General features: G+C 50.9%; 56 protein-coding genes (1 of these 56 running past the window's edge). 15 read left to right on the forward strand and 41 right to left on the reverse strand.

The genetic code is table 11. The annotated features are described in order from the left end of the window. Window positions 1–104: 104 nt before the first annotated feature. Together pssA and ilvC are read right to left on the reverse strand one after the other, a co-directional pair. Complete coding sequence (gene pssA, locus Q4563_RS13500; RefSeq protein WP_303604835.1) at window positions 105–983, reverse strand: CDP-diacylglycerol--serine O-phosphatidyltransferase; 879 nt, start codon at window positions 981–983, stop codon at window positions 105–107. 112 nt (window positions 984–1,095) lie between these two features. Continuing rightward, window positions 1,096–2,112 carry a ketol-acid reductoisomerase gene (gene ilvC / locus Q4563_RS13505; protein ID WP_215975608.1) on the reverse strand — a complete coding sequence of 339 codons (1,017 nt, stop codon included), beginning with the start codon at window positions 2,110–2,112 and terminating at the stop codon, window positions 1,096–1,098. A gap of 117 nt (window positions 2,113–2,229) precedes the next feature. Here ilvC and ilvY point away from each other — a divergent pair, with 117 nt between their 5' ends. Both ilvY and Q4563_RS13515 read left to right on the forward strand, forming a co-directional pair. Continuing rightward, window positions 2,230–3,096, forward strand: coding sequence for an HTH-type transcriptional activator IlvY (gene ilvY, locus Q4563_RS13510; RefSeq protein ID WP_303604836.1), 867 nt, complete (start codon window positions 2,230–2,232; stop codon window positions 3,094–3,096). Window positions 3,097–3,495: 399 nt separating this feature from the next. Next, the gene (locus tag Q4563_RS13515; RefSeq protein WP_215975610.1) at window positions 3,496–4,311 is read left to right on the forward strand and encodes a helix-turn-helix transcriptional regulator; all 816 of its coding nucleotides are present in this window, start codon (window positions 3,496–3,498) and stop codon (window positions 4,309–4,311) included. Between the two features lie 59 nt (window positions 4,312–4,370). Here the strand turns inward: Q4563_RS13515 and ilvN are convergent, their stop codons facing one another. Genes ilvN through Q4563_RS13530 form a run of 3 tightly spaced genes read right to left on the reverse strand, consistent with a single transcriptional unit; the run spans window position 4,371 to window position 6,853 of the window. Next, window positions 4,371–4,862 carry an acetolactate synthase small subunit gene (gene ilvN / locus Q4563_RS13520; RefSeq protein WP_215975611.1) on the reverse strand — a complete coding sequence of 164 codons (492 nt, stop codon included), beginning with the start codon at window positions 4,860–4,862 and terminating at the stop codon, window positions 4,371–4,373. 1 nt (window position 4,863) lies between these two features. Further along, the gene (locus Q4563_RS13525) at window positions 4,864–6,600 is read right to left on the reverse strand and encodes an acetolactate synthase 3 large subunit (RefSeq protein ID WP_215975612.1); all 1,737 of its coding nucleotides are present in this window, start codon (window positions 6,598–6,600) and stop codon (window positions 4,864–4,866) included. 1 nt (window position 6,601) lies between these two features. After that, complete coding sequence (locus tag Q4563_RS13530) at window positions 6,602–6,853, reverse strand: hypothetical protein (protein WP_303604837.1); 252 nt, start codon at window positions 6,851–6,853, stop codon at window positions 6,602–6,604. Window positions 6,854–7,036: 183 nt separating this feature from the next. Here Q4563_RS13530 and Q4563_RS13535 point away from each other — a divergent pair, with 183 nt between their 5' ends. Further along, window positions 7,037–7,468: a DUF4124 domain-containing protein gene (locus Q4563_RS13535; protein ID WP_303604838.1), complete on the forward strand. Its 432-nt coding sequence runs from the start codon at window positions 7,037–7,039 to the stop codon at window positions 7,466–7,468. A gap of 39 nt (window positions 7,469–7,507) precedes the next feature. Here Q4563_RS13535 and clpB read toward each other — a convergent pair whose 3' ends face one another. The 3 genes from clpB to rluD form a co-directional block, all read right to left on the reverse strand. Next, complete coding sequence (gene clpB, locus Q4563_RS13540) at window positions 7,508–10,156, reverse strand: ATP-dependent chaperone ClpB (protein WP_303604839.1); 2,649 nt, start codon at window positions 10,154–10,156, stop codon at window positions 7,508–7,510. A 149-nt stretch (window positions 10,157–10,305) separates the two neighbouring features. Further along, window positions 10,306–11,073 carry a peptidoglycan editing factor PgeF gene (pgeF, locus tag Q4563_RS13545; RefSeq protein ID WP_303604840.1) on the reverse strand — a complete coding sequence of 256 codons (768 nt, stop codon included), beginning with the start codon at window positions 11,071–11,073 and terminating at the stop codon, window positions 10,306–10,308. Continuing rightward, on the reverse strand, window positions 11,063–12,019 hold the full coding sequence (rluD, locus tag Q4563_RS13550) for a 23S rRNA pseudouridine(1911/1915/1917) synthase RluD (RefSeq protein WP_215975617.1): 957 nt from the start codon (window positions 12,017–12,019) through the stop codon (window positions 11,063–11,065). The genes pgeF and rluD overlap by 11 nt, the downstream gene beginning before the upstream one ends. A 146-nt stretch (window positions 12,020–12,165) precedes the next feature. Between rluD and Q4563_RS13555 the strand changes: the two genes are divergently transcribed. Beyond that, window positions 12,166–13,065 carry an outer membrane protein assembly factor BamD gene (locus tag Q4563_RS13555; protein ID WP_215975618.1) on the forward strand — a complete coding sequence of 300 codons (900 nt, stop codon included), beginning with the start codon at window positions 12,166–12,168 and terminating at the stop codon, window positions 13,063–13,065. A 74-nt stretch (window positions 13,066–13,139) separates the two neighbouring features. Here the strand turns inward: Q4563_RS13555 and Q4563_RS13560 are convergent, their stop codons facing one another. After that, on the reverse strand, window positions 13,140–14,771 hold the full coding sequence (locus Q4563_RS13560; RefSeq protein ID WP_303604841.1) for an NAD+ synthase: 1,632 nt from the start codon (window positions 14,769–14,771) through the stop codon (window positions 13,140–13,142). A 129-nt stretch (window positions 14,772–14,900) separates the two neighbouring features. Between Q4563_RS13560 and Q4563_RS13565 the strand changes: the two genes are divergently transcribed. Next, the gene (locus Q4563_RS13565; protein ID WP_303604842.1) at window positions 14,901–16,508 is read left to right on the forward strand and encodes an ATP-binding protein; all 1,608 of its coding nucleotides are present in this window, start codon (window positions 14,901–14,903) and stop codon (window positions 16,506–16,508) included. Next, on the forward strand, window positions 16,505–17,896 hold the full coding sequence (locus Q4563_RS13570) for a sigma-54-dependent transcriptional regulator (RefSeq protein WP_215975621.1): 1,392 nt from the start codon (window positions 16,505–16,507) through the stop codon (window positions 17,894–17,896). The genes Q4563_RS13565 and Q4563_RS13570 overlap by 4 nt, the downstream gene beginning before the upstream one ends. A gap of 35 nt (window positions 17,897–17,931) precedes the next feature. Here Q4563_RS13570 and Q4563_RS13575 read toward each other — a convergent pair whose 3' ends face one another. The 6 genes from Q4563_RS13575 to Q4563_RS13600 are packed head-to-tail and all read right to left on the reverse strand — an operon-like array spanning window position 17,932 to window position 25,141. After that, the gene (locus Q4563_RS13575; protein ID WP_303604843.1) at window positions 17,932–18,330 is read right to left on the reverse strand and encodes a type IV pilin protein; all 399 of its coding nucleotides are present in this window, start codon (window positions 18,328–18,330) and stop codon (window positions 17,932–17,934) included. A 12-nt stretch (window positions 18,331–18,342) separates the two neighbouring features. After that, a complete protein-coding gene (locus Q4563_RS13580; RefSeq protein ID WP_303604844.1) occupies window positions 18,343–22,521 on the reverse strand; it encodes a pilus assembly protein in 4,179 nt (1,392 codons plus the stop codon). A 35-nt stretch (window positions 22,522–22,556) separates the two neighbouring features. After that, a complete protein-coding gene (locus tag Q4563_RS13585; protein WP_303604845.1) occupies window positions 22,557–23,087 on the reverse strand; it encodes a pilus assembly PilX family protein in 531 nt (176 codons plus the stop codon). 20 nt (window positions 23,088–23,107) lie between these two features. After that, window positions 23,108–24,139: a PilW family protein gene (locus Q4563_RS13590; protein ID WP_303604846.1), complete on the reverse strand. Its 1,032-nt coding sequence runs from the start codon at window positions 24,137–24,139 to the stop codon at window positions 23,108–23,110. 10 nt (window positions 24,140–24,149) lie between these two features. Next, window positions 24,150–24,542: a type IV pilus modification protein PilV gene (pilV, locus tag Q4563_RS13595; RefSeq protein WP_303604847.1), complete on the reverse strand. Its 393-nt coding sequence runs from the start codon at window positions 24,540–24,542 to the stop codon at window positions 24,150–24,152. Further along, window positions 24,539–25,141, reverse strand: a complete 603-nt coding sequence (locus Q4563_RS13600) for a GspH/FimT family pseudopilin (RefSeq protein ID WP_303604848.1) — start codon at window positions 25,139–25,141, stop codon at window positions 24,539–24,541. Before Q4563_RS13600 ends, pilV begins: the two co-directional genes overlap by 4 nt. Before the next feature lie 171 nt (window positions 25,142–25,312). Here Q4563_RS13600 and Q4563_RS13605 point away from each other — a divergent pair, with 171 nt between their 5' ends. Continuing rightward, window positions 25,313–25,834 carry a GspH/FimT family pseudopilin gene (locus Q4563_RS13605; RefSeq protein WP_303604849.1) on the forward strand — a complete coding sequence of 174 codons (522 nt, stop codon included), beginning with the start codon at window positions 25,313–25,315 and terminating at the stop codon, window positions 25,832–25,834. A gap of 17 nt (window positions 25,835–25,851) precedes the next feature. Here Q4563_RS13605 and ispH read toward each other — a convergent pair whose 3' ends face one another. The 6 genes from ispH to murJ form a co-directional block, all read right to left on the reverse strand. Then, window positions 25,852–26,796: a 4-hydroxy-3-methylbut-2-enyl diphosphate reductase gene (ispH, locus tag Q4563_RS13610; RefSeq protein ID WP_303604850.1), complete on the reverse strand. Its 945-nt coding sequence runs from the start codon at window positions 26,794–26,796 to the stop codon at window positions 25,852–25,854. Between the two features lie 37 nt (window positions 26,797–26,833). Beyond that, window positions 26,834–27,283 (reverse strand): FKBP-type peptidyl-prolyl cis-trans isomerase, encoded by a 450-nt coding sequence (locus Q4563_RS13615; RefSeq protein ID WP_215975630.1) that lies wholly within the window; start codon window positions 27,281–27,283, stop codon window positions 26,834–26,836. Continuing rightward, on the reverse strand, window positions 27,276–27,788 hold the full coding sequence (gene lspA, locus Q4563_RS13620; protein WP_215975631.1) for a signal peptidase II: 513 nt from the start codon (window positions 27,786–27,788) through the stop codon (window positions 27,276–27,278). Before lspA ends, Q4563_RS13615 begins: the two co-directional genes overlap by 8 nt. 9 nt (window positions 27,789–27,797) lie before the next feature. After that, window positions 27,798–30,599, reverse strand: coding sequence for an isoleucine--tRNA ligase (gene ileS / locus Q4563_RS13625; RefSeq protein WP_303604851.1), 2,802 nt, complete (start codon window positions 30,597–30,599; stop codon window positions 27,798–27,800). Further along, window positions 30,592–31,560 (reverse strand): bifunctional riboflavin kinase/FAD synthetase, encoded by a 969-nt coding sequence (gene ribF, locus Q4563_RS13630; protein WP_303604852.1) that lies wholly within the window; start codon window positions 31,558–31,560, stop codon window positions 30,592–30,594. The genes ileS and ribF overlap by 8 nt, the downstream gene beginning before the upstream one ends. A gap of 105 nt (window positions 31,561–31,665) precedes the next feature. After that, complete coding sequence (murJ, locus tag Q4563_RS13635) at window positions 31,666–33,249, reverse strand: murein biosynthesis integral membrane protein MurJ (RefSeq protein ID WP_303604853.1); 1,584 nt, start codon at window positions 33,247–33,249, stop codon at window positions 31,666–31,668. Between the two features lie 154 nt (window positions 33,250–33,403). On the opposite strand from murJ, the gene Q4563_RS13640 reads away from it, so the two are divergent. Next, entirely contained in the window at window positions 33,404–33,682 is a 279-nt protein-coding gene (locus tag Q4563_RS13640; protein ID WP_215975634.1) for a YebG family protein, read from the forward strand. Window positions 33,683–34,005: 323 nt separating this feature from the next. After that, complete coding sequence (locus Q4563_RS13645) at window positions 34,006–34,716, forward strand: DUF599 domain-containing protein (RefSeq protein ID WP_303604854.1); 711 nt, start codon at window positions 34,006–34,008, stop codon at window positions 34,714–34,716. An 18-nt stretch (window positions 34,717–34,734) separates the two neighbouring features. Here the strand turns inward: Q4563_RS13645 and Q4563_RS13650 are convergent, their stop codons facing one another. After that, complete coding sequence (locus Q4563_RS13650) at window positions 34,735–35,247, reverse strand: DUF6942 family protein (protein WP_215975635.1); 513 nt, start codon at window positions 35,245–35,247, stop codon at window positions 34,735–34,737. After that, window positions 35,241–35,900: an SDR family oxidoreductase gene (locus Q4563_RS13655; protein WP_303604855.1), complete on the reverse strand. Its 660-nt coding sequence runs from the start codon at window positions 35,898–35,900 to the stop codon at window positions 35,241–35,243. The genes Q4563_RS13650 and Q4563_RS13655 overlap by 7 nt, the downstream gene beginning before the upstream one ends. Before the next feature lie 83 nt (window positions 35,901–35,983). Between Q4563_RS13655 and Q4563_RS13660 the strand changes: the two genes are divergently transcribed. After that, on the forward strand, window positions 35,984–36,625 hold the full coding sequence (locus Q4563_RS13660; RefSeq protein ID WP_215975637.1) for an SDR family oxidoreductase: 642 nt from the start codon (window positions 35,984–35,986) through the stop codon (window positions 36,623–36,625). Here Q4563_RS13660 and cls read toward each other — a convergent pair. Together cls and Q4563_RS13670 are read right to left on the reverse strand one after the other, a co-directional pair. After that, window positions 36,622–38,064: a cardiolipin synthase gene (cls, locus tag Q4563_RS13665; protein ID WP_303604856.1), complete on the reverse strand. Its 1,443-nt coding sequence runs from the start codon at window positions 38,062–38,064 to the stop codon at window positions 36,622–36,624. The two genes, Q4563_RS13660 and cls, sit on opposite strands and share 4 nt — an antisense overlap. Window positions 38,065–38,132: 68 nt before the next feature. Next, a complete protein-coding gene (locus Q4563_RS13670) occupies window positions 38,133–38,489 on the reverse strand; it encodes a YibL family ribosome-associated protein (protein WP_215975639.1) in 357 nt (118 codons plus the stop codon). A gap of 148 nt (window positions 38,490–38,637) precedes the next feature. On the opposite strand from Q4563_RS13670, the gene Q4563_RS13675 reads away from it, so the two are divergent. Beyond that, on the forward strand, window positions 38,638–39,522 hold the full coding sequence (locus Q4563_RS13675) for an alpha/beta hydrolase (protein ID WP_303604857.1): 885 nt from the start codon (window positions 38,638–38,640) through the stop codon (window positions 39,520–39,522). A gap of 68 nt (window positions 39,523–39,590) precedes the next feature. Here the strand turns inward: Q4563_RS13675 and Q4563_RS13680 are convergent, their stop codons facing one another. The 3 genes from Q4563_RS13680 to Q4563_RS13690 form a co-directional block, all read right to left on the reverse strand. Continuing rightward, window positions 39,591–40,328, reverse strand: a complete 738-nt coding sequence (locus tag Q4563_RS13680) for a class I SAM-dependent methyltransferase (RefSeq protein ID WP_303604858.1) — start codon at window positions 40,326–40,328, stop codon at window positions 39,591–39,593. A 156-nt stretch (window positions 40,329–40,484) separates the two neighbouring features. Continuing rightward, the gene (locus tag Q4563_RS13685) at window positions 40,485–40,832 is read right to left on the reverse strand and encodes a hypothetical protein (RefSeq protein ID WP_303604859.1); all 348 of its coding nucleotides are present in this window, start codon (window positions 40,830–40,832) and stop codon (window positions 40,485–40,487) included. Window positions 40,833–41,160: 328 nt separating this feature from the next. After that, window positions 41,161–41,958: a hypothetical protein gene (locus Q4563_RS13690; RefSeq protein WP_303604860.1), complete on the reverse strand. Its 798-nt coding sequence runs from the start codon at window positions 41,956–41,958 to the stop codon at window positions 41,161–41,163. A 206-nt stretch (window positions 41,959–42,164) separates the two neighbouring features. On the opposite strand from Q4563_RS13690, the gene Q4563_RS13695 reads away from it, so the two are divergent. Continuing rightward, on the forward strand, window positions 42,165–42,344 hold the full coding sequence (locus Q4563_RS13695) for a hypothetical protein (protein WP_442903758.1): 180 nt from the start codon (window positions 42,165–42,167) through the stop codon (window positions 42,342–42,344). Between the two features lie 228 nt (window positions 42,345–42,572). Here Q4563_RS13695 and Q4563_RS13700 read toward each other — a convergent pair whose 3' ends face one another. From Q4563_RS13700 to Q4563_RS13710, 3 genes are all read right to left on the reverse strand, one after another. Further along, on the reverse strand, window positions 42,573–43,247 hold the full coding sequence (locus tag Q4563_RS13700; RefSeq protein WP_303604861.1) for a hypothetical protein: 675 nt from the start codon (window positions 43,245–43,247) through the stop codon (window positions 42,573–42,575). A 120-nt stretch (window positions 43,248–43,367) separates the two neighbouring features. Continuing rightward, complete coding sequence (gene ssb / locus Q4563_RS13705) at window positions 43,368–43,958, reverse strand: single-stranded DNA-binding protein (protein WP_303604862.1); 591 nt, start codon at window positions 43,956–43,958, stop codon at window positions 43,368–43,370. A gap of 100 nt (window positions 43,959–44,058) precedes the next feature. Further along, on the reverse strand, window positions 44,059–45,417 hold the full coding sequence (locus Q4563_RS13710; protein WP_215975650.1) for an MFS transporter: 1,359 nt from the start codon (window positions 45,415–45,417) through the stop codon (window positions 44,059–44,061). A gap of 171 nt (window positions 45,418–45,588) precedes the next feature. On the opposite strand from Q4563_RS13710, the gene uvrA reads away from it, so the two are divergent. The 3 genes from uvrA to Q4563_RS13725 all read left to right on the forward strand — a co-directional run bounded on the left by uvrA (window position 45,589) and on the right by Q4563_RS13725 (window position 52,073). Continuing rightward, window positions 45,589–48,444, forward strand: coding sequence for an excinuclease ABC subunit UvrA (gene uvrA, locus Q4563_RS13715; RefSeq protein ID WP_303604863.1), 2,856 nt, complete (start codon window positions 45,589–45,591; stop codon window positions 48,442–48,444). A gap of 255 nt (window positions 48,445–48,699) precedes the next feature. Next, entirely contained in the window at window positions 48,700–50,928 is a 2,229-nt protein-coding gene (locus tag Q4563_RS13720) for an NADP-dependent isocitrate dehydrogenase (protein WP_303604864.1), read from the forward strand. Between the two features lie 173 nt (window positions 50,929–51,101). Further along, on the forward strand, window positions 51,102–52,073 hold the full coding sequence (locus tag Q4563_RS13725; protein WP_303604865.1) for a glutathione S-transferase family protein: 972 nt from the start codon (window positions 51,102–51,104) through the stop codon (window positions 52,071–52,073). A 99-nt stretch (window positions 52,074–52,172) separates the two neighbouring features. Here Q4563_RS13725 and rplQ read toward each other — a convergent pair whose 3' ends face one another. The 10 genes from rplQ to rpsE all read right to left on the reverse strand — a co-directional run. Then, window positions 52,173–52,559, reverse strand: a complete 387-nt coding sequence (gene rplQ / locus Q4563_RS13730; RefSeq protein ID WP_215975654.1) for a 50S ribosomal protein L17 — start codon at window positions 52,557–52,559, stop codon at window positions 52,173–52,175. Between the two features lie 72 nt (window positions 52,560–52,631). Next, entirely contained in the window at window positions 52,632–53,621 is a 990-nt protein-coding gene (locus tag Q4563_RS13735) for a DNA-directed RNA polymerase subunit alpha (RefSeq protein ID WP_215975655.1), read from the reverse strand. A 26-nt stretch (window positions 53,622–53,647) separates the two neighbouring features. Further along, on the reverse strand, window positions 53,648–54,268 hold the full coding sequence (gene rpsD / locus Q4563_RS13740) for a 30S ribosomal protein S4 (RefSeq protein WP_215975656.1): 621 nt from the start codon (window positions 54,266–54,268) through the stop codon (window positions 53,648–53,650). 12 nt (window positions 54,269–54,280) lie between these two features. Continuing rightward, window positions 54,281–54,673: a 30S ribosomal protein S11 gene (gene rpsK, locus Q4563_RS13745; RefSeq protein WP_215975657.1), complete on the reverse strand. Its 393-nt coding sequence runs from the start codon at window positions 54,671–54,673 to the stop codon at window positions 54,281–54,283. 55 nt (window positions 54,674–54,728) lie between these two features. Then, window positions 54,729–55,085: a 30S ribosomal protein S13 gene (rpsM, locus tag Q4563_RS13750; RefSeq protein ID WP_215975658.1), complete on the reverse strand. Its 357-nt coding sequence runs from the start codon at window positions 55,083–55,085 to the stop codon at window positions 54,729–54,731. A 261-nt stretch (window positions 55,086–55,346) separates the two neighbouring features. Continuing rightward, window positions 55,347–55,463, reverse strand: coding sequence for a 50S ribosomal protein L36 (gene rpmJ, locus Q4563_RS13755; protein WP_215975659.1), 117 nt, complete (start codon window positions 55,461–55,463; stop codon window positions 55,347–55,349). Between the two features lie 22 nt (window positions 55,464–55,485). Further along, window positions 55,486–56,823: a preprotein translocase subunit SecY gene (secY, locus tag Q4563_RS13760; RefSeq protein WP_215975660.1), complete on the reverse strand. Its 1,338-nt coding sequence runs from the start codon at window positions 56,821–56,823 to the stop codon at window positions 55,486–55,488. A gap of 9 nt (window positions 56,824–56,832) precedes the next feature. Beyond that, window positions 56,833–57,267, reverse strand: a complete 435-nt coding sequence (gene rplO / locus Q4563_RS13765; RefSeq protein ID WP_215975661.1) for a 50S ribosomal protein L15 — start codon at window positions 57,265–57,267, stop codon at window positions 56,833–56,835. 1 nt (window position 57,268) lies between these two features. After that, window positions 57,269–57,454, reverse strand: a complete 186-nt coding sequence (gene rpmD, locus Q4563_RS13770; protein WP_215975662.1) for a 50S ribosomal protein L30 — start codon at window positions 57,452–57,454, stop codon at window positions 57,269–57,271. Between the two features lie 38 nt (window positions 57,455–57,492). Further along, a protein-coding gene (gene rpsE, locus Q4563_RS13775) for a 30S ribosomal protein S5 (RefSeq protein WP_215975663.1) crosses the window boundary here: on the reverse strand, window positions 57,493–57,671 show its end. Its footprint extends 331 nt past the window's final position; only the last 179 of its 510 coding nucleotides appear in the window; its start codon lies beyond the right edge, outside the window — the gene reads right to left on this strand; the stop codon is at window positions 57,493–57,495.

Raw genomic sequence — 57,671 nt, forward strand, 5'->3', positions numbered from 1 at the left:
ACTACTTTTATGAAATTAATTTTACAGCGCGCAAATTTGCTACAACTTGCCTATAAAAAAGGCGGCCTGCGGCCGCCTTTTTACCCTAGCAAGCCCTATTACACTCAGGCAGGGCCTTGGGGATGCCGTTCCTCATCCGCCACAACCCCCGCTTTCTCAGAGTCTGCAGTGCTTTTAGCCGGAACAAGTATGGATTTTCTCTGCCAAATCCACATTGCCGGCCCAGATGCCGCATATATAAGTGCCATCCCCAACAATACCCGGGGCGGATCAATACTAACGACAACAAAAATCAACACTACAACCAGCATTTTTACAAATGGGACGCGCCCACGAAAATCAATATTCTTAAAGCTGGTATAGCGGACATTGGACACCATCAAGAGCGCAGCCACCCCCGTCATAAAGGCGGCCAGTATCGCTAGGGGCACATTCATTGCGACATCGTGCCCCGTCCAGACGGTCGCGGCGATAAGCGCGGCCGCCGAGGGGCTTGCCAGCCCGACAAATTCGCCTTTATCGACCTTGCCAATCTGAGTATTAAACCGCGCCAAGCGTAAAGCAGCACAAGCGGCAAAGCCAAAGGCCGCCGCCCAACCAAACTTACCCAAATCCGCCAAGGCCCAGTTAAACATCACCAAAGCAGGGGCCAGCCCGAAAGACACCATATCCGACAAGCTATCGTATTGCTCACCAAAGGCGCTGGAAGTGTTGGTCAGACGTGCCACACGGCCATCCATGCCATCTAGCAGCATCGCAACGAAAATGGCGATAGCCGCCACATCGAATTTACCTTGTGTCGCTGTAATAATGGCGTAGAAGCCACTAAACAAGGCCGCTGTAGTAAATAAATTAGGCAGTAAGTACACGCCGCGATGCCGAACTTTTTTATCGCCCTCTTGCACCTCTTCGACATGCTCGTCGAAAGGAAGCAGGCTATCGTCCTCTTGCTCGCCAACTGACTTTTCCGATTCCTGACTCATAAAGCCTCATATTACCCATTTAAAACATTAGCCTAACACAAAAACAACAAACCCCTGCGCAAGCAAGGGTTTGTGGCCAGAAGCGGCGCTTCCGAAAATAACAGGACGCGACTTAGTTTTTGTCTTTGTCGACGATCTTGTTAGCCTGAATCCAAGGCATCATGGCGCGCAGCTTCTCACCCACTTGCTCGATTGGGTGCGCCGCGTTGTTGCGACGGTTAGCCGTCATGGATGGGTAGTTGTGTGCACCTTCGGCGACAAACATCTTGGCGTACTCACCGTTTTGAATGCGCTTAAGTGCATTGCGCATGGCTTCGCGTGACTCAGCGTTGATCACTTCTGGGCCGGTAACGTACTCGCCGTACTCGGCATTGTTCGAGATCGAGTAGTTCATGTTGGCGATGCCGCCTTCGTACATCAAGTCAACGATCAGCTTCAGCTCGTGCAGACACTCAAAGTAAGCCATCTCGGGCGCGTAACCCGCTTCGGTCAGGGTTTCGAAGCCCATTTTAACCAGTTCAACTGCACCACCACACAGAACCGCTTGCTCACCAAACAGGTCAGTTTCGGTTTCGTCTTTAAAGGTAGTCTCGATAATACCGGTACGACCACCACCTACACCTGAGGCGTAAGACAAGGCTACATCTTTAGCTTTGCCAGAGGCATCTTGTTGAATCGCGATCAAATCAGGGATACCGCCACCGCGAACAAACTCGGTACGCACGGTGTGGCCAGGCGCCTTAGGGGCAACCATAATCACGTCCAGATCTTTGCGCGGCACGATTTGGTTGTAGTGGATGGCAAAGCCGTGGGCGAAAGCCAAGGTAGCGCCTTCTTTCAGGTTTGGCTCAATCTCTTCTTTATATAGCTGAGCTTGGAATTCATCGGGAGTCAGCAGCATAACCACTTCGGCACCGGCAACGGCTTCAGCTACTTCGCTTACTTTTAAGCCGTGAGCTTGCGCTTTAGCAACCGAAGAAGAGCCTTTACGCAGACCGACAGTGACGTTAACGCCAGAGTCGTTCAGGTTACAAGCGTGGGCGTGCCCCTGTGAACCGTAACCGATGATGGCAACTTTTTTGCCTTGGATAATGGAAAGATCGCAATCTTTATCGTAGTAAACCTGCATAACAGACTCCTAGTAATCAGTGAATGGAAAGAATTGCGCGCAGTTTAGTCAATATTTCTTGTTACGTAAAATGATATATTTAAAACCTTATATTTCATAATATGCAACAATAGACCTATGGACATACACAAACTCAAGCTCTTTCTCTCGCTGGCCTCCACCGGCCACTTTGGCCGCGCAGCCGCGCAGTGCCACGTCAGCCCCTCTACCATGAGCCGCAACCTTCAGCAGCTAGAACAGGAGCTTGGAGCCGCCTTGGTGGACAGAAACAACCGTTCCGTTGCCCTGACTGAAGCCGGCCATCGTTTTTTGCAGTTTGCCCGGGAAACATTACAACAGTGGGAAACCTTTCAAGACTCCATTCTGGCTGACGCCCATACCCTGCGCGGTCAACTCAGTATTTATTGTTCCGTAACGGCCAGCTACAGCTTTTTGTATGAAATTCTCGCCGAGTTCCGAACCCGCCACCCCGGCATTAATATTAAATTGCACACCGGTGATCCCGCACAAGCGATCGAACGAGTTACCGGCGGTTATGAAGATATCGCCATCGCGGCGCGCCCCAGCACCCTGCCTGCAGAGATTAACTTCAAAGCGATTGCCAGCTCGCCACTGCGCTTTATTGGCCCTAAAGATTCATCCTTGCTCCCTGCAGCTGACGGCGAACACTGGCAAACACTGCCAATGATCATCTCCGAAGAAGGGCTCGCCCGCGAACGCTTTAACCAGTGGTGCCAGCTTGAAGGAATTGCACCCAACATCTACGCGGAAGTAAAAGGCAACGAAGCCATTGTCAGCATGGTGAGTTTAGGTTTTGGGGTGGGCTTGGTGCCGCATATCGTACTGGAAAACAGCCCCCTAAAAGACCGTGTCGCTTTATTGGCGGACCAGCCAGACTTGGGACCTTTTGACACGGGAATTTGTGTACTGGAAAAACGCCTTAAAAGCCCAATCGTCTCCGCCCTGTGGGCTGAGGTTCAATAGAGGAACGGGGCTATACCGCATCATGCCCAGCGTTGGTAAGATGTCCACACCATAGTGGTATTTGGGCCCTGCTGACTTATACCCATCATGTTGCCGTAGCGATAGATACTGGCAATGCCATCGACGACAGGTGCACCCCGCAACTGATAGTGGCTTTGGACGGCACTTGTGAGTTGTATTTACGCACTTCCCAAGCAGTGTGGTGGCACTGAGTCACTGTACTATCCCCTACAAAGTATTAGACCTGTTATCAAACGCGCAATTGTCGCAATTACCGAGGTTGTTCGGTAACCTCTAAACAGAGGGTCTATAACAGGCACTACGCTTTTTAAGGCTTTGTATATCGCTCACTTAACAGCCTATTTGGCTTATTCACCCAACCTCAAATAGACACTTAACATGAAATCCGATCCGCCTACCGCCCCTAACTCACTGCAGATCACACCGCAAATATGCCAAATATGGGATCAATTGGCACAATTTGATGCGGCCAGGAGCGACGAAGCGCTGGATTATTTACTGGAGTCGCTGTGCCAACTGGTAGAGGGCACTTCAGCATCCTGGATAGGCGCGTTGCGTTTAAACGCGCACGAGCCAAACGACCCTTTACTGGGCTGGCGCCCGCGCATTACTCATCTAATGGATAGCAAGCCCAGTACCAACGCCTTTATAAAAAACAAAATGCAAGAAATTGATAAGACGGGACCAGACCCATCGCTGCAAACCCAGGTGCGTATGGCGGGCAAGTTTAGAGTCTATTTACAAGATGATATTGTGGATAAAACTTGGTACCAAGGTGACTATTATTTAACGCAAAAGGAACACAATGGGTTGGTGGATCGGCTGTATGTGGTAACGCCTCTCAATGAGGATATGGAGTGCTACATAACGGTTGACCGGGTGGGTACACAACCGCCTTTTTGCCGCAGCGACTGCCAGCAAGCCGCGGCGCTACTGCGCGGATTAAGTTGGTTTCAGCGTCAGGTGGCACTGTCTTATGGCTTGCATATTGGCGCCGTGGCCATCACCCCCACCGAGCGTCGAGTACTGCAGCAATTACTCACCGACAGCAGCGAGCGCGAGATCGCCGACGAGTTAGGCTTGGCCTACACAACTGTGCATTCCTATGTGACCTCTATTTACCGCAAGTTTGATGTGAATGGACGGGCCGGCTTGACGGCTTTGTGGTTGGGGAAAGGCTTAACAGTTTGTTGATAGGAGACGACTGGCAGGGCGGGAAAAGCTTAGCGCTCTTCCCGCTCCGACCAAGCCAATTACAAGCTTAAGACTTTCTCGCCGCGGGCAATGCCCGAGACGCCGGAACGTACCACCTCCAAAATGGAAGCGTCACCGACCGCCTGCAAGAAGGCGTCGAGTTTATCGGAAGTGCCGGTAATCTGAATAATATAAAGGCTGGCAGTGACATCGACTATTTGACCGCGAAAGATGTCCACGCAACGCTTAATTTCCGCGCGCTGAGCTCCGGCCGCCTTAACTTTAATCAGCATAACCTCACGTTCGATGTGCGCGCCTTCGGTTAAGTCGACCAATTTCACCACATCAATTAACTTGTTAAGGTGCTTGGTGATTTGCTCGATTTTGTGATCGTCACCGATGGTGGTCAACGTTAAACGCGACAGGGTTTCATCTTCTGTGGGCGCAACAGTCAGCGACTCAATGTTATAGCCGCGCTGAGAAAATAACCCAACAACGCGCGACAATGAGCCCGGCTCGTTTTCCATTAATACTGAAATAATTCGTCTCATATTAAGTGCGCTCCGTTTTGCTCAGCCACATGTCACGCATAGACGCGCCTGCGATTTGCATGGGATAGACGTGCTCGGAGTTATCCACCGCAATATCCATAAACACCACGCGATCTTTCATTGCAAAGCACTCTTCCATTTTCGCCTTGAGCTCTTCTTTTTTGGTGACACGAATACCCACATGACCGTACGCCTCAGCCAGCTTAACAAAGTCTGGCAGCGAGTCTTCGTACAAGCTTTCAGAGTAGCGGCTACCGTACTGCATATCCTGCCACTGCTTCACCATACCCAACGCTTGGTTATTCAGGCAGATAATTTTGATTGGCAAATGGTACTGTGTGCAGGTTGCCAACTCCTGAATACACATTTGAATGCTGCCTTCGCCGGTTACACAGGCCACAACGGCATCGCGGTCGGCCATTTGCGCCCCCATAGCGGCGGGCAAACCAAAGCCCATGGTGCCCAAACCGCCGGAGTTGATCCAACGACGTGGTTTATCAAATAAATAATACTGCGCGGCAAACATTTGATGCTGCCCCACATCAGAGGTGACATAGGCATCGCCCTTGGTCACTTCATGCAAGGTTTTAATCACATCCTGCGGCATGATCTTGCCAGATTCGGCCTGCTGGTACCGAGGTGCCACATAGATGCCGTGGTTATCTCGCCACTCTTCAATCTGCTGCCACCAATTTTTAATCGCCCCAGCATCCGGAACTTCGTCACTTTCGTTCACCAACGCCAGCATATCGGTCAATACACTATCCACAGCCCCAACAATGGGGATGTCGGCGGTAACGGTTTTCGATATAGAGGCCGGATCAACATCAATATGAATGATCTTAGCGTTAGGGCAGAATTTGTTGACCGCATTAGTTACCCGGTCATCAAAACGCGCGCCCACGGCCAAAATGGCGTCGGCGTGATGCATAACCATATTCGCCTCGTAGGTGCCGTGCATACCCAGCATACCCACAAACTGACGATCGGTGCCCGGATAAGCCCCAAGGCCCATTAAAGTATTGGTCACCGGGTAGTTCAATTTGCGCGCCAGCTCGGTCAGCAACTCCGAACCATTGCCTTGCACTACACCACCACCGGCGTAAATCACCGGGCGCTTTGCCTCAATAAGCAACTGCACAGCTTTTTTAATTTGCCCGGCGTGGCCACGAGTCGCTGGCGTGTAAGAGCGGATTTTCACCTTTTCCGGATACTCATAAGGGAAGGTATCAAACGGATTGGTGATATCTTTAGGTACATCAATCACCACCGGGCCCGGCCGGCCGGTTGCGGCAATGTAATACGCCTTTTTCACAATCTCAGGAATATCGCGCTGATCGCGCACCATAAAGCTGTGTTTCACGATAGGGCGCGATACGCCAACCATGTCGGTTTCCTGAAAGGCATCTTCACCGATACGCTCTGAAACCACCTGGCCTGAGATCACCACCATCGGAATAGAATCCATATAGGCAGTGGCAATGCCGGTAATGGCATTGGTAGCCCCTGGACCTGAGGTTACCAAAACGGTGCCCACTTGGCCGGTCGCACGCGAGTATGCATCGGCGGCATGAGTAGCCGCTTGCTCGTGGCGAACCAATATATGTTTAACTTCTTGTTGCCTGAAAATAGCGTCATATATATGCAGCGCTGCACCGCCTGGATAACCGAAAACGTATTCAACGCCTTCGTCATGCAGTGCGCGAATCAACATATCGCCGCCTGATAGCATTTCCACGTCATTTCCCCTTTAAACTGCTTGTCTCAATCATGGACTCAAGCACCAATGAGCAACCCCGAACCTTGAGATAGTCAAGGCCGGACCACTGGTGCTGTTGAATATTCTGGATTCCCCAAGTTACGCGCTTGTAGCTCATGCGGTTTCTTGGGTAGGCACCATCGGTGGATGCGCCTACGCGGTGCGGATGGTTCAACAAGCGGGTGACTTGCTGGGCGTAGCGATAGGCGCCGAGGTTATCGGCTGGTTCCACGCGCCATCTAGCGAGACTGTGTATTGTCTCAACATATGCTATAAAGTCAAGATTTTGCAGCGTTTATCCACGCTTTTAACTCCGCCTGCGACACACTTTTCACAGAATCGGAATCAAACTTTCGCGTCCACTGACAATTAGCGTTATAGTGAGGACGTTGATACAGCATAATAGGATGATCTCATGCTAAAACGTAACTGGCGCTTAGGATTAGCGTGTACGCTTCTAATTTTAGGGGCAAACACCACACACGCCGCCGACACTTTTTATAAATGGGTCGATGAAGACGGGACGACACACTACGGCACTCGCCCCCCCAATAACTCCCAGAGCACGGCCATTACGCCCAAAACGGGCCACAGTGAACCGGTTAATTACCAGCACTCCAGCCCCGAAAACAGCACCAATTCGGGAACCCCTGAGAGTGCAAGCGCAGAAGCGGAATCAAAGAAAGACCCTGAGCGCTGCGCAAAAGCTCGAAAAAATGCCGAGATCTTAGGCCGCGGCGGACGCGTTCGAGAAAGCACCGAAGACGGCAGCTTTCGGTTTTTAGGTGAAGATGAGAAGAAAACTCGCCTGGAAGCAGCTCAAAAAGCGATAAACGAAGCCTGCTAAGCTGGCATACGGGCCGCTTGAGCGGCCCGCGTAAGCACATCAGTGTTTAAGCTTGACCTGAAACTGTATCCGACCGTCTTCCAGAACCGCCTCAATCACATCGCCAGCGGCAAACTTACCGGCCAAAATGTCTTGCGCTAACGGGTTTTCGATTTGCTGTTGAATCGCCCTTTTTAATGGCCGAGCACCATAGACTGGGTCATATCCCGCATCGGCCAGCTGATCCATGGCCTGCGCACTGAGCTCCAATGTCATATCTTTCTCCGCCAAGCGCTTAGCCAGCTGAGCGATTTGGATATCGGTAATACCACGAATCTGGTTTTTGGCCAGCGGATGGAAAACCACGGCCTCATCGACTCGGTTAATGAACTCAGGGCGAAAATGCTGCCCCACCACTTCCATCACCGCATCTTTCATTGCGGCATAGCGATTTTCATTATTGGTGGAGTCGGCCAACTCGCCATTGGCGTCGAAGCTAACGGTGTCGAAAGACTTATCTTCGGCTAAGTCCTGAATGCGGTCCGACCCTAGGTTAGAGGTCATCACCACCACGGTATTGCGAAAATCTACAGTGCGGCCCTGGCCATCGGTTAGGCGGCCATCGTCCAATACTTGCAACAGTATATTAAACACGTCAGGGTGCGCTTTTTCGATTTCATCGAGCAGGAGCACCGAGTAGGGTTTGCGGCGCACCGCTTCGGTGAGATAACCGCCCTCTTCATAACCGACGTAACCGGGCGGGGCACCTATTAAGCGCGCCACAGAGTGCTTCTCCATAAACTCAGACATATCAATGCGCACCATCGCCTCTTCGGTATCAAACAAGAAAGAGGCCAGCGTTTTGCACAACTCGGTTTTACCCACGCCGGTTGGCCCTAAGAACAAGAAAGAGCCGTTGGGGCGATTCTCATCCGACAAGCCCGCTCGTGAACGCCGTACGGCATTGGCAACGGCCACCACGGCCTCTTCCTGCCCAATGACTCGCTTGTGCAGCGCGGCCTCCATTTGCAATAGTTTCTCTCGCTCCCCTTCCAACATTTTGGCCACGGGGATGCCCGTCCACTTGGAGACAACCTCGGCGATTTCTTCTTCACCCACACGGTTGCGCAGCAGCTTCATTTCCATCATGTCGACCTGGCTGGCCATATCCAACTGTCGCTCCAACTCGGGGATAATGCCGTATTGCAACTCCGACATACGCCCCAGGTCACCGGCCCGGCGAGCGGCTTCTAAGTCGAGGCGAGCTTGCTCCAAACTACTTTTTATTTCTTGCGAGCCGTGTAAAGCCGCTTTCTCAGTGCGCCATACCTCTTCTAGCTCAGAATACTTGCGCTCTAAATCGTCAATGTCTGCCTCAATTTTTGCCAGCCGTTTGCGACTGGGCTCGTCTTCATCTTTTTTGACGGCTTCACGCTCGATTTTGAGCTGTATTAATCGGCGCTCAAGCTTGTCCATCTCTTCTGGCTTGGAGTCGATTTCCATGCGAATGCGGCTACCCGCCTCATCGATAAGATCAATGGCTTTATCAGGCAATTGCCGATCGGTGATGTAGCGCTGTGATAATTTAGCGGCGGCAATAATCGCCGAGTCGGTTATATCGACCCCGTGATGCAACTCATAGCGCTCTTTTAGTCCACGCAATATCGCGATAGTGTCCGCCTCCGAGGGCTCGTCAACCAAGACTTTTTGAAAACGACGCTCGAGCGCGGCGTCTTTTTCAATAAATTGGCGGTATTCATCCAAGGTTGTGGCCCCTACGCAATGCAGTTCGCCCCGCGCCAAGGCCGGTTTGAGCATGTTCCCGGCATCCATCGCGCCCTCGGCCTTACCGGCACCGACCATGGTGTGCAACTCATCCACAAATAATATGACACGCCCTTCTTGCTTGGCGAGTTCATTAAGTACGGACTTTAACCGCTCTTCAAAATCACCACGGAACTTTGCGCCGGCCAAGAGTGAGCCTAAGTCGAGCGACAGCAAGCGCTTGTTTTTAAGCCCCTCGGGGACTTCACCGTTCACAATCCGCTGTGCCAGGCCCTCGACGATCGCGGTTTTACCCACACCCGGCTCGCCGATCAGAACCGGGTTGTTTTTGGTGCGGCGCTGTAAAACTTGTACGGTGCGGCGGATTTCATCGTCGCGACCAATCACTGGGTCCAGTTTTCCGGCCTCGGCTCGCGCGGTTAAATCGACAGTGAATTTATCCAGCGATTGGCGATTACCCTCGGCATCGGCATCATCAACAGTTTCACCACCGCGAACGGACTCGACCGCCTGCTTTAATCGTTTGGTATTTCCAGACTCACCGAGCAGCCTCCCCAGCTCGCTGGTACCGTCTTCCATTGCTGACAATAACAGTGACTCGCTAGAGACGAATTTATCACCGGCTTTTTGAGCGTGACGATCGGCCAGATTTAACAGGCGAGCCAAATCTTGCGACATGCGCACATCGCCATCTGGGGATTGCACTCGCGCCAACCGATCGAGGGATTTATTGAGCTCATTGCGCAATCCCTTAACATCGAACCCAGCTTGCATGAGTAACGGCTGCACAGTGCCGCCTTGCTGATCCAGCATGGCCAGCATTAGGTGCACCGGTTCCAGCTGACTGTGGTCACGACCCACCGCAGCCGACTGGGCGTCTGATAAGGCCAATTGTAATTGGTTGGTGAAACGATCGATGCGCATACTCTTTCCTCACACTAAAGCGGCATTGGCAAGCGGCATGGTCGCCGTTTATCTCTTTACCAGAAGTACTATTAAATAGATAAGGGCTTGTGGCTTATAAATCAAGACTCGTGGCGCCCTGGTTATTTTTATATTGCCCTGTAGCCGGTTTAAACTGCCAACCAAATAATAGAAGCCATACGCCCAGAGCCTTTACCATCACGGCGAAAAGAGTAAAAGCGATCACCTTGCTCGTAGGTGCAAAAATCTCCGCCGAATATTCGATCCACCCCAGCGCCGTTTAACTCAGCACGGGCTAGGGCGTAAAGATCGGCCATAAACCGCATAGGCTTTTGACCGGCAGTAAACGCGCCAGCGATCATATCGGCGTGCTGGTCATCAATGGCGGAGGCAAAAAAGGCCTCCAGTACATCCACCCCCACCTCGAACTGAGCCGGCCCAATAGCAGGCCCAAGCCAAGCCATTAGCTCTGGGGTATCGTCGGAAAAAGTCGCCAAGGTTTTACGAACAATACCGGCAGCCAGCGAACGCCAACCTGCATGCACAGCAGCCACTTGCGTACCCGCCGTATTGCACAACAAAATCGGCAAGCAGTCCGCCGTCAGTACGGCACAGGGCAACTCGCGCTGACGAGTAAAACAAGCGTCGGCAGTTTGCACCCAGCCATCGGCCGAAGCCTCAACGACTTTGTCGCCATGCACTTGCTCCAGCCACTGGGGGGCTCGCGGAATCAACCTATCCTCGACTAAACGTTGTCGATTTTCGCGTACCAATGATTCATCATCCCCCACATGGAGGGCGAGATTATTGCTTGCATACCCTCCCCGGCTAGCACCGCCTAAACGTGTGCTGGTTAGGGCGCGAACGGTGGTGGGTGCTGGCCACTCGGGGATAATAAAGTCTGTCTCACGACTCATGATCTTGCTCCAGCTCTGTCAGTAACGTTTGCATATCGAGCGGTAAGGGTGCACTCCATTGCCGATACTCTCCTGTCGCAGGATGAACTAAGCCCAACTCAGCGGCATGTAAGGCTTGCCGTGAAAACTGCCGCAGAACATCTGCCAGATGCGGACTAATACCCGCTGGGCGTTTAAAGCGGCCTCCGTATACCGGATCTCCGACCAATGGATGGTTAATATGCGCCATATGCACTCGAATTTGGTGCGTTCGCCCCGTCTCTAACTTTAACCGCAGGTGGGCATGTCGAGTATAACGCTGAAGCACACTGTAATGAGTCACCGCCGGCTTTCCGCTGTGGGGCACCACTGCCATCTGCTTGCGCTGCTTTGGGTGCCTGCCAATCGGCGCATTGACTTTGCCCGGCCCGGTAAACTGGCCTATAGCAACCGCTTCATATTCCCGGCTGACGGTGCGCGCTTGCAGCTGACTGACTAAATTGTGGTGTGCCGCTAAGGTTTTAGCCACCATCATTAACCCAGTAGTGTCTTTATCGAGCCGGTGCACAATGCCTGCACGTGGTAACTCTGCCATTTGCGGTGCATGATGCAGGAGCGCATTGACCATGGTGCCAGTATAGTTTCCCGCAGCAGGGTGCACCACCAAGCCTGCCGGCTTATTGATCACCATCAAATGATCGTCCTCGTGGACAATATCTAACTCAATATTTTCTGCCTGCCAGCTTTGTTCGCTTTCCAGCTCAGCCTTTAACACCAGAGACTCACCGCCAAACAGTTTGTCTTTTGCCTTGGCCGCGGCCCCATTAACGGTGAGCTCGCCGGCTTTTATCCACCCTTGCAAGCGAGCGCGTGAATAGTCGGGGAACAAGTTCGCAGCGATTTGGTCAAAGCGCTGCCCCCGACACTCCTGTGGAACCAGAGCCGAGAGTTCTATGATGGTTGTCATTTAAGCATTCTCTATTGCGGCGGCAGCTTTGGCTTAACCTCCGACTGTGTTTAAATAGCGGGTTGGCGCACCCTATCCCTAACGAGGCGTGGGCCCGGTAGCCTATCTACAAGGCTAAATGATAACGAATTGTGAGTTGTAACCCTATGCGAGCTCTAGTTTTTTTTCTGAGTGGTGCCCTTATGCTACTCAGCGCCTGTTCTTCCACCGGTGAAAGGCAGGACCTAACGTCCGAGGCCGACGTTTACGACAGGGCTATTCAGCACCTCCAAAACAGTCGCTGGGAGAGCGCAATCAGCTCTTTACAACTGATTGAAGAGCACTTCCCTTTTGGCAAGTACGCCGAGCAGGCACAGCTGGAAATTATCTTCGCCTATTACAAATCTGGTGACCCAGACGCCGCTATCGCTGCGGCTGACCGCTTTATTCGACTGCACCCGCAACACCGCAACGTCGATTACGCCTATTACATGAAGGGCTTGAGCACATACAGTAAGGATGAAAACTTCCTGTCGACCGTTATGCCGCTTGACCAAACCCAACGCGACCCAGGAGCGGCTCGCGAATCTCTCGGGCATTTTACTCAGCTACTTAACCGGTACCCTGACAGCACCTATGCCGAAGATGCCAAAAAGCGTATGCTCTACCTGCGCAACCGCTTAGCACGCTACGAAATTCACGTCGCCAATTATTATTTTAAACGCGGCGCTTATCTCGCCTCGATTAATCGCGGTCAGTACGTACTTGAAAACTTCCAAGAGACCCCTGCGGTGCCTGATGCGCTGGCGGTGATTGTACAGGGTTATCACTTGCTCGGCATGGACGAGTTATCGGATAGAACACTGGCAGTACTGAGATTAAATTACCCGGACCACCCCGCTTTTAACAATGAGGGGGATTTCGACTTCCAGCATGGCGATATCGAAGACCGCAGCTGGATAAGCAAAGCGACTTTCGGCTTGTTTGATAAACGCGACCCACGAGGCTTTGATTCGAGACGCTATTACGCCCCGCAATACCAAGATACTCCTCGCGTCTCTCAATAATTAAAGTCCGACAAAGCTCACTGGGCTTTGTCGGACTCGCGCGCACCTTTAATCAACTTCTAACCACCTAACGACTATTCCCCTGGACGCCAACCAGAGGTGATCGGGTAGCGCCGATCGCGACCAAATCCGCGAGCAGTAACTCTAGGCCCGATGGGGCTTTGGCGCCGTTTATACTCATTAAGATCTACCAGACGTATTACCTGCCGTACGTCATCCTCATTAAACCCTTGGGCGACAATCTGGTCGGCGCTGTAATCGCGCTCCACATACAAAGCCAATATTTCATCGAGAACATCATAGGCAGGCAGAGAGTCTTCATCTTTTTGGTCTGGCGCCAGCTCTGCCGATGGCGGTCGCGTTAGGACATTGTCCGGGATCACCGACGATAGACTATTGCGATGGCGAGCCAGGGCAAATACCTGAGTTTTAGGGACATCTTTCAGTACATCAAAACCACCCGCCATATCCCCGTAAAGCGTGGAATAACCGACGGCCAACTCACTTTTATTGCCTGTAGTTAACACCAAAAAGCCCTTTTTATTAGAAATAGCCATCAGCAACACTCCGCGACAGCGGGCTTGTAAGTTCTCCTCTGTCGTATCGGCAGACATTCCAGCAAACTCCGGCGCCAAAGCCTCCATAAACGAATCATACATAGATTCAATGCTGATCGACTGGTAGCGCACACCTAATCGCTCAGCTTCATCGGCGGCATCGTCTTTACTCATATCCGATGTATAGCGAAATGGCATCATCACCGCTTCCACACGATCCGCCCCCAGCGCATCGACAGCAATGGCCAGAGTCAATGCCGAATCTATACCACCTGATAAACCTAAAACCACACCGCGAAACCGGTTTTTTTCCACATAATCGCGCAGCCCCAATACCAACGCTTGGTACACAACATCCAACCGCTCCATGGCGGGCGTGAGTGGCTGCTGCGGCTTAATCACTAAACCATCGGAATTGCGAGTTATCTCACATGTATCAAGGGACTCGGTAAATGCTTTTGATCGCAGACAAAGTTGACCATTTTTATCCACCACCATGGATGCACCATCAAAGACCAGCTCATCTTGCCCCCCAACTAAATTGGTATACACGATGGGCATCTGCCCCTGACGAGCACGCTCGGCCAATAACGCTTCGCGCTCACCGGACTTACCCTGATGAAAAGGCGAGGCATTAAGGTTTAGCATGATTTCAGCGCCCGCCTCGCGAGCTTGCAGCATTGGCTGCTCCTGCCAAATATCTTCGCAAATCGTCAGTGCCGCTTTGGTGCCTTTAAGCTCAAACACACAAGGTCGATCACCCGCCACAAAGTAACGCATCTCATCAAATACCTGATAATTAGGAAGATGCTGCTTAGCGTACTCAGCAATCAGGTGGCCACTTTCTATAACACCTGCCATATTAAAGACGCCGGCTTCGGTAGCCTTGGGGTATCCCACGATCAATGTTATAGGCAATTGGGCCGCAGCAAGCGCTTGTAAGGCGCGCTCAATGCGCAACTGTAGGCTTGGGCGCAATAATAAGTCTTCGGGCGGGTAACCTGTAAGCGTCAACTCAGGAAATAAAATCGCGTCTGCACAGTATTGTGTGTAGGCTCGGCGGGCAGCCTCAAGCACACGCTGGGTATTGCCTGGAATATCGCCCACAAGTGTATTAATTTGCCCTAAGGCGATTGTTAGGTTTGCCATGGTTGCTCCGCTGGTAAAGTCGGGGATATTTTCCTAGAAAACGGGCCATTAAGCAAAACTAAGCGATACTGTACAATACTCCCTTAAGCATAATTGAATCCTTTAAACAGCAGGCATCCATAAACCCAGATGAAAACGCAGCATTCGATTTTTGAGCAGGGCTACGACCCCTACCAACTACTGCGGGTATATACCTATTACCGGGTTTTACTCGGCTGCATTATGCTGCTTATATACAACAGCAACCTTTTAACGAACGTATTGGGCAGTGAAAACGGGCTCGTTTTCTCCGCCACCACCTGGGTATACACCTGTATAAGTGCTATCTCTTTGTTGGCCGTCTGGCGCAACAAGCGGACACCAACCCTGCAGTCTCGGGTGTTTGCCCTGCTATCCGATATCCTCGCCATCACGCTACTGATGTACTCAAGCGGCGGCGCCACAAGCGGCTTAGGTTACTTAATGGTAGTCTCCGTAGCCGCTGCGGGTATGTTGCTCCCTGCACAACTAGCCATATTTATGGCCGCTTTGGCGACCATTGCCCTTATTGGCGAAAGCATTGCTCACCACGTAATATCAGGCATTGATACTAAATCGCTCTTCTCAGCAGGCGCTCTCGGCGCTCTAATTTTTCTGACTGCACTTGCCTTCCAGTATGTCACAGGAAAAATCCGTCGAAGTACGGCCGAACTTAAACAACAAACACAACATGTCGCGCACCTGCAAAAACTCGCACGACTGATTGTTGAGCGAATGCGTACGGGCATACTGGTTCTTAATAAAGAAGACGAAATTGAACTTATCAATGACGCTGCTCAATCTTTACTGGGCATTCAAAACTATAAAGACCGTTCAGCCAACCTTGACAGCTTACCCTCCATTAAACAGCAACTCACCCAATGGCGACAAAAATCCAGCACACCACCGGCCAGTGCTGTCATCCAAAATGAGAAATCTGCCTACGAATTGAAAATAAGCTTGGCCCAGCTTGAACTGGGCAAAGAAGAAGACACTCTAGTCTTTATAGAGGACAATCGAGCCATCACCCAACAGGCGCAGCAATTAAAACTGGCATCCCTAGGTAGACTAACTGCCAGTATTGCTCACGAGATTCGCAACCCTTTAAGCGCTATATCACACGCCAGTGAATTATTGGATGAATCTGAACAGATAGACGTATCGGACAAGCGTTTATTGGAAATAATCAAGACTCACACAATACGCGTCAATCAAATCATAGAAAACATTCTGCAGGTTTCTCGGCGCAGGAGCGCTGAGCCGACCAACATCGATCTTATTGCATGGACGGATAAATTCGTTAATGAGTTGGGTCACTCGTCCCCCTTAGTAATCACCAGACACCAACACAGCTCACTATTCGCCCCATTTGATCCATCGCAGCTCCATCAGGTTGTGTCTAATCTACTCGACAATGCGATTCGCTACGTAAAAGCCAGCCCAGACTCTCCATCGATTCAACTTATCACCGGAATTAGCACTGGTCGCGAAGCCCCCTTTCTAAAAATTATTGATAACGGCCCGGGGATTCCTCAAAATCATCAAAAGAATATTTTTGAGCCATTCTTCACTACCGAAAACACTGGCTCTGGTCTTGGGCTATTTATCTGTAAAGAGTTGTGCGAAGCCAATCAAGCGTATATTGACTATCAAGACAGTGACAACACCGGAAGCCAATTTACTATTTTATTTGCTCACCCGAAAAAGGAACAAAAATGACGCACGCAAAAACCGCGCTTATTGTCGATGATGAGCCTGATATTCGAGAGCTACTCGAAATCACTTTAGGCAGGATGCACATTGAGACTTTTAGTGTAGAGTGTGTGTCTCAAGCTAAACGATTACTAAGTGAAAGAGAGTTTTCGATTTGTTTAACTGATATGCGCTTACCTGACGGCAATGGCTTGGAGATTGTAGAGCATATCCAGCAACATCAACCAAAATTACCCTGTGCTGTTATCACAGCCCACGGCAACATTGATATCGCCATAGAATCAATGAAGGCAGGCGCCTTCGATTTTATCTCTAAGCCTGTTGATTTAGCCACTCTGCGTAATCTTGTCAACACTGCCATTCAGACCAATCAGCTTGAGCAAAAAAATACGCCCCCCAGCTCCCTATTAACTGGGGAGTCTCACACCATGCTCCAACTTAACAGTCGAATCGAAAAGCTGGCGCGCTCGCAAGCCCCCGTTTATATCAGCGGCGAATCTGGAGCGGGAAAAGAGTTGGTGGCGCGCTCCATTCACCAACAAGGCCCTAGACACAATGCCCCTTTTGTTGCGGTTAATTGCGGGGCAATTCCCAAGGAATTACTAGAAAGCGAACTTTTTGGACATGCAAAAGGTAGCTTCACTGGCGCTCACCAGGACAAACTAGGACTTTTCCAAACAGCCAAAGGGGGCACTTTATTCTTCGATGAGGTGGCGGACCTTCCTTTGGACATGCAAGTAAAACTATTGCGAGCGATACAAGAAAAATCTGTTCGGCCGGTAGGCGCTTCCGAGGAAATAAAAACAAATGTTAGAGTCCTGTGTGCCACCCATAAAAATTTACAAGAGGAAGTAGCCCAAGGAAACTTTCGGCAGGATTTATTTTACCGGATTAATGTTATTCAGCTTAAAGTGCCGTCCCTCAGGCAGCGCACTGAAGATATCCCACAACTCGCCGAACATTTATTAAACAAAATCTCGCAAGGCAGCATTGGCCCACAGCCGAAGCTAGCCAAGTCTGCAATGACAGCCCTTTGCCAGTACCCATTCCCTGGAAATGTACGTGAACTTGAGAATATTCTTGAACGAGCCTACACCCTGTGCGAAGAAACTGAAATCGAAGTGGCTGACCTCCAGCTTCCCGAAAACATTCAAAACATCAACAAAACTGACACTCAAACCTTATCCAGTACAAACACAGAAAATAGCTATTACTACCTGCGCTGCAAAGAATTTGACAGCTTAGTTGAATATTTAGAAGAAGTTGAAAAAGAAATTTTGTGTAAAACACTAGAACAGTGTCGCTGGAATAAAACACAAACAGCGAAATGCTTAGGGATTAGCTTTCGCTCTTTGCGTTATCGACTACAAAAACTTGGGCTGGATCAAGAATAGGCCCAACAGGCCTATTCTTGATCCAGCCCATACTATTACCAGCAGGTGTCGTATGTATCTGGCGTCGCATCCTTACCGCCTAAATTATTAATACTAAATTCCTGACACTCTGTATCTTTTGCCTGAATGGTACCTGCAATCGGAATGGCAGATGCTTCAAAGCTTTGCCCACCATCACCCACCGTCACTTCGATAGCATACAAGCCCTCGGCTGAGTCTTCGACCCCAACCGCACTGCAATCGGTAAAGTCAAAGTCTCGGCTGTAACACCGGTGCATTTGCTGTACACGGCTATTTAAAGAGGCTTTCGCATCTGACCGATTACTCTTTCTCACGCTATCCAAATAGGAGGGATAAGCAATCGCTGTGATGATTCCCAGAATGGCCACCACAATGAGAACTTCAATTAACGTAAAGCCTTTAATTTTTTTCATAAACATCCCCCCCTACTGAACCTGCCGCCAGGATTGACGACCACGAGTCACACTGGGCTCGCCTGTGCAAATAAACTCCACTGTGCCATCGCTATTTTGTTGAATAATAAAGGTACCACCATCACAAGGCACAGGATCGTCACCTTCAGGGCCGCCATCAATAGGCTCCCCTAGCTCAGTTAAGTTGTCGCTCTTAATACCCTCTTCTGGGTTTGTGTCATCCTCACCATCCGCGAACGGTGAATACGATGAATACAAGCCACCCACACCAATTAAAGCCATAATCCAGCTGTTACCACCGAAATCACAAGGGCTATCAGTAGGCACCACGGTTGGAAAAATAACACGATCATACAAAAGAATCGGTTTATCGACCACCCGCTCACCTGCAACGGTATCGAAATTCAAGACCCACCCCTCGTAGGTTTCCCAGTCGATCTCATCTCCATTGGGACCATCACCCTCATCTACTTGACGCGATTCCCCCACCTCAGACTCAATACTCTTCTCAAACAATGCATTACTTCCAACAAGCGCACCTGTATCAGCAATAGCATAAAAGCTCTGCAATGCCTGATCACTTAAGTCCCCGGTTGTTTGGTAGCTACCTGTACCAAAATACACCATGACCCCATCTGTACCATCTGTAAACTTCCGGTATGGATTCAAGCCAAGCACCGGAGAGGCGGTTATTGGTTGATCATCTTCAGATTCGAAAAGCTTATACTCCAAGTCTAAATTTTCAAGATCAAACTTATACATATTGCCTTTACGATCACCAGCGTAGGCATAGTTGGGCAAAAACCCAGCGCCCACCGACAGGGCCGGCTCACTCAACCCGTTATCATTGCCAACCCCTGTTTCAATATACTTGGGGTCATAGTTGCCATCTAACGGAATGACTACCAAGCGTGCTTTTGCATCATTACTGTTGTAGCCATTACCCAACAAAACTGCCCAACTACCATCGGGCATCGGCGCCACCACCGGAGTGGTAGTTACATTGCCAATTTCAGGGGCGTTATCTTTATTAAATTCAAACAGCACATTATCTTCACTAAACGAACCGGGGTCGGTCACATCTAGACCAAAAACGCCTTGACCACCCGCCCCGAGTGTACCCACCAAAATAGTGCGCCATTGATTATTAATATACGCATCACCGATAAAGATTTGGCCATCAACGGAAAACTTATGTGGATTAAATGAGGAGCCATAATTCTCATCGGTCCGACGCGCCAGTTGCTCGTAAACCGTTGAAGGAATATAGGCAAACCTCTCATGCCCTGTTAAACCATCGAAAGCGTGCAGCATACCGTCGTTAGCACCAACAAAAACCGTGCGATCGGATTTACCGTCGGCGAAATCTTGGTACTTATCCGCGCCGTTCGCTTCAATTCGCGCATACCCATAATTCTCTAAGCCGGCATATTTAGGGTTAGAATTTACGATGTCCCCCAGCCGCTGATCTGGTTCACGCTCATTAAAACCTTTCACTTCTTTGCCTCGCGTCCAGTCGACACGGGCCTGACCCTGACCATCGGTTCCGTCTAATATAGCTTGCTGCTCACCACTAAGATTACCCCATTCAAATTTAACAGCATTACTACCATTAAAAGTCCAGATTTTTCGGGAATCAGCAGCCGGAAGCAGGCTCGAAGCCGACCACAATACCTCACCCAAGCCAACTTCACCCAATGGCGCGGCAATAAGGTCACCACTCCAGCTCGTGGTATTAAAAGTCGCCTGATAAGCGACTGAGTCAGTCCCTAAACGGGTGGAGTTAGTCGCCACAGCACTGGCCGACCCAGCCGCCTCAGCAAAGGTTTCCAGTGCAGACTCAAGGGATTCTTCCAATTCGCGCGGATCTGTCGCATAGAAGTAAGTGGGGGCATCGTCACCAGGGGGTGACGTCACCTCATTGCCCGCCTCGTCTTGAGTATCAAACCCACCCCAACGCGAAGCGTAATACAACGGTTGCTCTAACTGGGCGCTAGATGATGCCTCAAGATTAAACACCTGAGTGGTAGCGTCGGAGTCGTTTGAATTACATGCACCCGTTGAGCCTGAAGTTCGACAATCACACTTAATACCGTCGCTGCCACAAGTTAAACCATCCGTAAAATCACTATTTCTGGTAAAGTTATTAATCCCAGAGTGAGCATGGAAGCCATCTTTATCGGTTCCTGCAATAACATAACCAAAACCCATTGGGTTGCCGGTCGATTGTGCAACTACTTTCGTAGTGATGGCCGCTTTATTACTAGAAACTTGGTAATTAATCATACCCCACATATCTTGGTCAAAGTCACCACCTTGCTCACTGTCTTCCCAGTTCACATACAGCGAGCCGGAGTGGACCCCGCCCGAATGATTTTGTTCCACGACCTTAAAATCCACAATGGCGCAGTTACCATCTGGATTAGGTGTGCGATTTCGACAGGCAGGTAAGAGGGTAACTTTGTCAGAGGAATTGGGGACAGGTATGCTCACGCTAGGTACCGCAGGAGCCAGAGCTATGCCAAAGGTTTGGATCGTTTCTTGACCTGAGGCCACACCATTGACGCGCGCATGATAAGCCAAACCGGCAATGGCATAGCTACCCTCTAAACGAGGTGCATCAGGACAAGTGCCAGCTACAGCCGATAAGCTATCAACTTTTTTGGCGGTACAAAGTTGATTAGTATCTCCGCCCGATTCACCCACAAAATAACTGCCACCGTGGATACCTTCTTCACTACCAACATGATCGGTGAGTGCCGATAAAGTCTCACCCTGTGCGATATCAGCAAAGCCACCCAGCTCATCTCCATCATATGAGCTAGTTGAAGCATTAAATTGCATTACTGCAGTAGGAGCGCAATAGTTATCGTCGGTAATAGGATCAACCCAGTCAATCTTACCCAGCCCCGATATAATAGTACTATCATCGGCGGCAAAATTACCGTACGCATTTTTTCCTGCCAAATAACGCAGAGATTCTAAGTAAATTTCCGATTGTGGGTTACCCCAGTTAGTGCACTGACCATTATTAAAGCTACCCTTGCCCCAACTACAACTATCAGTACTGTTGTAGAGCCCATCGTCATATTTATAACGGGCTATTCGAAAACTATTAAGGGTTTTAACAATACTTTCACCACTGTCTGGCTCAACAAATATACCGTGTTCATCCACTTCTTCAGCCATACTAGCCACATTCTTGCGCAGCGCCCCACCAGATTTATTTTTGGTGTAAGACCCTGTCATCAAACCAAACCAGATAGAGTCGTCCTCTCCGTAAGTTTGCAGCAAACCTACGGGCTTTAGTGAGCCATCATCATACTCTTTACAGTTTTCATTATTTGTTGCTGATATACCATTGGCGCAGACTTTCACCCGCACAGTATATTTATCAGCGGCGGATGGGGCTGACGAGTGGGCAAAAATACCGGATGCACTACTGTCATTGCCATTATTGCCTTCACCAATTACACATTGGTGCCGCTCATTACTAGCCCAGAGTGAGTAATTGCCTTTGGCCACAAGAATAGACGGTGCGGCGGTTATCTTTTGCGACTCTCCTGATGCGGCTTGGGTGACATTACATAAAGTTAAACCACGTTCCTCCTCCTTTACATGTTTGCCAGACGCCGAACTATATGGTGTCAATTGGTTTAAGTCTGAGCCGTTATAATATTTCGCAAAGGCGTGCGCATCTTCCGGCAAAAAAGCTCGCTCCAATACAGTTTCTGTGGCTTCATCTTTTTTTCTTTTACCACCGTATAAAATCTTACGAACAGCGTCCATGCGAGTCATGGTAGCCCAATTCATAAAATTACCACTCCAATCCCCCGAGCAATAATGCCCTGAAGCATCGCCACTAACACTAAACACTCCACCGGAATAGCTATAACATTTCTCGCTGTCAAAGTACCCGTAATAATCGTAATCATTCTTATAGGTCGTATCCACAACTCCGTCTTCGTCTAAGTCGGAGTAATCATCGTATGCCTTAAAGAATAATTGATGGTCATTCGACATATTCAGCATGACGATAGGCCGAACCGGCTGAGCCAAAAAGAGCGGCATTTGCGCAAGTTGTATGGCATGCACACTGTGCACACTCCCGAGCGACATTAAGCCCGTCACAAGCGCGATTAGCCAGTGGGGGCGTTTAACCATTTTTGTTACGCTTTTAATCATGTGCATGTCATTTCCCTCCGTATACTATTAACGGGAGTCATTTAAATTTCGTTACGATAGGTAGATTGCACAATAACTTGTGCATCTGTTGACCCGCCGACTGCGCGTGATGTCACTCGGTAGCGGACATCCATACCAGCTTTCATAAGACTGGCAAAATCATTGGCATTACCATCCAATCCAGAGCCGTAATAGCTCACTTCCTCTACGATAAAAACAGGTCGCTGACTTACACCTGGGATATCCACAGGATAAGTGGCAGCCTGAGCTTGCCAGTTATCTTCATACCCTTGCCAAAAAGCAGAGCTGGAGCTTTCAAGTGATTCGATAAACCCCTGTTGCTGCCCAATGGGAGCTGCAGCAACACCACCGGTCAATTGAGATTCTGCTTGTCGCAAAGCCGACTCTGAGGACTGAAAAGCGATCTGACGGTCGCGCATATTGCCCGCCATCTGCTCTTGTAAAGCCGTACCGCGCACCGCCGACAAACCAACAATGGTAATAGCTAAAACCATTATTAAACCAACAATCAAAGTGGCGCCTTGTTGCTGAAATAAACCATTTTTTCGCATTTTACGTTTCTCCACTTCGATCAGGGCAAAAGAGATCTAGCAGCCACCGTCGTTGAAAACACCTGCCGGATTCGATTATCGGTTGCAGTGATTTCTTCGCCCGCAAATTCATAGGTTTGTTGATCAGAGCTGGAATTATCATCAGGCGTCTGAACCAAAACATCCATCCGAACCGCAACGACCTGCTCCCAGTCAACACCGCCAAAATTATCAGAGTCGACAAACGCATCCACTTGCCCGTCGTTATCATTATTAATCCCAACGGTATAATTAATATTTTCCACACCCTGCAAAAGTTGAAACGCAGGGTTATGCTGCACCTTTTGATACAATCCCGGAACGCCTTCATCATCCTCAGCAATGTAATACACCACGCTATTAAGGCTAAATAATTCCGCGCCCACATCGATAGTGTCTTGCCTAGCATCCCCGCCGCCCCATACGGTTCTTGCATTACCAGGGTCGGCGCCCGCCGCATGGCTGATCGCAACTTCGTCCGCGCCCTCTGCCAAACCTGTCGCCTGAAAAACAACCGCTTTATCGCAGTCGGCAACCACCACTATATCGTTTTCACAAATACCACTAGGACAGTCTTCGCCAGGTGGAGTAGTCAAATCAACAAACACCTGATTAGCAGTATTTTCCCGAGAGACTGAAACGGAACGTTCATTGGCGGCCTGTACAATCAACACTAGCGTATCAGCAGCAGGCTCAGGATCTAAGACTAACCCACCGGGCAAATCGCCTTCCCCATAAACCCGCAGAGAATTCTCTGTGCTAAAATTGCTGCCGTATAGATCAGTATTGTTAAGCGTGTTTTTAAGATTCCACTCGGTTATGTCAGCGCAACCAAAGTAACCTGCTTGACGAATATCGCGAGCCAAGTAATCGATCGCCAACCGGCCGGTCTCTTGCAGACGCGACATACCTTGCTGGGTTGTAAACACCGTTTTGCTTGAGACGAACATTTGTACTACGCCGGTCATCAACACAACACCCAAGGAGATTGCGATCATTAACTCAACGATAGAAAAACCTACTTGACGCTTCATTGAGTGACCTTTATATTCGTGATACATATTCAAACGTTGTTTGTTCTGCTTCACCCTCTACATCCCCCTCTATCGGCTCATCCCAAGATATCGAGACCGTACAAATGCGGCCAGCACAATCAACATCTCCTTCACCGCCAGGCAGCACCGAAACCAGCTGATCCACGTCGGGCTGAACGATAGCTCCACCTTCTTCAAACCAACCGGCATCAGACAATATACGCAGCTGCTCCAGAATGTCGTAGGCGACAATATTCGCTTGGGAGCGTAAGTACGCACTGCCATTATATTGCAATGAGCGAGTTTGTAATGCGGCAACGGCCATTAATGCCGTGGAAAGTATTAAGGCTGTTATCAGCACTTCAATTAAACCGACCCCGAGTTGATTTTTTTGATTGTTCATGCTGAAGCTCCACCAGGACACTCAGTTTTATTGACATCCATCATCCCTGCCACCCCAACACTAATTTGTCGCTGCTTGGTACCTTTACAGCCATCGACATGCACCGTAAAAATGACGGGTGTTGTATTGTTGTTTCCCCCAATACGAGCCAGCTCGCCGGTACTGGTATAACGAACAAAGCTAACAGCGCCGCCATTATCAGCGGTGATTTCGCTGTCCTCGTGTGGCGAGTCGAACTCAGCAACAATATCGCCAACGACTACTGCACCAGCACCATCTGTAGCAGCAGAGTCCGTTACAACCAGCCAACCATTATCCCATGACCCACCACAAGCGGTCAGGTCAGCATTCGCAGCACATAAACTGACGCGTTCACCACGCTTTATTGCCTCAGTTCGGGTGATCTGTAAGGCATTCGCCAACTCTTCGCCTAATGCTTCTGATCGATTATTGGTTAGCAAGGTCTTCATGCTAGGCGCGGCAATGGATACCAATACCGCGACCACCGCGACCACCGCCATCAACTCAATAAGAGTAAACCCCTTGGAGCGGTTACAGCTCTGTGTTTTTCTGAGGCACCTACGTTGTATCCGGTTCAAAGGTTATTCTCCAGTTAGTGCACATTTGACAAGCATTACTGTCATTACTATGTTCCTTAAATTAGCACAAGCTAGAATGCGGGATAACGACAAGGAGATATACGGTTAACCAACCACCCTGAACGGGCACTGAAAATGGATCAGGCGCCACACGACGCTAAGGAGAGCGACATGAGTCACAAAGGATTTACCCTTATAGAATTACTCTTCACCTTATTGATAATTACTATCCTCGCAGCGCTCACGGCACCGGCCTTCCTGCGGTTTATTCAGGGACTAAGGGTCCAAACCACCATGTGGAATCTACTTGAGGCAACCCAGATTACCCGTTCTTACGCCATTAAGGCTAACAGCAGGGCTAGCATGAGAGCCAATCCCACTTGGCAAGATGGCTGGGTAATCTTCTACGATGACAACCACAATGGCCAACCGGACAGCACGGAAAAAATATTACAAAGCCACGATAAAGTGTCCGATGGAGTTAATATTGAAGGCAATCAACCGGTTGCTCAATATATTTCCTATCTAGGTAGTGGTGAAAGCCGATGGGCCACAGGTAGACGCGGTGGCGGATTTCAGGCCGGCACACTGACGATTTGCCCAGACCAGGAGGGAGAAGGGTATGAGCTAGTGCTGGCACGAGGAGGCCGGGTACGTAAAGTAGAACTCACACCCGAAGAGTGTGGCGATTAACCTCATTGTATAGATCGCTATACAATATCTACTCGCAGCTCTTTAGGCAGAGAAAAACGAATATTCTCTGGGATGCCGTCTACCTCTTGTGGGGAGTCCGCACCATGCTGGACCAAGGTGGCAATGACCTGCTGCACCAAGGTCTCTGGCGCCGAAGCCCCTGCAGTAATCCCCACTTGGCGCTTGCCGGCCAACCAATTACTGTCAATTTGCTCCGGACCGTCAACCAGGTAAGCCTCGGCACCACAGCGCTCGGCCAACTCGCGGAGCCGGTTTGAATTGGAGCTATTGGGCGAACCTACCACTAAAACCAAGTCGCACTCTAACGCCAACTGGCGCACGGCGTCTTGCCGGTTAGTGGTGGCATAACAGATATCGTCTTTGCGCGGGCCTTCAATACTGGGGAATGTTTGTCGCAGAGCGGCAATAATTTTAGCCGTATCATCCATGGATAAGGTGGTCTGAGTAACATAGGCAAGATTATTTGGGTTTGCGACCTGCAATCGCTCTACATCTTGCTCATTTTCCACCAGATAAATCTTCCCACCCTGACTGGCATCGTACTGGCCCATGGTGCCTTCCACCTCTGGGTGGCCCTGGTGACCAATTAAAATACACTCTCGCCCATCGCGGGCGAAGCTGGTCACCTCCATATGCACCTTAGTCACTAGGGGACAAGTGGCATCGAACACCTTGAGCTGGCGTTGGTCGGCCTCATTGCGCACGGCTTGCGAAACTCCGTGCGCACTAAAGATAACAATAACGTCGTCCGGCACTTCGTGTAATTCTTCGACAAACACTGCACCGCGCTCGCGCAGATCATCCACCACATAGCGGTTGTGCACTACCTCATGGCGCACATATATGGGCGCACCAAAAACATCGAGGGCACGATTGACGATATCAATCGCACGATCAACGCCGGCGCAAAAGCCTCGTGGATTAGCCAGTTTAATTTGCATAAGCAACTCTTCGAGTTAGGCGCACTGTTCTGCGCTCTCAGTGTACAGTAGCTGGTTTTATTTCCAATACCGCCACTTTAAAGAGGATGTCTCGCCCCGCCAAAGGGTGGTTAAAGTCTATCGTGACTTGCTCATCGTCAAATTCAACCACTACGCCAGGCAATTCAGCATTTTGCGCATCGGCAAACGACAGCATCAGCCCTTCCTCTAGGGTAATGCCGGGGTCAAACTCTGAGCGGTCCACCACCTGAACATTATTAGGGTTGTGAGCACCAAAGCCCGCCTCGGGGCCAAGCAAAAACTCTTCTTCGGTTCCCTCTTCCAGGCCAAACAAAGCCTCTTCAAACCCTTTTAACATTTTGCCATCACCGACGGTAAACTGCGCAGGCTTTGATTCAAAATTAGAGTCAACCAACTCGCCATCGGTGAGCGAGAGAGAAAAGTGTAAGGTTACTGTGGTACCCGGCCCCACACACAAATCACGCATGATCAGATTCCTCTCGCTTGACCTTACCTTCCTCGGAGAAAAACAGCATGTGCACAATCATTAAAAACGCTCCGAAACAAATTGCCGAATCCGCCACATTAAATGCAGGGAAATACTTATCTTGATAATGTACGGAAATAAAATCGACCACATAGCCAAGTGTTAAACGGTCGTACAAATTGCCAACCGCACCACCCAACACAAACCCCAGCGCCATGCTCTCTAGCCAACGTTCGCGCGCAATGCGGTAAAGCCAAATCGTAATCGCAATACTCATCCCTACGGCAATGGCGGTAAAAAACCAGCGCTGCCAACCGCCGGCATCGCTTAAAAAGCTAAATGCCGCACCGTGATTGTGCAGTAATGTCCAATCAAAAAAACTCGTCACTGTTACCGGCTGACCGTAATTAAGGTGCGCAACCGCAACCGCCTTACTCCACTGATCGAGCACAATGACCAACAGCGCTACTGCATACCACCCCCAAGGGTGAAGAATTTTTTTCATCGCAACACCTTAAGCGTAGTAACGCACTTCACCGGCGCCTTCGATATTATCGACACAGCGCTTACAAATAGTGGAATGCTCGGCAATTGCACCCACATCAGCACGATGGTGATAACAGCGCTCACACTTGGCATAAGGTGACTTCACCAATCCAACTTGCAGCCCTGCGACTTCGGTGGCCACAGCGTCAGGTGGCGCATCGGTCAAATCAGCCAGCTGCGCGGTTGAACTAATTAAAATAAAACGCAGCTCGTCGGCCACTTTTGCCAAGGCTGTTTTTAAGTTGGTATCGCAGTACAGTGTAAGCTCTGCAGTCAGTGAACCGCCAAGAGTGCCCTCGCCGCGCGCCGTTTCCAGCACACGGTTAACGGCAGTCTTCACATCGACCACTTGCTGCCAAAATTCATCACCGAACTCATCATCGGTAAAATCCGGCAACTGGTACCACTCGGCCGCAAACACACTGCCAATACGATTTCCCGGCACTTGCTGCCACATTTCATCTGCTGTAAAGCTCAAAATGGGCGCCATCCAGCGAACCATGGCCTCTGACAAATAATACAGTGCCGTTTGCGCCGATAAGCGTGGTCGCGAGTCTGCCTTGGTGGTGTATTGGCGATCTTTAATAATATCCAGATAAAAACCACCCAACTCCACCACACAAAAATTGTGCAGTTTCTGATAAATTTGATGTAACTGAAAGTTATCGTAGGCAGCAATTAATTCCTGCTGCAGCACTTGCGCACGACGCACGATCCAGCGATCCAGCGCCACCATATTATGGCTAGCAACCATATCAGTTGCCGGATCAAAGCCATTCAAATTAGCCAACATAAAGCGGGCGGTATTGCGAATCCGGCGATAGGAGTCTGCCGTGCGCTTTAGGATTTCGTCACTAACGCTCATTTCAGAACTAAAATCTGTCGCCGCCACCCACAAGCGCAATACATCTGCCCCGAGCTCGTTCACCACTTTTTGAGGCGAGACGGTATTACCAATAGATTTGGACATTTTGCGGCCGTCGGCATCCACCGTAAAGCCGTGAGTCAGCACAGTTTTATAAGGGGCGTTGCCATTCATTGCCATGGCGGTTTTAAGTGAAGACTGAAACCAACCGCGGTGTTGATCAGATCCTTCCAAATATAAGTCGGCCGGATAACGTAAACCTTCACGCTGCTCCAGAACTGCATAATGAGTCACGCCCGAGTCAAACCACACATCCAGTGTATCGGTTACTTTTTCGTAATGGCCGGCATCATCGCCAAGCAACGGGGCAGCATCAAGCTCGTACCAAGCATCCATTCCCTCCCGCTCAACCGCTTGAGCCACCTGCTCAATCAGCTCAGGCGTTCGAGGGTGTAAGTCACCCGTTTCTTTATGTACAAACAAAGCGATCGGCACGCCCCAAGTACGCTGACGTGAAATACACCAATCCGGACTCGATTCCAGCATAGAGTCGATACGCGCACGCCCCCAGTTGGGCACCCAGTTCACATGCTCAACCGCCTCAGAAACCTGGCCGCGCAAATCGTTCTTGCTCATACTGACAAACCACTGCGGTGTGGCGCGAAAAATCAACGGCGTCTTAGTTCGCCAGCAGTGCGGAAAACTGTGAGTGATTTTATCTTCACAAAAAAGCGCCTGCTTCTCCTTCAGTAAATCTAGTACTTTTTCATCGACCTTATACACATGCTCGCCAGCAAAGACAGGCACATGATCGCGGTATATACCGTTATCATTGATGTAATTGAGCGTACCAATATCGTATTTTTTGCCAACCAAAAAGTCATCCACACCGTGATCGGGTGCCGTATGAACACAACCGGTACCCGCATCGAGGGTGACATGATCACCCAGCAAGATAGGGACTTGGCGGTCGTAGAATGGATGTTGCAGCAGCAAGCCTTCCAGCGCTCTACCATCTATTCGCCCGACTACTTGATAATCACTGACCTCGGCTCGGGCTACGACAGACTCAAGCAAACCTTCGGCCACGACCAAACGCTCACCCGCCACTTGCACCGCGACGTAATCCAGCTCTGGATTAACACTGACCGCTTGGTTGGCCGGCAAGGTCCAGGGAGTCGTGGTCCAAATAACCACTGAAAGATCACCTTCACCGTGTAGCTCAGAAAAAGCGGCAGCGGCTGTGCCCTGATCGGCAAAGGCAAATTTCACATCGATACTGAACGAGGTTTTGTCTTGATACTCAACCTCCGCCTCGGCTAGGGCCGAGCCACCAACGACCGACCAGTAAACTGGCTTAAATCCACGGGTTAAATGGCCATTTTCAACAATCTTACCGAGAGACCGGATAATGTCGGCTTCGAACTTAAAATCCATGGTGAGATAGGGGTTGTTCCAGTCACCGAGAATACCCAATCGCACAAAATCTTTTTTCTGGCCTTCGACTTGGCGTGCAGCATAAGCGCGACATTTTTCACGAAAGGCCTTTACATCGAGCTTTACACCGGCCTTACCGTGCTTTTTCTCAACATTATGCTCAATCGGCAAACCATGGCAGTCCCAGCCAGGAACATAGGGCGCATCAAATCCACTTAAGGTTTTACTCTTAATAATAATATCTTTTAGAACTTTGTTGACCGCATGACCGATGTGAATATCGCCGTTGGCATAGGGAGGTCCATCGTGCAGGATATAAGTGTCGCGGCCCTTACGGGCTTGACGAATTTCCTGATAAAGCCCCGCCTTATCCCAGGCTTTAAGCATCTGGGGCTCGCGTTGCGCCAAGTTTGCCTTCATCGCAAACGGGGTATGGGGCAAATTCAAGGTCGATTTATAGTCACTCATGGTCGCTAGTCATACCTTTAACGGTGTTAATGTCGAAGTCGGACAGATACGTCCGACCGCGATGAATATCATCTTGCAATTGTGCTTTTAAAGCGTCTAATGATGCAAACTTGTGCTCATCACGCAGCTTAGCGTGAAAACGCACAACAATGGGATGGCCATAAATAGTGCGATCAAAATCAAACAAATGCACTTCTAACAATGGCTCAGGCACATCACTCACTGTGGGCTTAACCCCCACATTCGCCACCCCAAACAATAGCTCGCCATCGACTCGAGCACTAATCACAAACACGCCAGACAGTGGCGAGCGATGGCGCAGTAGTCGAATATTTGCCGTGGGCACGCCGATTTCTCGGCCCAACTTGCGACCATGCGCGACCCTTCCGGCAATCGTATAAGGGCGCCCTAGGCAGGCCTCAGCCCGCTCAAAATCACCTTGAGCCAATAACTCCCGAATACGGGTACTGCTGATTCGTTCAGCCCCTATCATTAAGGTGCAGGTATCGGTTACCGAGAAGCCGTTTCTTTCCCCTGCCGTTTTGAGCAACGAGTAATCCCCGGCGCGGTCGCAACCAAAGCGAAAATCATCGCCCACCACCAGATGCTGGATAGCCAGCCCATCCAATAATACCCGCTGGATAAACTGGCCGGCGGTCAGGCTGCGCAATTCATGATTAAAATGCAAACACAACACTCGGTCGACACCAGACTGCGCCAGGGCATCGAGCTTTTCCCGCAGGCGCATTAAACGCGCGGGCGCCTTATCGCGAGCAAAATACTCATGGGGCTGAGGTTCGAACAGAATAACCACCGAGGGCAAGTTGGCGGCGCGAGCGGCCTCAGCCAATTGACTCAATATAGCCTGATGCCCTAAATGCACACCATCAAAGGTGCCAATAGTTGCCACCGAACCTCGGTGAGTAGGTCGCAGATTGTGTAAGCCGCGTATTAATTGCACTCTGGGAGCCTCTCGCCCGTCTTCCAGTGGCTGTTAAAGCCGCCGATCCCGGCGCGAGAGTATACAGCACAGGCAGTTTGTACGCGAGGCAACCCCGCGCACTCCTTAAAAAGAAGCTTGGCGCAAATCTTTCAGGCGCAAGCCGCCGGCCAGCAAAATAAAGGCGTAAATCAAAGCCCCAGCCCCACACAACAAGGCCAAACGCCAGATTCGCTCCAGCGCACTCCAGTCGCCCCAAACCGGCCACAGAGTAAGCCCCCAGTAAAGCAGCCCCGCCATAACCACATTGGCCAGCAGCACTCGCAACAAAAACTTCAACCAGCCCAAGTTTGGCTGGTAAATACCGCGCTTGAGCAGCCCCCTAAACAGCAAGCCTACGTTAATGTAGGCCGACAGGCTCGTCGCCAGCGCCAACCCGACAAAACCCAGCTGGTAATAATGGTGTAAGGGCACCACAAACAAGCCGTTCAGCACCATATTAGCCACCATTGCCACCACCCCAATTCGCACGGGGGTTTTCATATCTTGGCGGGCATAAAAGCCAGGCGCCAGCACTTTAATCAGCATAAACGCCAACAAACCTAGAGCATAGGCGCGCAAGCTCATACTCGCCATGGCGGTATCGTGCTCAGACATAGCACCGTATTGAAATAATGTGGTTAAAATCGGCTCGGCCAAAATCACCAAGGCCACCACCGCCGGCACCGCGATTAACACCACCCAACGCATAGCCCAATCAAGAGTGCGAGAGAAAGCCTCTGGGTTGCTGGCACTGTATTGCCGAGCCAGATTGGGCAAAATAACCGTGGCGATCGCCACCGCAAAGACCCCCAGAGGCAGATCCGCCAAGCGCTCTGAATAATACAACCACGACGGACTGCCATCGGGCAGCAGCGAAGCGATAATCGTATCCAACATCAAGTTTATTTGACTGACCGATACGCCAAATAGGGCGGGAACCATGAGCGCCAGAATGCGCTTCACGCCCGGATCACGCCAGTCGAGCTTGGGGACGGGGGCGATATGCAGCGGCCGCAAAAAAGGCAGCTGAAACAAAAACTGCAACACTCCAGCGGCCAGCACGCCCCAAGCCAAACCCATAGCGGGGGTAGCAAATAATGGGGCGGCAAAGAGCGCGGCCACAATCAAGGTAATATTAAGTAAGACGGGGGTAAAAGCCGGTATTGCGAAGCGATCGTAACTATTGAGTATGGCGCCGACCAACCCACTAAGAGAGATCAACATTAAATAAGGGAAGGTGATGCGGATCATATCAGTGGCTAAGGCAAATTTCTCTGGACTGTCGAGCCGAAACCCAGGAGCAAATACCGTTGCCACCAGCGGGGCACCAGCTACCGCCAAAGCGGTAACGACTAAAAGCACCAGTCCCAGAGCACCGGCAACCCGATCCACCAGAGCCTGCACTGCCGCATGGGGGCCATTTTGCCGATATTCCGACAATACCGGCACAAACGCCTGCGCAAATGCGCCCTCGGCAAATAGCCGGCGCATAAAATTCGGAATCTTAAAAGCGACAATAAACACATCCGCCCCACCCCCAGCACCAATGGTATGGGCAAAGACCACATCGCGCAGCAACCCAAGCACGCGCGAGAGCATGGTCATCACACCCACTTTGGAGCTGGACTTAAGCAAGCCGGGCTTAGGTTTTACGGCAGTTGTCGACACATTTCATCCTGAGCTGTAGTTAATAGCGACATTATCCATACCCTGCCACCTCTTGAACAGCACCTAAATCGCCCCGAACCACACAACCCTCAGTTGACAATATCGCCACAACCCGATACTGTACATCCAAACAGTATCGCAATGGAGGTAAACCATGGCTGTAATTGCCGTATGGAAATGTGACCGGGATGGAAAGATGTTTGACGATAAAAAAGCCGCCGAAGCTCACGATAAAATGCTCGAACTGGCCGCTAATATTACCGATTTGATTGAAAACTCTGTTCAAGGCATTAGTGAAGAGCACAGCGAGGCAATTGGTTTACTGCTGGCGGGCAAAAGTGAGGTATTGGCCAAGGCCTGTAAGGGCAAGCCAGAGTTACTGCTGGACGAAACCACCGACGACAGTGTAACCCCTATAGTCGCCAACCAGTGACTCTTCGAACAAGCCGACACGATGACTCCGGCTTGAGCTAAGCGCCGGGCGGCCCCACCACGCCGCCAATCCACACGGCGCCTGCACTGGCGCATCGCTTCCACTACGTGCCAGCGCAGTTTTTTACCGCCGCACTCCCCTCAACGGTGTGGCGGCTTTTTACGTTGACACACCAGCTTATCTTTTCACGCAAGAACTGACCGACCATTTCCAACAGAGATTTTTGGTCGAACAACCCGTCATCGAAAAGTCTCGCAAGTCGTGTAGAATTAACCTGTCCCAGCCTCAAACTGAGTGAGCCACACCACAGACAGGAGATATGAGTGAGCACGTACGACTGGATAAACCTTTGCGCAGCCCTATGGCTGTTTGTTGCCTGGACAGGTTACGCTCGCTTTGCCCGCAAGAGAGCCCGTACCGATCACTGCTTAGCCTCGACCCTGCATGTCTATCGCAAAAGCTGGATGATTGAAATGCTGGGCAGGCAAAACCGAATTGCCGATACTGCATTGGTGGCAAGTCTTGAGAGGAATGTATCCTTTCTCGCCTCAACCTCTATTCTGATTATCGCCGGTCTGGTCACTATTATGGCGTCCATAGATAAAGTGTATATCACCCTGAGCGCCCTACCCTTTGCCAATGACAGCATGACCCCACGGCAGCTGCAGCTAAAAGTAATTTTGCTGCTTATGATTTACGTGTACGCATTTTTTACCCTGACCTGGGCCATGCGCCAGTACGGCTTTTGCGCCATTTTGTTTGGCGCTGCTCCCGCTCACGACGCCGACATTTCGACAGAGGAGAAGCGGCGCTACGCGATCAGCACCGCCAAAATTATTGACCAAGCGGGTCATAGTTATAACTATGGGTTGCGCGCCTATTACTTTTCTCTGGCGGTACTGCCTTGGTTTTTTAACACCTGGCTATTTATCGCCGCAGTAGCGACGGTGGTAGGCGTGCTTTATCGGCGAGAATTTCAATCCACCACATTAAGAACACTGGCATATGATCTTAAACTACCACCGAAAGCCTAAGGGCTGATTAACTCCCGCTTAAAGCAAAGCATAGCGGCGAATCAGCTCAACCAGACGTTCTATTCGTTCATTAGACAATTGCCGATAATCCAAATAAGGCGTAACCAATACACGCTGCTGCGCCGCCACCGCAAAGTGCGCATCGAGCCACTGCAAGCCCGCGATATTAAGCGCTGAGGCGTAGCCTTTCCCCGCGACCAAATACAGCGGGGGCCGCTCGTTTGATTTAGGGAATTCTAGCTGGGGCGGCGTAAACAGCAACGCCAGGCGCGAGCCCGACTGCAGTAAACGCCGATCACGAAACTCTTGCCATGTTGGCGGCCAACCCGGCTCCACACCGAGGGCATAAACCACTTTGGCATAAACATTAAACAACTTGCGCCAGTGGTTACTGGTGTTCGCCACGATATGCTGTAACTCACCGGGCAGCAGTGGTGCGAGGTTCTCCCGCACAGGGTAATCATCCAGCGGCGGCCGGTTGGCGACACAAAACGCCAACCGGTACCCAGTATCACCTATGCCTGCTACCAAGGCAAAACCTCACCGTTGGAGTGCCAAAAAGTGCCGGTATTATCCAAAGTTAAACCATTAATGCGCTCCATTAAACGCTCGGCGGCCTGATCGGGGGTAATATCACCAACCCCACCGATCATTTCGGTACCCACTAACCCCGGATGCAAAATCGCCACCGCCACACCGCGACTTTTTAAATCTTGTGCCAGCGACATACCAGCGGCATTGAGTGCTGCCTTTGACATCCGGTAACCGTAGCGACCGCCGCTGGTGTTATCGGTAATAGAGCCCATACGACTGGTAATCAACGCAACTTTTGCACCCGAGCTCAACTGCCCCGCCAACGCATCAGTAACACGCAGCGGCGCCAGTGCGTTGATTTCAAACTGATCGCGAATAGTGGCCACATTAAGATCACCCAAGCTTTCATTGCGTAAAATGCCGGCATTATTGATCAATAAATCGATGCTCACTCCAGACAGCGAGTCCACCAACACCTTCAGCCCCTGGTCGGTACCGACATCAACTCCGTCGAGCACTTCAGCTCCTGAGTGTTGCAACTCAGCTGAGGGGGTACGACAAGCGGCGTACACCGTGGCGCCTTGTGCCAAATAATGTTTAACGAACGATAAACCAATACCACGATTGGCTCCGGTAATAACAACATTCATACTTCGAACTCCTCTAACGCTTAGCGCATTGAATGGCGGTTAGGTTACCATAGCAAGGTTTCATTTAAATACCGGAGGGCAGCATGAGCACACTGATTATTGGCGCGGGCGGTCAAATAGGCCGCCTGCTGACTCGCGATCTCTGCCAGGCGGGTGACGAGGTGCGCGCAATGGTGCGCACCCCCAACCCGGAATTGCAAACCCTCGGGGCCGAGGTTTGCATTAGTGACCTGGAACAGGATTTCTCCCACCTTTTTAATGGCTGTCAAAAGGTGGTTTTTAGCGCAGGATCCGGCGCTAAAACTGGCGCGGACAAAACTATTTTAGTCGACCTGTGGGGCGCAATAAAAGCTATCGATTACGCGGCTCAAGCGGGCGTAAAGCATTTTGTTATGATCAGCTCGCGCGGAGCAGAAAACCCAGACAAAGGACCTGCGGCAATTAAACATTACGCGGTGTGTAAAAAGTTGGCCGATGACCATTTAATACGAAGCCAGCTACCTTTTACCATTTTGCGCCCCGGGCGACTGCTGAACGAACCTGCCCGCGGCACTATCAGCACCACCTTGCCTACCGACCCGGAGCAGCAAGTGATTACCCGCGCCGATGTGGCCGCGGTGGCCGCCTTTTGCCTGCAAAACACCAGCGCCCAAAATGCTATTTACCCGCTGGTTAATGGTGAGCAAACGCTAAGTGATGCGTTTTTATCCGAGCCTGACAATTAAATTAACGGGCTTACCAAGTGAACGATATTTTCAATAAACCGGGACAGTGCGCTGCGCTGTCGCCATTGCTCAATGTGCACCTCGCTAGAGTCCTGCCGGTAGGCCGCCAACACCTTCGCCAATTGCTGCACCGTTGGAGCATCGTAAATAATCATAGTCATTTCGAAGTTCAACCACAGCGAACGTAAATCCAAATTAACCGTACCAAAAAATGCAAGACTGTCATCAACCACGACCGCCTTTGTGTGCAACAAACCCTTGCCATAGGTAGCAATGGCTACGCCCGCCTCCAGCAGCGAAGAGAAGTAAGAGTGGCTGGCGTGTCGCACTAAAAATGAATCGACCTTTTCGGGCACAATCACACTCACCCGCACTCCACGCCGAGCGGCAATCTTTAGCGCATGCTCCAATGCCTCGCCGGGCACAAAATACGGCGTCACTATATCGACCGACACCTTGGCCCCGTAAATCGCCTGCAGCAAGGCATTTAAAATACTTTCTTTTGCCACATCGGGGCCAGACGGTGCCACCTGCAACAGAGCCGAGCCCGCAGCGGCCGGAGCCGACGGCAAGGCGTCGGGCAAGGTGGTGCCACACTCCACTTGCCAGTACCACCGGAAAACAGCATCAAATTGCATCACCGCGGGCCCTTCAACCCGGGCCATCACATCAATCCATTGGCCGACTCCGGCATCCGCCTTAAAAAACTCAGGGTCCACTAAATTAAAACTTCCCATGTAGGCCACGCGCTGATCGACAATGACCGATTTGCGATGATTACGCAGGTCATAACGCGCCAATTGCCAGGGAATAACACCAATAGGACAGGCCTTCTCAATACTTACCCCTATACGGGTAAGGCGGCGGTAGGGCTTAGAGCCAAAAAAAGCCGAACTGCCAACGGCATCCAGCATAATGCGAACCACAACATTGCGCTCTACCGCGCGCTCAAGGGCATCAACTACCTTGTTAGTCGCCCCACCGGGCTGCCAAATATAAAATTCGATATGACAGTATGATTGCGCCTGGTTAATATCTTGTACTAACGCGTCGATAATGGCGGGCGCGGTCTCAATAAATTGCACCCTGTTACCGCCCACAGGGTCGATGCCCGACACAAAAGCCTCTAATCGGGCCAGCGGCTCGGCCGCACTGTGGTAGCGGCGCCAATCAATCGGCGGCAAACTAAGTGGCACAGAGTCCAAGTACACAAAGCGCAATCGCGCCTCGCGCTGGGCGCGTTTTACCCCCAAAAACCGCTCGCCAAACAATAGGTAGAGCGCGCCGCCTAAATAGGGAAAGACAATGAGCACTAATATCCACGCCAAGGTTACGCCCACAGGCAAACGGCGCATAATCACGCGCACCGCCATACCAATAACCAGTAAAAAATAACCCCAAATAATAAGCTGCTGAATAAAAGCGACTAAACCGTTCACCACACCTCCAACACGCCCCTCACCAACCGATTAACAACCGTCAGCATATCAGAGACACGAGCCAGTGTTTAAAATGCCTTCGGAGCAAACCCGGTAACGACTTTAACACCCATTTTCTTACCGACAGCGGTTAAAGGGTGTACAACCACTAAACCTTTAACCGATTTTTTTAACTTGCCCATATCAGCCTGCTCTTGCTTGGTAAGGGGGCGATTAAAAGGCATATTTTTGATATCGAGAGCGGTTTGATCGGCCTGGCGAGTTTTAATTTCATTATTGGCAGCCAGCTCACTTTCGAGTTTGCGTATATCGTTTTGCAATTGCTTGGCCATTATCTCGTCACCTCGCGCTTTCGCTGCAGCGAGCTTACGGCGAGACTTATCGAGTGTATTATTGAGGTTCTGGATGGACTGCTGAAGTTTCAAAATGGACACCTGCACAAATTGTGATTATAGCATGTCTGGCATATCCGGCCGAGGTGGGTGCATTATCTTTGCCCCCGGCCTGTCATCCACGGAACCCGACTCTACGTATCAGTATCGGTAAACTCATTGATCAACCAAGGCCGCCACTGTGAAACGCATTTCACCCTTCACCACTGTATTTAGTCTACTTGCCGGAGCATTAAGCCTTAGCGCGTGTACAGGCACATCGATACTCAATGCCTTAAATCGAGCCGACCAATACCGAACTTACACTGATTTAAGCTATGGTCCAGAGTCGCGCCATACACTGGACATCTACCAACCACTCAACACTCAGCGCAGTGGCTGCATCGTGCTCTTTGTGTATGGCGGAGGATGGACGTCGGGAAGCAAAGAACAGTATGGTTTTGTCGGAGCCCAACTCGCAAAACGTGGCCATACCGTCATTATTCCGGATTACCGCCTTTTTCCTGAGGTCACTCATCCCGATTTTATCCACGATATTGCCCTAGCTACCGCTAGCGACATAGTTGCTCAACACAGGCAAGATCGCCCGTTGGTTATGATGGGTCACTCGGCCGGAGCCATGATAGCGGGGTTAATTAGCTATGATAACCGCTACCTAAAAGCTCAAGGCCTAGACACAACCATCATTAATGGTTATATCAGCCTCGCCGGGCCCCACGATTATTTTCTACCGAGCGAGAAGCCACACTGGCGCGATATATTCGGTGACACGCCCAAACAACAGCGCACGGCACTTACCGCTGAACATATAACCTCTGACAGCCCAAGCACTCTGATACTTCATGGGGAAGATGATTACACTGTCGTCCCCAAATCGGCCAGTTCACTGGAGCGTAAACTTACCGCTGCAAACGTTGAAGTCTCCAAGAAACTATATCAAGGCGTCGGCCATGTACGAATTGTGGCAGCCATGGGCTGGCCCCTGCACTTTCTAGCGCCAACGCTAAACGATGTTGAACACAAACTAAATCAACACTGCGCAGAAAGCGCCAACCAAAGCACCTAGCCGACAACGGGAGACTTACCTATCATGAGAGGCTTGCCTATATCACGAGAGGACAAAACCTCAGCGCATTAAGCCTTTTGCAACTCACACACCATTAACACATCGGCAATAGTGCTGGTATCAACCAACCCCTCGGACAAACTCAATGGTTTTTGAAAAAAAAGCCCCAGCGGCATAAAAACACCGTTGTACCAGCGCAGGGCTCTTTTAGGATTTTTTTGTAATTGATCCATACCCCAGTTGACCAACACAGAAGATTTGGGTTTCATGCCAAACCCGGCGCTGTGTAACACCTGTAGGTTGTTCTGCGTCAGCAAGTCCGAAAGCTCTTCACTCTCATAGCGCCGATAATGCCCGACCACCTCATCGAATGCGGTCCAGTACGACGAGTGCAAAGGTACAGACATCAATAATTTTGCGCCAGACTTGGCGACACGACACAGCTCGGCCAAGGCGACATCACCGGCCTCGACATGCTCGATAATATCCAGCGCACAGATCAAATCAAAAGTATTATCGGCATAAGGTAATTGCGTAATATCCCCCGCCTTACTCACGCCCCCCTTAGCAGCGAGTTGCTGCAAAGCCGGCTCACTGATATCGACAAAATGCGTCCCCTCTATTGGCAAACGCGGACGCATACCAGCGCCCACCTCTAGCCGCTCAGGCGCATTGCGAGAATATTCGCTAAAATGCCGCCAGGTATTAAAGCGGCTAGGCTCAATAAGACGAACCTTGGACCACAGGCCATCGTAAAATTTCTGATTGGTTTGGCGTAACCCGGACTGCTCAGCGCCTGACGACATATTCTTACCTGAATGCATGAGTGTTAACACAGGGCTCGGCTGAAATGCACTAAGACCTTAATTTATAACTATCCCACTGGTCACTGCATAATGCAAACCGACCCATGAGCTGCCTTACCTCAGAGAAAATAACCTGCACCGCCGCTTGCCCCTTGATCACTCACTTTCTTGAGTGGGAGCATCAGAGAAGTAATCCTGTATCCAACCAAACAGCGTATCAACACACACTTCGGTTAAAACCTTGCGCTGAAATTCTTCGCTGGCCTCTTCGTCCAGACCGGCAAACTGATAGAGCAACATCCCCGGCTCTTTGTCATGCAGTATCAACATAATACGGCGACGGGTGCGCAAGCAGTCGATTGTCATAACGTCTGCGGGAAAGCCCACATCACGGAGCCCTCGGCGTACCGCCACCACAGGGTTGATATGCTGATAAGCTTGCTGAATTTTAGTGTGGGCCTCAGTGGCCTGATCGGACAGCGCTTTTAGAGGGTCTTCAGACATCAGTTACTCCTGAATAATTGTGCGCAATAGCTTACCAGGGCCAGCCATTAATGGGTAAGGTAGAACACGGTATCGGCGGGGTTTCTGCCCTCAAAGACCTGTAAGCTCAGCCAAGTATTGCCAGACACCAGACTGGACCAAAGCATCCACAGATACCGATGCCGGCGGATCAAAGCAACAGAAGTAATCATCATCCGAAAAAAAGGTTGCCACACGCCGCGCACAAGGCTGTGTGACATAGTGCGGGTGATCGACACTGCAGGCGGCCTTACCCAAAAAAATCGGCTAAGTTCATACAACCTGTGGATATTCTAATTTTTCGGCTGGCTTATACCCCACTAAAGGTTGAGGACATAGCCGATACAATGTCGCGAGACGTATTAATGGTATTTACAATATCCCTCAATACACCTTTTTTCCAAACAATACCAAGATCAGAGTCTTTATTAATGCGGCCACTATAAATACCCAGATAATGAACCATTTCTTTCTGAGCGGCCCATAGCTTTCCATGGTGAAGCTTCGCATCGCCGGGTTTGATCAAGGACAATACTAACGATCCTGACTGCCCTTTTCGAGCCCTGCAATCCACTAGGAATGCAGGTAAATTACGGTAATCCGTTTCCGGTTCGCTTGCTACAAATCCAGTAGCCCAAATTGCGAAGTTATCATGTATCCCAAACGGATAACCGACGATGTGAACTCGATCCGCCACATCTAGCCTACACCAGCCTTCATCTATCCCAACATAGTGCATTACGTATTCTTTCAATTCGGGAAGTAGCACACCAACCACATCCACCTGAGCCCCATAAATGGAATGCTCAACCCAAACCGGCTTGCCATTTCGCTCAAGATCAAATTTAAACCATAAAGGCTGGTGCGGACCCAGTAATTTTACTCTGACTAAATTAGGCACCGCACAATGTTTACTTAAACACTCATTTGTTTCTGGATTTCGCCCCGTCAGATTGTGCCAATTGGTTATAAGTACTGGTCCTTTGTTGCTACTTACAAAAAATGCCGTGCCTGTAGCCAGCAAAGTTTCATTAAATAGCATTTCTATAAACACTGTAGTTACTGATAGAGGGTGTATTTTTCCTCCGACCACTTCCTTCTCATGCATTACTTTTCATCCTTTAAAACAAAATCCAGGACGGATATGGACGTTTTGCGACTGTCAAACAAATAGATCCCTTTTTCTCAAAATCACTTGAGAAATGAAAAAAATCCAGAAAAAAATCCAAGACACCCACAAATCTGACAATGCCACACACGTGAGCCAAAGTAAATTTAGACAAGTAAACATTACCCTATGCTCAAGGAGGAGCCATGACTCAACCCCGCAACCGATTAATTTCTCTCGACGATACTCTTTTCTATCACTGCGTATCGCGCTGTGTGAGGCGGGCATTCTTGTGTGGCTCAGGCAAAGACTATAACTTTGAACACCGCCGCGGCTGGATTGCCCATCGACTAAAAGAGTTATCAGCCGTTTTGCTATTGATGTAGCCGCCTACGCAGTTATGTCGAATCATTATCATGTTGTCTTGCGCGTCAACCGAGACTTGAGTGATTCACTCAGAAAATCCGGCACACCCACAGATTACAGTTTTAACAACTAAGATCCCGAACAAAATAGGGCCGCCTTCAAGTTGTGAAACTCCTATATTTTTATTATTTTTGAAATGATCGGAGTTCAGCGAATTTATATTCGCCCGCACTCTTAAGCAAAATTAACTATTGCTTATCGACCAGCTGTCGACGCCACTGCTCTCGTACCTCAGCCGGTATTTCAACCGGCGGGGTTAACGCTTCCACCTCATGCAATATCAATTGCCCCATACGGTCGAGCAGTTCATCGTTAATTTGATCGCAGCGATAGTTATAGCGCTGAACACCGGGCCGGGTAAAGTTTTTTAACAGCACTTCAATTGCCTCAGTCTCTGGCGATGCCTGTACTCTCATAGCTAATTGCAGGGGGCCCTCCAAAGAAAATAATGCGCTTTGCAGGCGATGGTTACGATTTAATTGGTCACGCCGGTGATATTTGAAATTGTAACGCGCCAGATAGCGGGTATAACTTTCGATTGCCGCCTTGTCACGCAACTCGGCCGATACGCGTACATCTAACTGGCGCGGATTGGCTGAACTATCGATCACCAACTTATAAGCTGTTTGATTAAGCTCTACACCGGTGGAGCGATCGGGGGTTAATGGGTAGGTGATAATACGTTCGGGTTGAACATAATTGATGTTTTTGACCAGCTCATCTAAATAAGTCAACACTTGCAACATGACAGGCTTTAAAGATTGCTCGTAGTAGACTTGCTGAGCCGCCTGGCGCTTTGCCTCTTGCGCCTCATTAGCGCGCATGGCTTCTGCCTGTTGTTTTAATTTATCCAGAATGCTCATAGCTCATCCCTGTGCCGTACGATATCAACATATTTAAACAAAAATGGCGTTTAATTTTACCTAAAACCCAAAAGACCCTGCTTGGCAGGGTCTTTAAAAAATGCGACTCGGCTTTTTTACTTAAAAAGGAATCTCATCATCAAACGAGTCAAACCCACCGGCGGGTTGTTGTGGTGCCGGCTGTTGTGGCGCTTGCTGAGGGGCTTGTCGAGGAGCCTGCTGTGGCGGCTGGCCTTGCGGTTGGTTATAGCCGCCTTGGTTTTGGGGTGCCTGGTTTTGCGGTGCCTGTTGTGGCGCTTGATTTTGCCCGCCGTAGTTTTGGCCACCGCCTTGGTTGTAGCTGTCTTGATTGTAGCCTGAGTTGTCGCCACCGCGAGAGTCGAGCATTTGCATTTCACCAGCCACAATCTCGGTGGTGTAGCGATCTTGACCGTCTTGGCCCTGCCACTTGCGAGTGCGCAGTGAGCCTTCGATATACACCTTGGAGCCTTTGCGCAGATACTCACCGGCAATTTCGGCCAGGCGGTTAAAAAATACCACTCGGTGCCACTCGGTGCGCTCTTGCGGCTGACCGGTGTTTTTGTCTTTCCAGGACTCGGAGGTCGCGACGCTGATATTGGTGACGGCGCCACCGGAGGGCATAAACTTGGTTTCTGGGTCTTGCCCCAGATTACCGACCAAAATGACCTTATTAATGCCGCGCGATGCCATATCGTTCTCCTGAAGTTCTCGTGTCTTTTTCGAATGGTTGGTTCAATATATCGGGTGTTGAGCTTACACTATTGCAGCCGCTATCACTATAACGCTGGCCTCAGAGCCCCAGCAGCCGATTGATTTCGGTGCGATTAACGCCGGCGGAATCCACCTTGAGATAGACCATATCCTCGCTCGGCACCACCAATATTTCGGCCACCGCTTCGACCCCCGCCAGCTTTTGCTCAATCTCTTCTGCGCTGCGACCGGCCAAGGGAAAGAGCATGCTGGCGAGATACCGCGGGGGCGACATCGACCGGGCCACCAACCACCACAGGGCAACCACCAATGCGCACAGCGCCAACACCCAAAACACGCCCGCCAACTGCAACACCACGCCGCCCAATGCACCGCCACAAAAAGCACCGGCAAATTGAGCCGTGGAGTAAATGCCCGTGGCCGTGCCCTTGGAGCCCGCCGGCGCCATTTTGCTCACCAGAGACGGCAAAGTCGCCTCCAATAAGTTAAACGCCATAAAAAACCCGAACAAGCCAATGAGCCACCACACCATTGCTTTTGGCGCCAACATGAGCCAGACCAGCGATAGCCCTATCAACCCAATGGCCAACAAAAACACGGGTTTTATCTGGCGGCGTTTTTCGGCAACAATAATAAATGGCAGCATGGCCAAAAAGGACAATCCCAGAATAGGTAAATACACCCACCAATGGTGGGCCCGAGCCAAACCCAGAGGGCCATTGAGCACCACCGGCACCACCACAAAGCTGGCCATCAGGACAAAATGCAGCGCAAATATACCGGCATTTAGGCGCAGTAGTTCTTTGTTTTGCAAGGTATGCCAGAGTAGTTGCGGCACGGCGCCGGATTCGCGGCGACGCTTCAAACTGGGAGCAACCGAGGGTACCAAAAACACGACAACAAAGATCCCGACTAGGCCGAGCGCAGCGGTCACCCAAAAAATCAGGCTCAACCCACCCAGACCGGCCAGGGCCGGCCCCAAAACCAACGCCAGTGCGAAAGACACCCCAATGCTGGCGCCAATACTGGCCATGGCTTTAGTGCGATTTTCGTCGGCGGTCAAATCGGTGACCAGAGCCATCACAGCACTGGCGATGGCTCCCCCCCCTTGCAGTAAACGCCCCAGAATTAAGCCCCATACCGAGTCGGCCAGTGCGGCAATGACTGAGCCTGCGATAAAAATCAGCAAGCCGCCAATAATAACGGGCTTGCGACCAATTTTGTCGGACAAAACACCAAAGGGGATTTGCAGCAAGGCCTGTGAGGCTCCGTAAGCGCCCAGCGCCAACCCCAACAGGGCGGCACTGGCGCCGGTATAGCTCTCGCCGTACAGGGTGAGCACCGGCAGCACCATAAACAGCCCCAGCATGCGAAACGCATACAGCGAGGCCAGCGCCGAGACTGTGCGGCGCTCAAAGGTGGACGGATTGGGGCTCAAAGCTAACCTATCGTGTTATGGCAGCGCGATTGGAAGACTCTTGATACGCCGCGAAAGAGCGGAATTCTACCACCACTATCGCGACCAACCAATCACTGAAACTACACAATACAGATGCAGCGCTCATGCCGTATAATGATGGGTTTTCCGACGTCCCCACAGGTGAGCTTTTTGGATACGATTTTTGTACGCGGCGCCCGCACTCATAATTTAAAGAATATCGACTTGGATATTCCCCGCGATAAGCTGGTGGTCATTACCGGTTTATCGGGCTCGGGTAAATCGTCTCTGGCGTTTGACACTCTATACGCCGAGGGCCAGCGCCGCTACGTCGAATCGCTCTCCACCTATGCCCGCCAGTTTTTGTCGATGATGGAAAAACCCGACGTCGACCATGTTGAGGGTTTGAGCCCCGCCATTTCCATCGAGCAAAAGTCCACCTCGCACAACCCGCGCTCTACCGTGGGCACCATTACCGAGATATACGATTACCTGCGTTTGCTGTTTGCCCGGGTGGGCGAGCCGCGCTGCCCCACGCACAAACAGCCGCTGGCCGCGCAAACCATTAGCGAAATGGTGGATACCGTACTGGCTCTGCCCGAAGGCACTAAGCTGATGCTGATGGCACCGGTGGTGCGCGACCGCAAAGGTGAGCACTTACACACCTTGGAGAGTTTGCAGCGCGATGGCTTTATTCGTGCTCGCATCGACGGCATTCTGGTTGACTTAGACGATGCCCCAGAGCTGGACAAAAAGAAAAAACACACCATTGAAGTGGTGGTCGACCGCTTTAAAGTGCGCGACGATTTACAAGTGCGCCTGGCGGAGTCATTCGAAACGGCACTGAATTTATCGGAAGGGCTGGTCAGCATCAGCTATATGGACGGTGAGCAAGACGACCGGCTGTTCAGCGCCAAACACGCCTGTCCAGTGTGTGACTACAGCTTGAGCGAGCTGGAACCGCGCTTGTTCTCGTTTAACAATCCCGCCGGCGCCTGCCCCACCTGTGATGGCCTGGGGATTAAACAATTTTTCGATGAGAGCAAGGTTGTACTCTTTCCCGAGGCGCCCCTGTCGCAAGGAGCCATTCGCGGCTGGGATAAACGCAACATATATTACTTCCATATGCTGACGGCACTGGCCGAGCACTACGGCTTTGATGTCGACACTCCCTGGAGCGAATTACAGGCCGAACACCGCAAGGTGATTCTCACCGGTTCCGGCAGCGAATCCATCAGCTTTAACTACGTCAATGAGCGCGGCGATGTGATTAAGCGCAATCACACCTTTGAAGGGGTGGTGCCTAACCTAGAGCGGCGCTACCGCGACACCGAATCGGCCAGTGTGCGCGAAGAGCTGGCCAAGTATTTATCCACCCAGCACTGTCCCAGCTGCCATGGCGCTCGCCTTCGCGAATCCGCACGCAACGTGTTTGTCGATGAAAAGACCTTGCCCGAGCTGGCAGATATGCCGGTGGGTGAAGCTCAAACCTATTTCACTCAACTGACGTTCGAGGGTGCCAAAGCCGGCATCGCCGATAAAATTCTAAAAGAGTTGCGCGATCGCTTCCAATTTTTGGTAGATGTCGGGCTAAATTACCTCACCCTGAGCCGCAGCGCCGATACGCTTTCTGGCGGGGAAGCCCAACGCATTCGATTGGCCAGCCAAATTGGTGCGGGCCTTGTGGGCGTGATGTACATTCTCGACGAGCCCTCCATCGGCCTGCACCAGCGCGACAACGAACGCCTATTGAAAACCCTGACCCACCTGCGCGACTTAGGCAACACGGTGATTGTGGTTGAGCACGATGAAGACGCCATACGCCTGGCTGACCATGTGATTGATATTGGCCCGGGCGCGGGGGTTCACGGCGGCGAAGTCATTGCCGAGGGTACCGTGAACGACATTATGGCCAATCAGAACTCTCTGACCGGCCAGTACCTATCAGGCGGCAAAGAAATTGCCGTGCCCACAAAGCGCGTCAAAGCCGACGCCAAGCGCACTCTAAGCCTAACCGGTGCCCGCGGCAACAATCTGCAAAATATCGATTTAACACTGCCCTTGGGGCTGATGACTTGCGTCACCGGTGTGTCCGGCTCGGGCAAGTCCACCTTGATTAACGCCACGCTTTACCCGGTAGCCGCCACCGAGCTCAACGGCGCCACGACCTTAAAGCCCGCCGATTTCGACACCATAGAGGGCATGGACCAGCTGGACAAATGCGTCGACATTGACCAGAGCCCCATCGGCCGTACGCCGCGCTCCAACCCCGCCACCTACACGGGTATTTTTACTCCGGTGCGCGAACTGTTTGCCGGCACTCAAGAGGCCCGATCGCGCGGCTACAAGCCTGGGCGCTTTAGCTTTAATGTCAAAGGCGGCCGCTGCGAGGCCTGCCAGGGTGATGGGGTCACCAAGGTGGAAATGCACTTTTTACCGGATGTGTACGTCCCCTGCGATGTCTGTAAAGGCAAGCGCTACAACCGCGAAACTCTGGAGATCAAATACAAAGGCAAAAATATCCACGAGGTATTGGAGCTCACCATCGAAGAGGGGCGCGAATTTTTCGACGCCATACCGGCGGTGGCCAAAAAGCTACAAACCCTAATGGATGTGGGCCTGAGTTATATTCGCCTGGGGCAGGCAGCCACCACCCTTTCGGGCGGTGAAGCACAACGGGTGAAGCTGGCCAAAGAGCTGTCCAAACGCGATACCGGCCAAACCCTGTATATTTTGGACGAACCCACCACCGGCCTACACTTTGCCGATATTCAGCTGCTGCTGGATGTGCTGCACCGCCTGCGCAACGACGGCAACACGATTGTGGTGATTGAGCACAACCTGGACGTCATCAAAACCGCGGACTATATCGTCGATCTGGGCCCCGAGGGCGGCAGCGGCGGCGGCCAGATTATCGCCACCGGCACCCCGGAAGAAGTCGCCAAAAATAAAAAATCCCACACAGGCCACTTTTTGGCACCCATGCTCAAAGCGGCACGGCAAAAAAACCAAGCCAAAACACCCTAAGATACACCACCGCCACTTGGGCCGGGCATAGAGTAAATATCCCGGCCTAAGTGCGAACTTTGCCTCTTGCTGGTATAATTCGCGCTCCTCCAATACAGAGGCTTATTGTCGTATTGATTGGCCATCACAAGTGGCCAATTTTAGGATCAGCGTTGGGCGCGGGAATGCGCGTACTGCCGCCCGAAATGGAACGATTTCGGCCCGTCCCCGCTTTTCCGGCCTCTGAAGATACCCTCTTTAAATACAGGTAACAGAATGGCTACATCAGATTCCAAAATCATCTACACCAAAACCGACGAAGCTCCAGCCCTGGCCACCCAGTCGCTGCTGCCCATTATTGAAGCGTTCACCAAGGTTTCTGGTGTTGGCATTGAGCTGAAAGACATCTCATTGGCTGGCCGTATCATTTCTCAGTTCCCCGAGTATCTGACCGAAGATCAACGCCAGAGCGATGCATTGGCTGAGCTGGGCGAACTGGCTAAGCAGCCCGAAGCGAATATCGTTAAGCTGCCTAATATCAGCGCGTCTATCCCGCAGCTGAAAGCAGCTATCAAAGAGCTGCAAGATCAGGGCTACGCCCTCCCCGATTACCCGACCGAACCGAAAACCGACGAAGAAAAATCCGTTGCCGCTCGCTATGACAAAGTCAAAGGCTCTGCGGTAAACCCTGTACTGCGCGAAGGCAACTCCGATCGCCGCGCACCGGCTTCGGTTAAAGCTTACGCTCGTAAAAACCCGCACTCGATGGGCGCTTGGGACAAAGACTCTAAGTCACACGTTTCGCACATGAGCGAAGGCGACTTTTACGGCAGCGAAAAATCGGTCACCCTGCCTGCGGCCACCACCGCCACTATTGAGCTCGAAAAAGCCGACGGCACTAAAGACGTTTTAAAACAAGGCCTCGCCCTGCAAGCCGGTGAAATCGTTGACGCCGCCGTCTTAAGCGCCAAGTCACTGCGCGCCTTTTTGGCCGATGCCATCGCCGATGCGAAAGAGCAAAACGTACTGTTCTCGCTGCACATGAAAGCCACTATGATGAAAGTCTCTGACCCTATCATCTTTGGTCACGCGGTCAGCGTTTTCTACAAAGACTTGTTTGACAAGTACGCCACCGAATTTGCCGAGCTGGGTGTTGACCCCACCTACGGTTTTGCCGATGTGATCAGCAGCATCCAAAAACTGCCCGCTGACAAACGCGAAGCCATTGAAGCTGATATTAAAGCGATTTATGCCGCCGGCCCAGAAATGGCCATGGTGAATTCCGATAAAGGCATTACCAACTTGCACGTCCCTAACGATGTCATCATCGATGCTTCTATGCCGGCGGCCATCCGCTCATCCGGTAAGATGTGGGGCCCAGCGGGCACTCTGCAAGACACCAAATTCACCATTCCCGATCGTTGCTACGCCGGTGTTTACGCTGAAACCATTGAGTTCTGTAAGCAAAACGGTGCCTTTGACCCCACCACCATGGGCAGCGTTCCTAACGTAGGCTTGATGGCGCAGAAAGCCGAAGAATACGGCTCACACGACAAGACTTTCGAAATCTCTAGCGCCGGCACCGTACGCGTGCTCGATGCCGACGGCAATACTCTATTGGAGCAAACCGTCGAGGAAGGCGATATCTTCCGCGCTTGTCAGGTAAAAGATGCACCGATCAAAGACTGGGTTAAGCTTGCGGTCAACCGCGCGCGTGCTACCGGTAATCCTGCCATTTTCTGGCTGGATAAAAACCGTGCCCATGACGCCGAACTGATTAAGAAGGTAGAGGCTTATCTGCCTGAACACGACACCAAAGGCTTAGACATCCGCATTCTGTCACCGGAAGAAGCGACCCGCCTGACACTGCAACGCACCAAAGACGGAGAAGACACCATCTCGGTCACCGGTAATGTATTGCGCGATTACCTGACCGATCTGTTCCCGATTTTGGAGCTGGGCACCAGTGCCAAAATGCTGTCTATCGTACCGTTAATGAACGGCGGCGGCCTGTTTGAAACCGGTGCGGGCGGCTCTGCCCCCAAGCACGTTGAACAGCTGACCGACGAAGGTCATTTGCGCTGGGATTCACTGGGTGAATTCTTGGCTTTGTCTGCATCACTGGAGCACTTCAGCCAAGTTAACGACAACGCCAAAGCCGGTATTCTGGGCGCCGCTCTGGATAGCGCTACTGGTAAATTCCTGGACGAAAACAAATCGCCCAGCCGTAAAGTTGGCGAAATCGACAACCGCGGCAGCCATTTCTACTTGGCTCTGTACTGGGCAGAAGCCTTGGCCAGCCAAGCTGAAGACGCCGAGCTTGCCGAGCGCTTTAAAAAGGTGGCAACCGACTTGGCCGCCAATGAAGCTAAGATTATCGAAGAACTCAACAGCGCCCAAGGCAGTCCGGTAGATATCGGTGGTTACTATAAAACTGACGATACTAAAACCTCAGCCGCTATGCGCGCCAGCAGTACCCTGAACGCGATTGTCGACGCGCTGTAAAGCACGCCGGCCTCGTTCATTAAAAACCGGAGCTTCTGCTTCGGTTTTTTTTGTCCCAAAAATACAGTCGTATACATTCATCGATAAATTCAATCAAACCCGCCTAACCAGTCTGTGGGTGGACTCTGTTATTTACGCTAAGCTTGGTCGAAAGACGTAGAAAGGAGTAAATCATGGGCTTATTAGTAGAAGGCCAGTGGCAAGACCGTTGGTACGACACGCAAAAGACCGGCGGCAAATTTGTCCGCCAAGAAGCCACTTTTCGTCATTGGATTACTGCCGACGGTAGCGCTGGCCCCAAGGGTGGAGATGGCTTTAGAGCCGAAAAAGGGCGTTACCACTTATATGTTTCTTACGCCTGCCCCTGGGCACACCGAACGTTAATTTTCCGCGCCCTTAAGGGTTTAACCGACTGGATCGGTGTTTCAGTCGTCCACCCACTAATGCAAGACAACGGCTGGACGTTTAACCCCAATGAAAAAGTCGTACCAGACCCTATTCACAACGCTCAATATCTACACCAAATTTACACCGCCGACACCCCGGACTTTACCGGTCGTGTGACCGTACCTTTACTGTGGGATAAACAACTAAAGCGCATTGTCAGCAATGAATCAGCGGATATTATTCGCATGTTCAATCAAGCGTTTGACCACCTAGGCGCCGCTCAAGGCGACTATTACCCGCAAGCTTTACACAGCGAGATCAACAGCGTTAATAACAGGGTTTACCACACCGTCAACAACGGCGTTTATCGGGCAGGCTTTGCCACCACTCAAGAAGCTTATAACGAGGCCGTTAGCGAGCTGTTTGACAGCCTAGAGTGGCTAGAGGGAATTCTGTCGCGCAACCGCTACTTAACCGGAGATAAGATTACAGAGGCAGACTGGCGGCTTTTTTCCACACTCATCCGGTTCGACGCCGTTTACCACGGCCACTTTAAATGCAATTTAAAACAAATTGCCAACTACCCTAACCTATCAGCTTATATGCGCGAGTTGTACCAATGGCCTGGGGTAGCCGACACTGTGCACTTTGATCATATCAAATCACACTATTATCAAAGCCACACAACCATTAATCCCACAGGCATAGTGCCTAAAGGGCCTATTCTCGATTTAAACGCAGCACACGGGCGCGATTAAACCCATCGCGAAAGGCCATTTGAAACAAAAAATCCACACGCACAAAAACACAAAAAGCCGGCAAGCCGGCTTTTTGTGTTTGCGATGAGAAAGTCGGTGTTACTCGACTTCTGCCGCTTCTTCAACTGCAGGACGATCAACCAACTCGACGTAAGCCATGGTAGCTTTGTCGCCGGTACGCAGACCGCACTTCATAATACGCAGGTAGCCACCAGGACGTGACTCGTAGCGTGGGCCCAGCTCGGCAAACAACTTACCTACCGCTTTTGGGTTACGCAGACGAGCAAACGCTAAACGGCGATTGGCTACGCTGTCGCTCTTTGCCAAGGTAATCAGAGGCTCAGCGTAACGACGCAGCTCTTTTGCCTTAGGCAAAGTGGTTTTAATCAGTTCGTGCTCAACCAGTGACGCTGTCATGTTGCGAAACATGGCTTTGCGATGTGAACTGTTACGATTCAGTTGACGGCCACTATGACGATGACGCATGACGCTAAATCCTTCACTTATGATTGCTTCACAGCAATCTCGTTAACCCGCGCAAACGCGGGACTGAATTAATTAGTCTTCGTTGCGCAGGCTGGCGGGTGGCCAGTTTTCCAAACGCATACCGAGAGACAAACCGCGCGAGGCAAGTACGTCTTTGATCTCGGTCAGAGACTTTTTACCCAAGTTCGGAGTTTTTAACAGCTCAACTTCTGTGCGCTGAATCAAATCACCGATGTAGTAGATATTTTCCGCTTTTAGGCAGTTGGCCGAACGAACGGTCAGCTCCAGATCATCCACCGGACGCAACAGAACAGGATCAATCGCCTCTTCTTTTTCTTCCGGTTGTGACTGGCTTTCACCTTCGAGGTCAACAAACACCGCCAGCTGCTGCTGGAGGATAGTCGCTGCACGACGGATAGCTTCTTCGGGGTCCAGAGTACCGTTGGTCTCCAGATCCAAAATCAGTTTATCCAGATCGGTACGCTGCTCAACACGAGCGCTGTCTACACTGTAGGCAACACGACGCACTGGGCTGTAAGAAGCGTCCAATTGCAGACGACCAATTGCGCGGTTTTCATCTTCCTCCTGACGACGGGCGTCAGCAGGCTGATAACCACGACCGCGAGCAACGGTTAAACGCATGCTTACGGTGGTGTCGCCAGTAATGTTGCAGATCACGTGCTCGGGGTTTTTAATCTCGATTTCGTGGTCTACCTGGATATCACCGGCAGTGACGACACCCGGACCTTTTTTGGTCAGGGTCAGAACTGCCTGATCCTTGCCGTGCATAACAACGGCGACGCCTTTCAGGTTAAGGAGGATTTCAATAACATCCTCACGCACACCTTCAATATCGCTGTACTCATGCAGCACACCGTCGATTTCGGCTTCCGTAATGGCACAACCGGCCATTGAGGAGAGCAGAATACGACGCAGCGCATTGCCCAGAGTATGTCCGAAACCACGTTCTAGCGGCTCCAGCACGACCTTGGCGTGGGTCGGGCCGTTTTCGGTTACGTCGATATGACGCGGAGTCAAAAATTCGTTTACTGCAGTCTGCATAGCCACACCTGTTAACGGTTAATCCCTTACTTGGAGTAAAGCTCTACGATAAGGTTTTCGTTGATTTCAGCCGGCAAGTCGCTGCGCTCAGGAACGCGCTTAAAAGTGCCTTCCTTTTTGTCAGCGTTGACTTCAACCCACTCAACATCAGCGCGCTGGCCTGACAGAGTCAGAGCGTTCTGGATGCGAAGTTGGTTTTTAGCCTTCTCGCGGATGGTCACAACATCACCTTCTGCTACTTGGAAAGAAGCAATGTTAACGGTTTGGCCATTAACAACAATCGCCTTATGCGATACCAACTGACGAGATTCGGCGCGTGTAGAACCAAAACCCATGCGGTATACAACATTGTCCAGACGACATTCCAGCAGCTTCAACAAGTTCTCACCGGTAGCGCCTTTACGACGAGCGGCTTCTTTGTAGTAAGCACGGAATTGCTTCTCGAGCACACCGTAGGTGCGACGTACTTTTTGTTTCTCACGCAGCTGTACACCGTAATCAGACAGGCGTCCACGGCGTTGGCCGTGCATACCTGGAGCGGTTTCCAGCTTACATTTTGAGTCCAGCGCGCGGGCACCACTTTTTAGAAAAAGATCAGTACCTTCGCGACGGGCCAGCTTACATGTTGGTCCAATATAACGTGCCATTAGTTTGCCCCCTTACACTCGACGTTTCTTCGGCGGACGACATCCATTGTGCGGAATAGGCGTCACGTCAGTGATGTTGGTTATCTTGTAACCAGCGTTGTTCAGAGCACGTACAGCCGACTCACGGCCTGGCCCTGGACCTTTAACCTCAACGTCAAGGTTCTTTAAGCCGTATTCTTTAGCGGCTTCACCGGCACGCTCTGCAGCAACCTGGGCTGCGAACGGGGTGCTTTTACGCGAACCGCGGAAGCCGGAGCCACCTGCAGTCGCCCAGCTCAGGGTATTGCCCTGGCGGTCGGAGATCGTAACGATCGTGTTGTTGAAAGAGGCGTGGATGTGTGCAACACCATCAGCAACCTGCTTTCTAACTTTTTTCTTTGTAGACTTATTACCTGGCTTGGCCATAGCAATCTCTTCCTAACTGTTGTTACCGTACTTTTGAATGTAAGCGTTCAGTCAATTATTTTCTAATTGGCTTACGCGGACCTTTGCGGGTACGAGCGTTAGTCTTAGTACGCTGACCACGGAGCGGCAGACTACGACGGTGGCGCAAACCACGGTAGCATCCCAAATCCATCAGGCGTTTAATGTTCATAGACACAACACGACGCAGGTCACCCTCTACGGTGAACTTGCCTACTTCGTTACGGATCTGATCAACCTGTTCTTCAGACAAAGAACCGATTTTCACATCTTCCGCAATGCCAGTCGCAGCGCAAATCTGCTTGGCAGTAGTACGGCCTACCCCGAAAATATAAGTCAGGGATATAACCGCGTGTTTGTGGTCTGGTATGTTGACACCAGCAATACGGGCCATTCAAATTACTCCAGTAACTTTAAAATTGCAGCGTTGACGTGGATTTACCCCACCCCGTAACGCACATGGTAAAAAGGCGCGCAAGGATAGCGATAAAAACACAAAAAAGCAATAGCCTGATGATTTCTCATCAGACGACAGTCAACGCCCCCAGTGTGCAAGCCAGCTGAAAAGGCTTATTTCAGTACTCAGCTGGCAGAAAAGGTGGCATAAAATGCCACCTTTTCTGGCCGATGAGCGGCGAGCCGCCCCTCGTCTTGCTTAGCCTTGACGCTGCTTGTGGCGCGGCTCAGTGTTGCAGATAACTCGCAGAACACCGTTGCGACGTACCATTTTACAGTTGCGGCAAATCTTTTTAACAGAAGCACGAACTTTCATGATCCTACCCTTTCAACAGAGGTTAGCGAGCGTTTCCGCTGCCATACCCCTTCAAGTTTGACTTCTTCATCAGTGATTCATACTGATGCGACATCAAGTGAGCCTGTACCTGGGACATAAAGTCCATTACCACCACCACTACGATGAGTAGCGAGGTACCACCTAAGTAGAATGGCACATTAAAGGCCACTACCAGGAACTGCGGCATCAGACAAACTACCGACATATAGATAGCGCCAATTACCGTCAAACGGGTCAAAACACTATCGATATATTTGGCTGACTGCTCACCGGGACGAATCCCCGGAATATAAGCACCTGATTTTTTCAGGTTATCGGCAACTTCTTTCGGGTTGAACATCAACGCCGTGTAGAAGAAACAGAAAAAAGCAATCATACCTGTAAACAAAATGATGTTCAGAGGCTGACCGGGGCCAATTGCAAGAGCAAAGTCTTGCAAAAAGTTAGCAACCGGACCTTCGCCACCTTCACCGAACCACTGCGCAATAGACGCGGGGAACAATAAAATCGAGCTGGCAAAAATTGCTGGAATCACACCGGCCATATTAATCTTAAGAGGCAGGTGGCTAGTTTGTGCAGCATAGGCCTGAGCCCCTTGCTGACGCTTCGCGTAATTCACAGTAATTCGACGCTGACCACGCTCAATTCGAACAATTGCCCAAATCACGGCCATAGCAACAACGGTGATGATTAACAACATAAGTACGTGTAAATCACCTTGGCGTGCGCTTTCAATCGCAGAACCAATCGCTGTAGGGAAGCCCGCCACAATACCGGCGAAGATCAGCATGGAGATACCATTACCAATACCGCGCTCAGTGACTTGCTCACCCAGCCACATCATAAATACCGCACCGGTGACCAGTGACACAACCGCAATAAAGTAAAATGCGATGGTTGGCTCACCACCATAGGCAAAACCGGAGAAGCTAACAGCCATAGCCATTGCCTGCACGGTTGCCAGTATAACGGTACCGTATCGAGTGTACTGGTTAATCTTACGACGACCAGCATCCCCTTCTTTTTTCAGTTGCTCCAGTGAAGGAGTCACCGCGGTCATCAATTGCATGATGATCGACGCTGAAATGTAGGGGAAGATACCCAGAGCGAGAATACTCATCCGCTCCAGAGCACCACCCGAGAACATATTGAACAATCCGAGGACCGTTCCCTGATTCTGATTAAACAGATCGGCGATTCGTTCGGGGTCTAGTCCCGGTACCGGAATGTGGGTACCGATCCGGTAAACCACGATCGCCAAAAACAGAAAACGAAGGCGAGCCCATAGCTCGCCCAGTCCTTTTTTATTCCCTAACGGCAGATTACCGGGAGTTGCCATTGGCACCTCTTACTCTTCGACTTTACCGCCCGCCGCTTCAATCGCAGCTTTGGCACCTTTAGTCACAGCCAAACCTTTCACTGTAACGGCTTTGGTCACTTCGCCAGAAGCAAAGATCTTGGCACGCTTGATGTGAGCACCGATAATATCGGCCTGCTTCAAGGTTTCCAGATCAACGGTTTCGCCTTCAACTTTGTTCAACTCGTTGAGACGAACCTCAGCAGTCACACGACCGATGCGAGAGCTAAAGCCATATTTTGGCAAGCGCTTCTGCAAAGGCATCTGACCACCCTCGAAACCTGGCTTAACAGTACCACCAGAACGAGACTTAAGACCTTTGTGACCACGACCAGCGGTTTTACCTACACCGCTACCGATACCACGGCCAACACGTTTCTTGCTATGAGTGCTGCCTGGAGCGGGACTTAGCGTATTAAGACGCATGTTACTCTCCCTCTACCTTAATCAGATAGTGTACTTTATTAATCATGCCACGAGTAGAAGGAGTGTCCTCTACTTCTACGGTGTGACCGATGCGACGCAGTCCCAAACCGGTAACGCAAGCCTGATGGTTCTTCAGACGGCCTGCGGTACTTCTGAGCTGAGTCACTTTAATCATTTTCTTAGCCATGCTTGTATACCGCTTTCCTAAGAATCGGCCAGGGCCGATTAATTCAGAATATCTTCTACGCTCTTACCGCGCTTGGCAGCAACAGACTCTGGAGAAGCCATATCTTTCAACGCGTTGTAAGTCGCGCGAACTACGTTTACCGGGTTGGTAGAACCATAGCACTTGGCTAGTACGTTCTGTACACCGGCAATTTCCAAGACGGCGCGCATTGCACCAC

This window comes from Gilvimarinus sp. 1_MG-2023, assembly GCF_030548285.1.

Coding starts and splice junctions, on each gene's coding strand:
- Q4563_RS13615 (WP_215975630.1), bottom strand. CDS start 27,283: ATGCGTGATTTGTGTGTGGGGCCGGGTACCACAGTAACCTTACACTTT.
- pilV (WP_303604847.1), bottom strand. CDS start 24,542: ATGAACAATCAAAAAAATCAACTCGGGGTCGGTTTAATTGAAGTGCTG.
- rpsD (WP_215975656.1), bottom strand. CDS start 54,268: ATGGCACGTTATATTGGACCAACATGTAAGCTGGCCCGTCGCGAAGGT.
- Q4563_RS13555 (WP_215975618.1), top strand. CDS start 12,166: ATGCGAGCTCTAGTTTTTTTTCTGAGTGGTGCCCTTATGCTACTCAGC.
- ilvN (WP_215975611.1), bottom strand. CDS start 4,862: ATGAGACGAATTATTTCAGTATTAATGGAAAACGAGCCGGGCTCATTG.
- Q4563_RS13640 (WP_215975634.1), top strand. CDS start 33,404: ATGGCTGTAATTGCCGTATGGAAATGTGACCGGGATGGAAAGATGTTT.
- lspA (WP_215975631.1), bottom strand. CDS start 27,788: ATGAAAAAAATTCTTCACCCTTGGGGGTGGTATGCAGTAGCGCTGTTG.
- rpmD (WP_215975662.1), bottom strand. CDS start 57,454: ATGGCTAAGAAAATGATTAAAGTGACTCAGCTCAGAAGTACCGCAGGC.
- Q4563_RS13515 (WP_215975610.1), top strand. CDS start 3,496: ATGAAATCCGATCCGCCTACCGCCCCTAACTCACTGCAGATCACACCG.
- Q4563_RS13580 (WP_303604844.1), bottom strand. CDS start 22,521: ATGCACATGATTAAAAGCGTAACAAAAATGGTTAAACGCCCCCACTGG.
- Q4563_RS13725 (WP_303604865.1), top strand. CDS start 51,102: ATGGGCTTATTAGTAGAAGGCCAGTGGCAAGACCGTTGGTACGACACG.
- Q4563_RS13685 (WP_303604859.1), bottom strand. CDS start 40,832: ATGTCTGAAGACCCTCTAAAAGCGCTGTCCGATCAGGCCACTGAGGCC.
- Q4563_RS13700 (WP_303604861.1), bottom strand. CDS start 43,247: ATGAGCATTCTGGATAAATTAAAACAACAGGCAGAAGCCATGCGCGCT.
- Q4563_RS13585 (WP_303604845.1), bottom strand. CDS start 23,087: ATGCGAAAAAATGGTTTATTTCAGCAACAAGGCGCCACTTTGATTGTT.
- Q4563_RS13690 (WP_303604860.1), bottom strand. CDS start 41,958: ATGCATGAGAAGGAAGTGGTCGGAGGAAAAATACACCCTCTATCAGTA.
- Q4563_RS13570 (WP_215975621.1), top strand. CDS start 16,505: ATGACGCACGCAAAAACCGCGCTTATTGTCGATGATGAGCCTGATATT.
- ilvC (WP_215975608.1), bottom strand. CDS start 2,112: ATGCAGGTTTACTACGATAAAGATTGCGATCTTTCCATTATCCAAGGC.
- Q4563_RS13565 (WP_303604842.1), top strand. CDS start 14,901: ATGAAAACGCAGCATTCGATTTTTGAGCAGGGCTACGACCCCTACCAA.
- Q4563_RS13590 (WP_303604846.1), bottom strand. CDS start 24,139: ATGAAGCGTCAAGTAGGTTTTTCTATCGTTGAGTTAATGATCGCAATC.
- Q4563_RS13605 (WP_303604849.1), top strand. CDS start 25,313: ATGAGTCACAAAGGATTTACCCTTATAGAATTACTCTTCACCTTATTG.
- ispH (WP_303604850.1), bottom strand. CDS start 26,796: ATGCAAATTAAACTGGCTAATCCACGAGGCTTTTGCGCCGGCGTTGAT.
- clpB (WP_303604839.1), bottom strand. CDS start 10,156: ATGCGCATCGATCGTTTCACCAACCAATTACAATTGGCCTTATCAGAC.
- rpsM (WP_215975658.1), bottom strand. CDS start 55,085: ATGGCCCGTATTGCTGGTGTCAACATACCAGACCACAAACACGCGGTT.
- pssA (WP_303604835.1), bottom strand. CDS start 983: ATGAGTCAGGAATCGGAAAAGTCAGTTGGCGAGCAAGAGGACGATAGC.
- pgeF (WP_303604840.1), bottom strand. CDS start 11,073: ATGAGTCGTGAGACAGACTTTATTATCCCCGAGTGGCCAGCACCCACC.
- rpmJ (WP_215975659.1), bottom strand. CDS start 55,463: ATGAAAGTTCGTGCTTCTGTTAAAAAGATTTGCCGCAACTGTAAAATG.
- Q4563_RS13655 (WP_303604855.1), bottom strand. CDS start 35,900: ATGAATGTTGTTATTACCGGAGCCAATCGTGGTATTGGTTTATCGTTC.
- ilvY (WP_303604836.1), top strand. CDS start 2,230: ATGGACATACACAAACTCAAGCTCTTTCTCTCGCTGGCCTCCACCGGC.
- Q4563_RS13695 (WP_442903758.1), top strand. CDS start 42,165: ATGACTCAACCCCGCAACCGATTAATTTCTCTCGACGATACTCTTTTC.
- Q4563_RS13720 (WP_303604864.1), top strand. CDS start 48,700: ATGGCTACATCAGATTCCAAAATCATCTACACCAAAACCGACGAAGCT.
- rplO (WP_215975661.1), bottom strand. CDS start 57,267: ATGCGTCTTAATACGCTAAGTCCCGCTCCAGGCAGCACTCATAGCAAG.
- Q4563_RS13660 (WP_215975637.1), top strand. CDS start 35,984: ATGAGCACACTGATTATTGGCGCGGGCGGTCAAATAGGCCGCCTGCTG.
- rluD (WP_215975617.1), bottom strand. CDS start 12,019: ATGACAACCATCATAGAACTCTCGGCTCTGGTTCCACAGGAGTGTCGG.
- rplQ (WP_215975654.1), bottom strand. CDS start 52,559: ATGCGTCATCGTCATAGTGGCCGTCAACTGAATCGTAACAGTTCACAT.
- Q4563_RS13680 (WP_303604858.1), bottom strand. CDS start 40,328: ATGTCGTCAGGCGCTGAGCAGTCCGGGTTACGCCAAACCAATCAGAAA.
- rpsK (WP_215975657.1), bottom strand. CDS start 54,673: ATGGCCAAGCCAGGTAATAAGTCTACAAAGAAAAAAGTTAGAAAGCAG.
- Q4563_RS13535 (WP_303604838.1), top strand. CDS start 7,037: ATGCTAAAACGTAACTGGCGCTTAGGATTAGCGTGTACGCTTCTAATT.
- Q4563_RS13560 (WP_303604841.1), bottom strand. CDS start 14,771: ATGGCAAACCTAACAATCGCCTTAGGGCAAATTAATACACTTGTGGGC.
- ileS (WP_303604851.1), bottom strand. CDS start 30,599: ATGAGTGACTATAAATCGACCTTGAATTTGCCCCATACCCCGTTTGCG.
- ssb (WP_303604862.1), bottom strand. CDS start 43,958: ATGGCATCGCGCGGCATTAATAAGGTCATTTTGGTCGGTAATCTGGGG.
- Q4563_RS13575 (WP_303604843.1), bottom strand. CDS start 18,330: ATGAAAAAAATTAAAGGCTTTACGTTAATTGAAGTTCTCATTGTGGTG.
- Q4563_RS13735 (WP_215975655.1), bottom strand. CDS start 53,621: ATGCAGACTGCAGTAAACGAATTTTTGACTCCGCGTCATATCGACGTA.
- secY (WP_215975660.1), bottom strand. CDS start 56,823: ATGGCAACTCCCGGTAATCTGCCGTTAGGGAATAAAAAAGGACTGGGC.